Genomic DNA, 57671 nt, shown 5'->3' with positions numbered 1-57671 from the left:
ATACCGTGCAACAACAAATAAAAGACATTTTAGCGCAGGGGATTCCATATAGAGTAAAATTGCTTTCGCAAGCATTACGTGATTTTTACCACACTCCAGAATTAGAAATACATCAGTTTGAAGTAAAATAATGTCTAAAGTGAAATATAGAGAATATCAATGATTATTGAACATGAAGAAAAATGGTTAGAAATGATTGACACATCGGTAGAGATTGCATCGAATGATGAACTGTTTGCGGGAGGTTATCTAAGAGGGCACATCTCTCTTTCCGCCGCTGACTGCGAAGCAGAAGGTATCGAGGACGTAGAGTCATTTAAAAAGAAGGTGGAGCAAAGTTTGGAGGATGCGCGTTCAGAGCTAACACCAGCCGATCGTACGATAGTGGCCGATCTATGGGCTCAGCTTACAAAAGCATAATCGTTGGCAAAAAACCTAACGAAATTCAAGGTTTTCATAAGTAAATATAACTCTTTTCTATTTTGGCGGACTCGCAGTGGAGTCGGTAAAATCTTTATGTTACAAAAGACTATTTGGTGAGTGTATTAGTGTGTTTGGGTTTACAAACTCTTTGTTGTTCTAATTGAACCACTTTACTCAACGCATATTTAGTCTTTGAGGTAATAGATAATGAATATAGTCTGGGCTACAAGTGAAGCTGCCCCTTATGCAAAAACCGGTGGGTTAGCTGACGTGTCGTATTCGCTTCCTTATGCGATGGCAGAAAATGGACACAATGTATCGGTCATCATGCCCTATTATCCGCAAGTCATGGGAGAAAGGTGCGAACAAACAGAACGCGTTTATGAAATGTTAGGTGTTCCATTTGGAGAAGGAAATGAAGAGTGGGCGTCAATAAGGCAACACAAAATCAGTGAAAATCTCTCATTCTATTTTATTGAGTACGATAAGTTTTACGATCGTCCTAAATTGTATGACTGGGGTGGAAGTGAGTATGTAGATAATGCAGAACGCTTTATTTTTCTTTCTAGAGCCATTATGCAGGCTGTCCTTGCGTTAGATATCAAAGTTGACGTTTTGCACAGTAATGATTGGCACGTCGCATTGTGTAACGTGTATGTGAAAAGTGATCTGTATAACGCCTACAATAACTTCTCAGAAACAAAGTCCATTATGACGATCCACAATATCGGTTACCAAGGTGTATTCAACAAGTCTAATCTTCCTTTGACAGGGCTTCCTTGGGATTACTTTAACTTCCAATGCTTAGAGTTCTATGATCAACTTAACTTCCTAAAAGCGGGTGTATTGTCAGCGGATATGGTGACCACCGTAAGCCCAACCTATGCCGAAGAAATATTGACAGCAGAGTATGGCTTCAGTTTGGAGAATGCGCTTCAGCACAAAGCAGTAAAAGGCAAGCTGCGTGGCATCATTAATGGGATTGATATTCAAGAGTGGGATCCAGAATCAGATACCTTGTTGCCTCATAATTATTCACACAATGACTTGTCAGGAAAAGCGTTGTGTAAAGCGGAGCTACAGAAAGAATTTGGTTTAGAAGTAAGACCTGATGTCGCTATTTATGGTGTGGTTTCAAGGCTTGCTACGCAGAAAGGGCTGGATGTATTTATTGAATGTATTCATGAGATGCTTGAGCAAGATGATGTTCAGTTTGTCATTGTTGGCTCTGGTGAGAGTTGGCAAGAGTCGGCATTAACCGATTATGCTAAACGATATCCTCATAAATTCGGCGTATATATTGGATACAGCAACAAGCTTGCCCATTTAGTTGAAGCTGGCGCAGATTTTTTTGTTATGCCATCACGATATGAACCATGTGGTCTTAATCAAATGTACAGTATGAAGTACGGAACCGTGCCGATTGTAAGATCAACCGGCGGTCTTGAAGATACCGTACATAATTATTCAGCAGGCAATCTTGAACATGCGACTGGATTTAAGTTTTACGATCTTTACCCTGCGGCATTGAGAGATACAATGCGTTGGGCTGCGTCTATTTATCGTAATGATAAACCCGCCTTCGAAAGAATGATGGTGAATGGAATGACGACAGATTTTTCTTGGCAACTTACCGCAACAGAGTATGAAGAGTTGTATGAACATGCGAATACTCGATACTAGTATCGAGTATTAATTAAATGAACGCCTCTAAGATCTGCTGATTTTTCGAGGCGTTTTTTCATTGGCCTACAGGCCGTCCTTTCAATAGCTTACGAACCCACATTCTCGCTGGGTGGATACCTTCTAAACAATCAACTGGCAATGGTATGGGGTCGTTACATATTTGAGAGGCCAAAACCTCCGCCATTAAAGGAGCAGAGCACAGCCCACGCCCCCCTAACGCCATGAAGCAATAGAGGTTACGGTAGTCTGTTATCGGGTCGACATTTTTATCTTGGAGTAGATTGGCATATTCACTTTTTACTGACTCAAAATTACACACATTGCCGACAAAAGGTAAATGATCTCGACTCGTACTGCGAATACCTTGTTTTGCGAGATTATCGCCAATATTTACCTCCTTCACCCACGTTTTATCGGGTAACGTTCTAACCAATTTATAGGCGTTTTCTTGCTGCGCAAGAACATCAAAGTTGTGGTCAATATTGTCACGGTCGTGACTTGCTCCGATACAATGATATTGATTGCTGGGATTGTGTGGTGTCATATAACCGTTATAACACAGTACCGTTTTTAACCGTTTCAGTGTAGGGGTTGTGGGAACGTGGCTTACTTGTCCCTTCACTGCGGACTGGGGTATCGTTGAGGTTTGGTTAAATTGACTAGCTTCATGGCCGTTTGCCACCACGACAACATCATGTTGAAATCTCGATTTTTCGCTATGCAGCGTCCAGTGGTTATCTTGATTTTGTTCCAATGTCTTAATTTGAGTATGGTTAATGAGAGTAAGTCGACCGCTATTAATCTGTTCTTGTATAAGCTTTTGAGTGAGCTCACTTGGAGAAAGCCACCCACCCATAGGGTAGGTAATACCCGCTAACTCAGTTGATAAACCGACCAACTGATCCATCTCTTCTGCAGAAACAGGGGCAACTAAGTCTGTAACATGGCCACCTAACAGTATGTTGTTGAGTTTTTGATTTGCTTTGTCATTCCAAGCAAGATGAGTGACGCCACACCAATCGTGGTCATAATTAAACCGCTTTGCGGCTTGATCAAAAAACTGTCTGGCGAACAAGAATGCAGGGGCATAAACTCGTGAGGCACCAGTATGGTTGCTATTCAGTAATGGATAGAGTGCACCTTGCTTATTTCCGGACGCATTGAGAGCGGGTTGCGAGTCTTTGCAGTACAGAGTCACGTTTACCCCCCTTCGACATAAGCTTGCTGCCAGTGCAGCGCTGGCGATACCACCGCCTATGATGGCGACGTTGGTTATGGGTGGCTGTTCGGGGCGGGCATACCAAGGTTGAATATTAGAAAATGGTATTTTATGTGCCAATGTGCCAGCAATCATCTCCCTTTTGATTCCAAAGCCTTTGACTTTTCTCATTGTGAACCCTGCTTCTGTCAGCCCCCTTCGAACAAAACCCGCGGCGGTAAAGGTTGCACAAGTGCAGTCTTGCTTAGCCAACTTAGCCATACCTTCAAATAGATTTTGGTTCCACATTTCAGGGTTCTTACTGGGCGCAAAGCCATCGAGAAACCAAGCGTCAACAATACCTGACTCATTTGTAGGCACCAGAGGCATGCATTCTTTGATGTCTCCAAACCAGAGATCTAAGGTTATAACACCACCAGCTAATATAATTCGATGACATTCAGGAACACTAATTGGATAGCCTTCTTGCAGCTGCTTTGCGTATTGTGCCAGTTCAGGCCAAGCTTGATGTGCTTTTTTTAAATCCGTAATATCTAAGGGAAACTTCTCGAAGCTAATAAAATGAAGCTCTTTTAGTGGTGCATTTGGAAATTCTGCTCGATATTTCTCAAACCACTGCCATACTGCTAGGAAGTTCAGGCCAGTGCCAAACCCTGTTTCAGCCACTACAAAACGGCGTTGGTCATATGAATGCCATCTATTGGGTAGATTATTTTGCTTAAGAAATACGTAGCGTGTCTCTTCTAAACCGTTTACGTTAGAGAAGTACACATCACCAAATTGTTCGGAAACAGGTATCCCTGCTTCATTCCATTCAAGGGTTGCGTTTGTAATTGACGTCATGGTTTTTGAACTGTTTGGCTTATAGTTAGTCGTAGAGTAGACTAAATTGTACGTTTTTATGGGAAAGCTGACCACTTTTGATGGTTAACTTGGGTATTATCGTGCAGTAATCTTAAAGATTTTATTATTTATAGGAATGTAGAATGAAACGCGCTGTCATCACTGGTATGGGTATTGTGTCTAGTATCGGTAATAACGTTGAAGAAGTACTAGAGTCTCTTAAAGCAGGCAAATCAGGTATCAACGAATCTGAACAGTTCAAAGAAATGGGCTTACGCTCTCAAGTTTGGGGTGATCTCAAGATCAAACCAGCCGATCATATTGACCGCAAAAAAATGCGCTTTATGGGAGATGCAGCCGCTTATGCTTACCTTTCTATGGAACAAGCCGTCGAAGATTCAGCTCTAGCTGAAGATCAAGTGTCTAATATTCGTACCGGTATCGTTGTTGGGTCTGGTGGTGCATCCGCGCTAAACCAAACTTTAGCTGTGGATACGCTTCGTGAAAAAGGCGTGCGTCGTGTAGGCCCTTATATGGTCACTCGTACCATGTCATCGACGGTATCGGCTTGTTTGGCTACACCATTTAAAATTCTTGGTGTTAACTATTCGATGAGTTCGGCGTGTGCAACATCGGCACACTGTATTGGTCATGCGGTAGAGCTTATCCAACTGGGCAAACAAGATGTTATTTTTGCAGGTGGTGGTGAAGAGCTAGATTGGAGTCAAACAATGATGTTTGACGCAATGGGCGCGCTATCAACTAAATATAATGAAACACCAGAAAAAGCGTCACGTACTTATGATGCTAACCGAGACGGCTTCGTTATCTCAGGCGGCGGCGGTATTGTTGTCGTTGAAGAGCTAGAACATGCACTTGCTCGTGGTGCGAAAATTTATGGTGAGATTGTTGGTTATGGTGCGACGTCTGATGGCTACGACATGACGGCACCTTCAGGTGAAGGCGCGGCTCGTTGCATGAGAGACGCGATGCAAAATGTTGACAGCATCGATTATGTAAACACTCATGGTACATCAACACCGATTGGCGACGGCAAAGAACTTGAGGCTATCCAAGATGTCTTTGGCGGTAATAGCCCTGCGATTTCTGCGACAAAAGCAATGACAGGCCACGCTCTTGGTGCGGCAGGTGTTCATGAAGCTATCTATTCAACATTGATGCTAGAGAACAGCTTTATTGCACCAAGCATCAATATCGATGAGTTAGATGCAGCAGCAGCAGGTTTGGATATCGTAACTGAAAGACGTGATCAAGAAATAAATACAGTTATGTCAAATAGCTTTGGCTTTGGTGGCACGAACGCGACCTTGGTCATTAAAAAATATAAAGCGTAATTCGTTTTAGAACCCTATCTGAAACGGAAGACGGAAAAGGTTTCCAGAATCGGTCAGCTTGACTGATCAGACAGACGCAAACATGTTCCTTTGAGAGCGGAACGTGATCCTTTTGTTCTGGATTTAGCCCGGTTATCAATTTATTTGGTGACCGGGCATTTTTATTTTCAGTCATCTGAGGATGTTGGTCGACCAATTAGTGTCGCGCCAAGTGAAAATATACTGGCGAATAATATTGTATTGCGCCACAATCCCCCCTCCTAGCAACCTAGAAAAAACGTGTTTATGAAAATTCTTATCGATGAGGCCATGCCTTATGCGGACGCTCTGTTTAGTCAACTTGGCGAAGTGACATTTAAATCTGGCCGCGAGATTCAAGCAGAAGATCTGATTGATGTTGATGCACTTATGATTCGTTCGGTCACTAAAGTGAATTCGGCCCTTCTTAAACATGCAAATCGACTAAAATTTGTAGGGACAGCAACGGCGGGAATGGATCACGTCGATCAGTCGCTACTTAAAGAAAAAGGCATTTTCTTTACCGCAGCACCAGGTTGCAATAAAGTCGGTGTCGCAGAATATGTCTTTAGTGTATTGATGGTGCTGGCTCAGCAAAAAGGATTTTCTGTTTTAGAAAAAACCGTCGGAATTATAGGTGCGGGTCAAGTTGGAAGTTATCTATCTGAGGCGTTACAGGGTATAGGTATCAAAGTACTACTTAATGATCCGATAAAACAAGCGGAAGGCGATAACAGAAAGTTTGTAGAATTGGATTTTTTGCTTGAACAATCTGATGTTATTACGCTGCATACACCGATCACAAAAGTAGGTAAACATCCTACGCATCATTTGATTGATGCAAATAGACTCGACAATATGAGAGCGGATCAAATATTGATAAATGCGGCCAGAGGGCCGGTCGTCGATAATCTGGCGTTGAAACAACGCTTGATGAAGCAAGATGGATTTAGCGCGAGTTTAGACGTGTTCGAACACGAACCCGCTGTAGATCTTGAACTTTTGCCTTTTCTCGATTTTGCCACCCCCCATGTTGCGGGCTACGGTTTAGAAGGTAAAGCGCGCGGGACAACGATGATTTTTAACTTTTATTGCGAGTTTTTAAAAAGAGAAGAACGAGCGAATGCTTCAGATTTATTGCCAATAGCGCCAATTCCTCAGGTTTTTGTTGACCGAGAATGGAACGAAGCTGTGCTGCACAATCTTATTCAATTAACTTATGATGTACGACATGATGACGCCATATTCCGTCGCGAAATCTCCCGTGATCAAACAGAAGCAGAGAATGAAAGCGCATTTGATGCGATGCGTAAAAATTATTGGGATAGAAGAGAATATAGTGCTATTCGCTTAGTTGGTGACAAAACATGCCAGCTAGAGCCATTGAGACAATTAGGTTTCCAAATAGAGGTGGAAAAATGAGCCAAGAATTTAATATAGCAGTATTTGGTGCCACGGGCGCTGTTGGTGAAGCCATACTGGACGTTCTAAAAGAACGTGACTTTCCTGTAGGGAATTTGTACCTGTTGGCGAGTGAACGCAGTGAAGGTAAAAGCTATCGCTTTAATGGTAAGTCAATCTTGGTTGAAAATGTAGAGAACTTTGATTGGTCTCAGGTGCATATTGCGCTATTTTCTGCCGGTGCTGAACTGTCCGAAAAATGGGCACCTATCGCCGCTGATGAGGGTGTAGTTGTTATCGATAATACCTCTCAGTTTAGATACGATTATGATATCCCTCTCGTTGTTCCTGAAGTTAACCCAGAGGCAATAGCGGACTTTCGTAATCGCAACATTATCGCGAATCCAAATTGCTCAACTATTCAGATGTTGGTTGCCCTTAAGCCGATTCATGATGAAGTAGGGATTGAACGAATTAATGTATCTACCTATCAATCTGTGTCTGGAGCAGGAAAGTCAGGTATTGATGAGCTAGCAGGTCAAACGGCAAAACTATTGAGTGGCGTGCCCGCTGAACCTGAAGCCTTTAGCCAACAAATCGCATTTAACTGTATTCCTCAAATCGATGCTTTTATGGAGAATGGCTATACCAAAGAAGAGATGAAGATGGTTTGGGAAACACAGAAAATCTTCAATGATACCTCTATAATGGTGAACCCTACTTGTGTTCGAGTTCCCGTATTTTATGGTCATGCAGAAGCGATTCATATTGAAACTCGTTCGCCAATTGATGCTGAGCAAGTGATTCAAATGCTTGAAGATACAGATGGTGTCGAAGTATTCCAAGGGCAAGACTTCCCAACTCAAGTGCGTGATAGCGGCGGTAAAGACCATGTTATGGTAGGCCGTATCAGAAATGATATTAGCCACCACAGTGGTATCAATATGTGGGTGGTCGCTGACAATGTACGTAAAGGCGCCGCAACCAATGCAGTACAGATTGCTGAATTACTTATTCGAGACTATTTTTAGTCACGACTTTTAAGCTGTTCGATGAAAAAGCCCTAGCGATTGCTAGGGCTTTTTTTTGGAATATGCCAAGTTTTGGTTGGCAGCAAAGCGTACCAAGGACTTCCTTGAAATGTAGGCCACCCCTTAATTTAGTAATAAAAATTGATATTTTGATGATTTATCGACTTTTTTTTGTAGAGACCTATAGTTTTCCATCTGATATCCGATATATTTAGAAGCTGTCCCCTTTTTAGAGATATAAGTTCATTTACCCACGGGTATTTGCTCTATATTAATTAATTAAGTTTTAACGCAGAAAGACGAGCCTTATATGCATCCAATCCTAAAGCGTCTCATTACGCCTTTAGCGTTACTTTTAACAGTTTCAGCCGATCTCGCTGTTGCTGAATCTATTCGCCTAATTGGGCCTGATGGTGAAGTTCAATCTTCAGTTCAGGTTACGCAACAGGCCACTCAGCCTTCCAACACTTCCGTTTCCAACACCGTCGGAAATAGCGCGAATTTTTATGGGCCAACAGCGAATAACGAAACCCTTTGGTCAATAGCGACCAAACTACGACCTTCACGACGATACTCTGTACAGCAGACTTTACTTGCGATCTATAAACTGAATCCGCAAGCATTTGACCAACAAAATATCCATGAGCTGAGGCGAGGTAGTCGATTAAGGGTGCCATCTCTAGAGCAAGTTCAGGCAGAGAATACCAATGAAGCGGTTCGTATTATGCAGGCGCATAATAAGCAGCAAAAAGGGACAACCGTCGTCTCTAGCCCCGTTGCAAAACCAGCACCGATAACAGAGACAGACCTCACTCCACCGCAAGCGCCTAAACAACCGAAGCCTATTGAAGTCGCAGCTGTAGAGAATAACGAGGTTAAAGTTGATTCTAAACAGCGTGAGCATGTCACTAAATTAAAACAAGATCTCACGACTACAGAAGGCGAGTTAGCCGCTTTAGAAGAGAAAAATCACAAGCTTCGTCTCATGTTGACGGATGTCCAAGATGAAGTAGGAAATCTAAAAGATGAACTTGGTGATGAAAGCCGAATTCGCGATGAGGTAGAGAAACTGCTAGGAGAAGAGCGTAAAAAAGCACTTGAAACGGCTCAAATAGAACCAAGTCAACTCGACATGCTTCTGGCCAACACTTGGTTTGTCGTATTGCTAGCCTTAATCCCTGGGTTGTTGTTTGTGCTTATTATCGTTCTTTTATTGACTCGTAAAGGCGGAGCAGAACAACCACAAGAGCAGTTAATCCCCGAAGGGCCAGAAGTCATTTCGTTGATGGATGATGACTCAGATGACGTGCCAGAGATCAATTTAGATGAAGATATTGATGAAGATGTCGGTATTGATGATGATTTGTTCGGAGAGCTTTCAGACGAGAATATCTTTGATATAGATGATGAAGATGAACAATTAGCTGAAGATGATGTCTTTGCTAACCTTGATGACAGTGATTTGGACTTTAATTTAGATGACGGTGAGGATGACCCATTTGCAAGCATTGCAGATAATGGTGATTTCGATACAGATCTAGATAAGATCGAACAGAGCGCAAACGGGATTAGTGTAGACGGTGACGAGGAAGCACTCAGTCTAGAAGATATGGAAAGAGCGTTAGATAACGAATCTTCCGGGGACGAGAATGAATTTGAAAGTGAGTTTGATCTATCTGACGAAAGTGGGATGTCACAAGATGATTTGGACGAGCTATTGGCCGGTGAAGATGACGCAGAAGCACTAGCTTCAGACGAAATTGACCAGTCTGCACTCGATGATCTATTCAATAGCGTCAAAGAAGAAAATAGTAATGAGAGTGATCTCGACGACTTTGACCTCGACAGTGGTGATGAGAAAAATAATAGCGATTCTGATGATATCGACGATATATTATCCAGTTATCAACCGACAGCAACACAGAACGACGCGGCTGAGTCTGATGACATCGACGATATACTATCCAGTTATCAACCGACAGCGACACAGAACGACGGGGCTGAGTCTGATGACATCGACGATATACTGTCCAGTTATCAACCGGCAGCAACACAGAACGACGCAGCTGAATCCGATGATATTGACGATATACTCGCTAATTATCAAATGGAAACTGAGTCAATGGATGCAGACTCAATTGATGACCTGCTTGCAGAAAATAGTACTGATCTGCTCGATGACGTTCTAGAGCAAGAAGATGCCGCCGCTGAGCTTTCCGAGGATAGTACGGCGTTATTAGATGATTTACTTGATGACGAAGATTCAAATGACGACGATATACCTGAATTATCAGAAAACAGCACTGAGCTGCTGGATGAGCTTTTTGATGCACCTGAAAGTTCCGACGACTCGGAATTAGATCTAGAAGACAACACGGCATTGTTAGACGAGTTGATCTCTGATGACGGTGATGATGTTGCTAGTGCCTCTGATGATATTGAAATCAGCGAAGACAGCACCGCACTTCTGGATGAATTGCTTGAAGATGCCGAGAAAGAATCTGGCGAGATGAGTACGGATCCTGATGACCTGTTAGCCGAGTTTGGTATAGAACCACAAGCGGGAGAAGGGTCAATTGGAGAAGAATCTGACTTAGATGAAAATAGCACAGATTTGTTGGATGAGTTGTTATCGGAAGATGAACCTTTTGATGGGCTTCTTGAACGAGAGGTATCAGCGCTCACCGATAGTGATATAACACAAAAAGGTCGTTTTGATTTTACTCCACATATTGATGGCTCTGAGCATGCCGACAAAATTGAAGAACTTGATGATATAGACAGTTACATGTCTGAAATCGAAGATTTTGATGTCGAGGAATCTGTCGAGGAAAAGAAAGAAGTTGATTATGAGCCTCCAACCGAATCTGTTGACGATGCCATTGTTCATCCAGATGAAAAACTCTCTGATCTTAAAGATGAAGCGATAGCGAATGAATTTGGTACCCCTCAAGACGAAGATTGGGACCTTGAAACAGATGAAAAGCCAGAAGCAAGTGAGGAATCAACATCGGTTGATGCGCAAGAGCTTGATACGCTAGCAGAGATCGAGCCTGATGCCCTTGAGGAGCCAACAGAAACGCTGGAACTCAACGATGGCGAGCTTGGCGAATACGATGAACCTAGCGCGCTTAGCGATGTTTTACAAGAACAAGAGCTTGATACATTAGAAAAAATCGAGCCGGAAGCCCTTGAGGAGCGAACAGAGGTACGGGAACTCAGCGACGACAAGCTTGGTGAAGACGATGAAGTCAACACACTTAATGATGCGTTACAAGAATCAAAGCCTGATACGTTAGTAGAAATCGAGCCGGAAGCTCTTGAGGAGCCAACAGAGACACTGGAACTCAACGACGATGAGCTTGGCGAAGACGATGAAATCAACACACTTAATGATGGGTTACAGGAACCAGAGCCTGATACGTTAGTAGAAATCGAGCCGGAGGCCCTTGGGGAGCCAACAGAAGCATTGGAACTCAGCGACGACGAGCTTGGTGAATATGACGAAACCAGTGCGCTTATCGATGTTTTACAAGAGCCAGATCTTGAAACGCTTCCAGAGATCGATCCGGAATTACTTGATGAGCCAACAGAGACATTGGAACTCAATGACGATGAGCTTGGCGAATATGATGAAGTTAGTGCGCTTAGTGATGTATTGCAAGAACCCGATCTTGAAATACTACCAGAGATCGAGCCTGAATCACTTAGAGAACCAACGGAGACATTGGAACTCAACGATGACGAACTTGGCGAATATGACGAAGCCAGCGCGCTTAGTGATGTATTACATGAACCTGATTTGGAAACCATTCCAGAGAACGATTCTGAACGACTTGAAGAACCAGAGAAAACACTTGGACTCCGCGGTGACGGACTTGATGACGATGACGAAAAGAACGAGCTAAGTGCTCTGCTGAATGACGTCAAAGATGATACGTCACCTGCAGAACCTTCATCTGAAGATCGGGCTGAATTAGAGAAAACATTAAATTTTGTTTCTGAAAAACAAGAGACCACACCGGAGAAACTTTCAGAGCTCGATGCAATCTTCAATGATTCAGGCAATGAGCAACAACAAAAAAATAAAGAAGAGATCCACGCATTTAACGAAGCGGTTCTATCAGAGAAAGAAGAGTCTCTAGATGAGTTTGATAGTTTCTTTGCTGAAATGGATGATTCTGACACCGTTGCTAAAGGTGTCGATGACAGTGTCCGTGAAGTTGACGATAAGAAAAAACTTGAGCAATATGATGAGTCAGCCACATTGGCCGAACTACTAAGTGATGACGAATCCCCGGCGTTAAGAAATGATGTTGCTCTAGACGAAAAAATGATCGCGAGTGCAGGCATGGATATCGATACCATGCTTGACGTTGGCGGTGAGGACTGGAATGGCTTTGCTCTATCTGAAGAGCAGCAAGCGAATATACCAACAGGCATTCCGGAAGACGAACAGGATGTATGGGGGCCTCAGACAGAGGAACCGGTTGCTCAAGAAGAAGATTGGGGTGAACAATCCGAAATTGATGCTAAGTCTTTAGAAGACGAACAGACGTTTATGAGTGTCGATGAACTGATGGCGCAAGCAGATGTAGTGGATGCTAATGAAATTGACCCTGATGAAGAAGAGCTAAAATTGGATGTGGGTTTAAACGAGTTCCCTGATGTTATTGGGAACGTTGAACAGTTTGATGTTGATGCCAATGCTGAGGCGGCAGGAAAACTAGACTTGGCGAAGATCTACATCGAAATGAATGACACTGAAGGAGCCACTCGATTGCTTGAAGAAGCGCTGTTATATGGTGAAGAAGACATTCGTCAGCAAGCTAGAGAATTACTTGATAAAATAGAGAATCAATAGCAAACAAACTGTCAACTGCGGTAGTCACTCAAGTAACTTTATATGATCTTCTTGCCATGTAGGTTACTTGAGTTTCGAATACGCCACGGTAAAGTCAGATCTGGACAATCGTCAATCTGGCCCCTAAAATCCATCTCCCATATTAGTAATGCACTTTAGACGTGACATATTGAAAGCCCCTAGGAATTAACATGCGTATAGCTTTATGTGTTGAATATCACGGTACGAAATACTCTGGTTGGCAAAGACAAAAACATGTCAACAGCGTGCAGCAAGAGTTAGAAAAAGCATTGTCGATTATTGCTGCACATCCTGTAGAGGTTCAATGTGCTGGACGCACTGATGCAGGCGTTCATGGCACAGGACAAATCGTTCATTTTGATACAAATTCGACTAGAAAACTGGTTGCGTGGGTAATGGGCACCAATACCAATATGCCAAAAGATATCGCGGTTCGTTGGGCGAAAGAAGTTCCCGATGCATTCCATGCTCGATTTACCGCTACTGCTCGACGTTATCGCTATATCATTTTTAATAATGCATTTCGACCCGCCATTCTCTCTTCCGGAGTTAGTCACTACCACGGAGAGTTGGATGCGGAAAAAATGCATGAAGCAGGACAATTTCTTTTAGGCGAGAATGACTTCAGCTCGTTTCGTGCTGCTCATTGTCAATCAAACAGCCCATGGCGAAATATCCATCATCTGGACGTTTCGCGTAACGGTAACTACATAGTTATCGATATCAAAGCGAATGCATTTGTTCATCATATGGTTCGAAATATTACGGGTAGCCTAATTGAGGTTGGTCGCGGCGAACAGAATACAGAATGGATAAAATGGTTACTTGCAGAGAAAAATCGATCGTTAGCGGGTGCAACGGCAAAACCAGGTGGATTGTATTTGGTCGATGTGGATTATCCAGCAGAGTTTGAACTTCCAAGAGTCGCCATTGGGCCACTTTTTTTACCGGATGAATTACTATAATATGAAGCGGGTATGGAACTATTTGCCGCTAACACACTCAAATTATAGTGATTTATTAAAACTTGTTGCTAGGCTATAAATAGGTACAACCAGTTTTTTGTCTACAGCGTTAAAGATCTGTGGTTTAATCTGTCCGCATATTATTGAATTATAACTCTTTCGCCATTTGGCGGAAGAAATAAAAGAAAAGGTCTTCCATGAGTTGGCTTGAAAAAATATTAACGAAAAGTAACATTGTAAGCTCTCGTAAAGCTTCTATCCCTGAAGGTGTATGGACTAAATGTACATCTTGTGAACAAGTTCTATATCACGCAGAACTAGAGCGCAATTTGGAAGTATGTCCAAAATGTGATCATCATATGCGTATGAAAGCACGTCGTCGTTTAGAAACCTTTCTAGATGAGAATAACCGTGTAGAACTAGCCAACGATCTAGAACCTCAAGATAAATTGAAGTTTAAAGATTCGAAACGCTATAAAGACCGTATCGTTGCTGCTCAAAAGAACAGTGGTGAAAAAGACGCGATGGTTGTTATGCAAGGGGAAGTACTAGGCTTACCTATTGTTGCATGTGCCTTTGAGTTCTCCTTTATGGGGGGGTCGATGGGCTCCGTTGTTGGCGCTCGCTTTGTTAAAGCCGTTGAAGCCGCAATGGAAGCAGAATGCGGATTGGTTTGTTTTTCTGCAAGTGGTGGTGCTCGCATGCAAGAGGCATTGATGTCTTTAATGCAAATGGCGAAAACCAGCGCTGCATTGGAACGCTTATCAAATAAAGGGCTGCCTTTTATATCCGTTATGACTGACCCTACAATGGGCGGTGTTTCTGCGAGTTTGGCTATGTTGGGCGATGTAAATATCGGCGAACCTAAGGCGCTTATTGGTTTTGCAGGCCGTCGGGTTATTGAACAAACAGTACGTGAAGATTTGCCAGAAGGCTTCCAACGTAGTGAGTTCTTACTCGAACACGGTGCAATAGATATGATCGTTGATCGTCGCGAAATGCGTCAGCGAGTGGCGAGTTTGATTGCCAAAATGACCAATCACGGTTCACCGTTAGTTGTTTCGGTTGACGACGCTCCAGAAGTACCGGCAGAAGCTGAATATAAAGTTCCAGTCCCGGAAGAAAAAGAGTAAAGTATTGACTAACCTAAACGTCTAATCGTGATGTAAGTTAATGAGTCAAAGCAAGATACCTCAAGCCACATCGTCCTTGTCGATGTGGCTTGATTATTTAGAAAATATTCATACCAGCGCTATCGATCTTGGATTAGAGCGCGTTCAAATTGTTGCTGAAAGTGCAAACCTAACAAAACCTGCCAATAAAGTGATCACCGTTGCTGGAACAAATGGTAAGGGGTCAACCTGTGCCATCCTTGAAGCTATTCTCTTAGACGCAGGATATTCTGTTGGCGTCTATAGTTCCCCACATCTTATTCGCTATAACGAACGAGTAAGAATTAATGGCGCAATATTACCCGATGCAAGACACGCCGAAGCCTTCTCATTTGTCGATACGCAACGTGGCGAAACCAGTTTAAGTTATTTTGAGTTTGGTACGCTTGCGGCTTTACGTTTGTTTCAACAAGACGCGGTTGATGTTGTTGTATTGGAAGTGGGTCTTGGGGGGCGTTTAGATGCGACGAATATTGTTGACCACGATGTTAGTGTGATTACAAGCTTAGCGATTGATCATATTGACTGGTTGGGTGATGACATTAATATTATCGCACAAGAAAAGGCAGGAATATTTAGAGCCGGTAAACCGGCAATATGCGGTCAACCGAATGCTCCGTATACGGTTGCGGCCTACGCGGACGAGATAGGCGCCGAGCTTCATCAAGTTGGTATACAGTATCGGTATGTGGAAAAGGCAGATCATTGGGATTGGTCGTGTGGTGCCTTTGGTCTTACTCAGCTTCCAAAGCCTTGTTTGCCTTTGCCAAATGCCGCCACGGCCATAATGGCACTAGGTGCAGCAGACGTTGACATTACAGATGTCAATATTGTCAACGGGTTAAAGAACGCAAAATTGTCAGGACGAATGCAAAAAGTTAACAATGCACCTATTGTTATCTTGGATGTTGCGCATAACCCTCACTCTGCGGAATACTTAGCACAGCAAGTACAACAACGCTATGCTGGTAAAACGATTTATTGTGTACTTGGCATGCTTCATGATAAAGATATTGCTCAAACTATAAAGGTATTAGAGTCTGTCGTAACAACGTGGTATCCAAGCTCATTAGATGGCCCTAGAGCGGCAAGTGCCGATGAATTGATTGAACATATTCAGACATCGTGTAATAAGTACTTGTCTCCTACATTCGCCTATCAAGCTGCATTGTTACAGGCCCGAAAGGAAGATGTTATTCTCGTCGCGGGTTCGTTTAGAACGGTCGCCGAAGTATTAATCTATTTACAGTTGCAAAGGAGTACAAATGGCAAGTAAATTCCAAAGCCGTTTGGTTGGAACCATCATTTTAGTCGCCGTCGGGGTGATTGTCTTACCAGATGTCTTAGATGGTAAAAAAAAGCACTATAAAGAAGATCTCGCCGCTATCCCTCTTACGCCTGATGTTGGAACGGAGGTGGAATCATTCGAAGTATTACAACCTATTGCGGTTCAAACGGTTTTGCCAGAAAGTCCCGTTAAGGCGACGACCTCTATGCCTGATGTTGAAGAAGTGGTGGTGATGGTCAATGATGTGGTTGAAAAAAATGAATACCAAGAGAATGCCTGGATTATTCAATTGATGGCGTTAAAAAACGCCGATAATGCAAAAACTCTGGTAAAAGATCTGCAAAAACGTGGATATCAAGCGCATATTAAGCAAGAAAAAGAATTTACTCGTATTATCATTGGGCCTGACACGTCCAAAAGTAAATTGGAAAGACAAATCAAAGAACTTCAAAAAGTTACCGGCTCAAAAGGTCAATTGTTGAAATTTAAGCCCCTAAACCCATAAGAAAACGTTTGCGTCGCGAATTTTTCTGTTAAAATGCGCGCCAACTTAAAGATGTAAAACAAATGAATTGGATAGATTTTGTAATTTTAGGTGTGATCGGGCTTTCCGCTTTGATCAGTTTAGTAAGAGGCTTTGTTAAAGAAGCATTGTCATTAGTTATCTGGTTTGGTGCGTTTTTCATAGCAAGTCAATATTATGAAAGACTATCCGTTTATTTTTCCGGAATAGAAGATGATATGTTTCGCAGAGGAAGTGCGATAGCGGCTCTCTTTGTGGCTACGTTAGTTGTCGGTGCCATCGTCAACTACGTTATAGCTCAGCTGGTACAAAAAACAGGTTTATCAGGCACTGATAGGGTACTTGGTGTGGTTTTTGGCACACTAAGAGGTGTACTTATCATTGCTGCCACCCTGTTTTTTATGGATGCGTTTACTGCATTGTCAAATTCAGAGTGGTGGAAAGAATCGGTGTTAATACCTGAATTTAGTCGTATTATCGCACCATTTTTTGACCATTTGAAACAAACATCGAGCTTTTTATCTGGCGCTATTTAGTGCCATTTTTATAGAAACTGAGGGTTAACACATGTGTGGTATTGTTGGAATCGTGGGTACAAATCCAGTCAATCAGTCAATTTATGACGCACTGACTGTATTGCAGCATCGTGGCCAAGATGCTGCTGGTATTGTTACCATAGAAAGCAATCGTTTTCGTTTGCGTAAAGCGAACGGTTTAGTTAGAGATGTGTTTGACTCTAAACATATGCAACGCCTTCAAGGAAACGTGGGTATCGGCCACGTCCGCTACCCTACTGCGGGAAGTTCTAGTGCTTCTGAAGCACAACCATTTTATGTGAATTCGCCATTTGGCATCACGCTGGCACACAATGGTAACTTAACCAATGCCGCCGAAATTCGTGAAAAGCTGTTCGAAAAAGATCGCCGCCACGTCAATACCACTTCTGACTCTGAAGTGTTGTTGAATGTTCTAGCTCATGAGATTGATACCGTTAAAGGTAATGTTACGTCGGAAGATGTTTTTAGAGCCGTAACTAACGTGCACAGAACGATAAAAGGTGCTTATGCCGTAACGGCCATGATTATCGGTCACGGTATGATTGCTTTTCGCGACCCGCACGGGATTCGTCCTCTATGTTTAGGTAAAAGAGAGTTAGAGGGCAGCATTGAGTATATGGTGGCTTCCGAGTCGGTTGCACTTGATGCAGTAGGTTTTGATTTCGTGCGAGATGTTGCACCAGGCGAAGGTATTTACGTTACGTTTGACGGCCAGTTGTTTACTCAGCAATGCGCGGATAACCCGCAAGTAAACCCTTGTATCTTTGAGTATGTTTATTTTGCTCGTCCAGATTCATTTATCGATAAAATCTCCGTATATAGTGCTCGCGTTGAAATGGGTAAGAAACTCGGTGAGAAAATTCAACGAGAATGGTCTGATTTGGATTTTGATGTCGTCATACCTATTCCAGAAACATCATGTGATATTGCGCTTCAGATTGCCCAGATTATGAATAAGCCTTATCGTCAAGGCTTTGTGAAAAACCGATACGTTGGCCGCACCTTTATCATGCCGGGGCAGACCCAGCGTAGAAAATCGGTGCGTCGTAAATTGAATGCTATTCGGTCTGAGTTTAAAGGTAAGAATGTACTGTTGGTTGATGATTCTATTGTCCGTGGTACCACTTCCGAACAGATCATAGAGATGGCACGTGAAGCCGGTGCTAGCAATGTATACATGGTTTCAGCTGCACCGGAAATTCGCTTCCCAAATGTCTACGGTATCGATATGCCTAGTGCAAACGAATTGATTGCTCATGGCCGTGATGCGGAAGAAATCGCGAAACTTATTGGTGCAGACGCCCTAATTTTCCAAACACTGGAGGATCTGGTTGCCGCTGTTGGTTTAGGCAATGTCGATATTAAGCAGTTTGAAACGTCGGTCTTTAATGGTGAGTATGTTACCGGCGATATTGACCAAAAATATTTAGACTTCTTGGATTCTTTAAGAAATGATGACTCTCGATTGCAAAAAGATATTCAGCAAGATTTGGCGAGTTTGGAGTTATACAACGAAGGGGTATAACGTTGTTAGTGTCTAGATAGTATTCAAAAAACCCAGAGCAGTTGCTCTGGTTTTTTATTGCTTGAATGTCATCAATGTTGAGCGCTTAATACCAAGCCAGATAAGCTTTAGCCTAACATGAATGGCTACTTATCATGATAATGAGTGACGTAATCAATTAACAGACGAACCTTCTCTGGTTGATGATCTTTATGATTATAAAGCATATAGATATCTCTTGGATTTGCACTCCAGTCATCCAAAATGCGAACCAAGCTACCATTTTCAAAGTACTCATGAAGCATTATATCTGGCATCAGCGTAATACCTAGGCCTCTTGCTGATGCTCGGCGAACCACGTTGAGCGCATTTGCCTCAAATCGTGCTTTGTCGTTATTAAGAACCGTCTCACCATTACTATTTGTTAATAGCCACTTAAGTAAAGGGCTGCCTTTCAACAATGCGTGTTCAGACAAGTCGTCAGCATGAGTCAGTGGTGCTTTAGTGTTCTTTAGATATTCGGGACTGGCAACGAGTATGTCTTTAACAGAATCTATCTTACGTGCAATAAGGGTTGAATCTCTTTGGGGCCCAACTCGAAAGATAATGTCCCAATCGATAGGATCAATCTGGTCGGCATCGTTACTCATTGTCAGTTCAATGTTGATGTCGGGGTAACTCGCCATAAAATCACTGAGCATTGGAAGAATGACACGCTTAGTAAGATTTGATGGTGCAGATACCCGAAGCTTTCCTGCTGCCCCACGACAATCGTCGGTTATGACTTCAGTGGTACAAGAGAGTTGTTTTAAGATAGGAGCACACTCTTGATAGAAACGTTCACCGGCTTCTGTCAGTGATAACTTTCTCGCATGGCGATTCAAAAGTCGTAGGTTTACAGAGTCTTCAAGCGCCTGAATTCGCCGTGTAATTGTGGCTACGGGAATAAGTGTCTTTTTAGACGTTGCTGTGTAGCTTCCATTTTCGACTACGAGTCGAAATAGATTTAGATCATCAAATTTCATCAACAGCGAAAGTTCCTAATTACTTGTCCGGTCAATTTATACTGTTCTTTGGATTCTAAATTTGCTTTACGTCAATATGTGGTTCTGTTTTTAAATAATTCCTTAACAAGATCGCATATGTTGTATAAATCAAGAATCACAACTACCTTTTATAGGGGAATTCAATAACAATAATAAGACGTACCCAAAATCAGATGGGTGAGGTTTATATGATGAATAGTCAAGCCGACTCTGTTCTTTTTGAGCAAAAGAGTCGTTTGGATAGTCGTACAATAATGTTGGTAGATGATGATCCGATTTTTCGTAGATTCACATCAGTAGTACTAGAGAAAGAAGGGTATTTTATCATTGAGGCGGAACATGGCTTAGATGGATTGCAAAAACTGCGCGAAGAGGTTCCTGATCTTATTGTTTGTGATCTATCAATGCCAATACTTAATGGTATTGAGTTTGCAGAAGAGGTGAGTTGGGAGTATCCAGAAGTTCCAATGATTGTTGTTTCCGCGACGGAAGATATGTCTGATGTTGCACGTGCGTTACGATTTGGTATCAAGGATTTTTTAACCAAACCCATCTCCGCGCCAAAACATTTATTGTCTGCAATCTCGAATATCTTAGATGAAGAAAATAAGCATGTTAGCACCTCTCGTGATTTTGCCAGTCAATGGTTTAGAGTCGGTGAGGAAGGGGATATTCCTGAAGACAAAGAACTCTACTGGCATTTGGGTCATTTAAAAGAGAATCCGAATGCTGCAAAAGATTTACTGACTGCTTTACTGCCTGATAGAGATACCAGACAAGGTAAGTGGAAATGCAGCTATAGTTTGCTTCAATCATCAGAGAACATGCCTTTAGTATTTGATTATGCTTGGTTAATTGATGGGCAATTTGCCTTTTACCTTATTGATTCAACTACCGTTGACGGTTGCGGTGTGGCAACGTCTTTATTAGTTCGAGCATTGTTCAATGACAGCCTACGGCGACAACAGTTAAGCAAAGATATGTTAGTCGAATTTGCTGAAAACCTAGAGCGCGGGATCAATTGTATTGATTCTGTATCTTCGATCGGAGCGCTGATAGGCATCGCTGACATGACTGATGGGACGGTGAGTATATTACCTGCTGGTTTAGACGCGATTTGGACGGAAGGGGAAAGAAAAACCCATATAGAAGGGGGCTATCACCTTGGAACGAGTTGTGTGAAAAATGAGTTAGTCGAAAACCTAAGCATCCTCTCTGGTGGAAAGTTAAACATCGCCAATATCGGGGTAAGCCATTTCAGTTTAGATATAAAACCCGATTCTACTTGCTGAATATGGCCAAATAAACAGCGAAAAAAAGACAATAAGTAGATTTATTGCACACAATGACAGGTTTGAACGTTTGCTTTCTTTTCCCTTGTTGCTCATGAGGAAGAAAATCACTAACATAATGAGGAAGTGTGCCCACTCTTCGGAGTGGGCATTTGTTTTTCTATGTTTTGGTTTGTTTAAAAGTATAAACAGAGCATAGTTTCTTAGCTTGTCACGCTAAAAATAATAATTATAGATTACAGCGATATGGCACAAGCAAATCACAACAAAATTTGAATGAATATGACTACTGAAACAATCACATTAATTAAAGCAAGCATTAAAACCATTCCTGATTATCCAAAACCAGGTATCTTTTTTCGTGATGTTACAAGCCTCATGGAAGATGCGACGGCGTATCAAGCAACGATTCAACTGCTTGTAGAGAAATACCAAGATATGGGCTTCACTAAAATAGTGGGTACCGAAGCACGAGGTTTCCTTTTTGGTGCACCTCTCGCTCTTGAACTTGGTGTAGGTTTTGTACCAGTAAGAAAACCAGGTAAGTTACCTCGTGCGACGATCGCTGAATCATATGAATTGGAATACGGCACGGATATATTGGAGATTCATACGGACGCAATAGTAGAAGGCGACAAAGTTCTTGTTGTTGATGATCTACTTGCAACGGGTGGTACTATTGAAGCTACGACTAAACTAATTCGTCGTTTAGGTGGTGTTGTAGAGTATGCCGCGTTTGTTATTAACCTCCCTGAAATTGGCGGTGAAGCGCGTCTTAAAGCTCTAGATCTTAACGTTTACAGCATCTGTGAATTTGAAGGTCACTAATTCGATCAACATTCACGAAGACAATCTAAGCTGGAAATATTGAATGAGTTACTTAGCTTTAGCGCGCAAATGGCGCCCTTCCCATTTTAATGAAGTTGTTGGACAGTCTCATGTACTGACCGCATTAGAAAATGCTTTAAGCCAGAATAAGCTTCATCATGCCTACCTATTCAGTGGGACTCGTGGTGTGGGTAAGACTTCTATTGGGCGCTTATTTGCTAAAGGACTGAACTGCGAAACAGGTATTACTGCAAAACCTTGTGGTCAGTGCGACACATGTAAAGAGATTGATGAAGGTCGATTTGTTGATCTTTTAGAGGTCGATGCAGCGTCGAGAACAAAGGTTGAAGATACCAGAGAACTACTCGATAACGTTCAATATAAACCAGCAAGAGGTCGCTTTAAGGTTTATCTGATTGACGAAGTGCATATGCTTTCTAGGCATAGTTTTAATGCCCTTCTTAAAACACTTGAAGAACCACCTGAATACGTCAAATTTTTATTGGCGACAACGGATCCTCAAAAGCTACCAGTCACCATTCTATCTCGATGCTTGCAGTTTCACCTCAAGCCAATCAGTGTTGATGTTATTCATCAACAACTGGATACGATACTGCAGCACGAAGGCATCGTGACCGAACAAAGAGCATTAGGAATGATAGCGCATGCGGCCGACGGCAGTATGCGTGACGCCTTAAGTCTATCGGATCAGGCCATTGCGTTAGGAAACGGAACCGTTTCAACAGAAATTGTCTCAAGTATGCTTGGCGTGCTCGACACGGATCAAGCCATTCATTTACTAGAAGCAATGGCGAGTAAACAAATTACTCACGCAATGTCCGCTGTTCAACGATTAGCGGAAAATGGGGTAGATTGGGACAACCTGCTTCAAGAATTAGCCAGCCAACTGCATCGTGTCGCTATGTTTCAGGCTCTCCCCGCATCGCTAGATAAATCCAAACCTGATGCGGAGAAGATAGACCTCTTAAGTCAGAATTTGGCGCCTCAGGATGTACAGCTCTATTACCAAATTGCCTTAAAAGGCAGACAGGATTTGCCTCTAGCACCTTCAGCTCGGATAGGGCTAGAGATGACAGTGCTTAGAATGATGGCATTCCGTCCAGTAAAAGTTGAGTCGGTAAGTGCGATAACATTGCCAAGTGAACAGCCGCAAGCGCCGGTAGCCGTGGCGAAAGCAGAGCAGAAACCGCAATTGAAGCCAACGGTTGATGCCGCGCCAGTAGAGAAGGCCACCCCCGCCCTAAATGTGGAAAAGTCATCGATAGCAGTCAATGAGCAAAAGCCGGTACCGTCGCCCGTGGAAGAAAACACCTATCATCCAGATAGGCCTCCAATGCCGTCAGAAGATGATTATCCACCGATGAGTGATGACTCGTCTACCGCTGAGTATATGGCACACGAGACCTTTCAACAGTCGATGATTGTCGAACAACACTCAGAGCATGACTCGCAGGCATCCCAAGTTGCTCAGCAATCAACGCCTGTGGAAGAGATTGCACCTATACAAAAATCACCCATAGCAGGGTTGAGACACCAGCTTCGATCAAAGAGGGCACAAGTTTCAACCTCTAGCCCTACAGTGAGTAATATCGGAAAAAAGCCTAAAGCGGCACCACCTACCACCGCAATAGAGCGCATATCGCAACATAGTGCGGCTAAACTGGTGTCGCCTAATATCTCTAGTGAGCGTTCTGCTGTTGAAGTAAAGGAAGAGGCAAGTGAAAGTGAACCTTATCAATGGAAAGCGTTGACACCACTAGTCGTTGAAGAAGAGAAAACAGAACTTACCCCAACACAAATTAAGCAGGCCTTAGAACACACTAAAACACCTGAAATGACAGAAAAACTCATCGATGAAGCCGTTACTCAAGATGACTGGTCAGCGCTCATTCAGAAGCTAGATATCCCTAAGTTAGTGGAACAACTTGCACTCAATTCGTCCTATGAGAAACAAAATTCAACCGTTGTGTTAAGTTTGCGAGCCTCGCAAGCTCACCTTAATAAAGGTAAGGCACAAAGCGAGTTGCTTAGCGCACTAAATACGGTTCTGGGTGAGGATTGTCATCTTACAGTAGAAATAAGCGATAAAGGGCAAACGCCCCTTGAGTTGCGAGAGGCTATATACAAGAACAAACTCCACTCAGCGCATCAAGCGCTTGAAGAAGATAAAAACGTTCAGTTTATTCAGACACGATTTGCAGCTGAATTAGATCCAGAAAGTGTTAGACCAATTTAAAGGGTTGAAGATACTGTAATTGACCCCATATTTAATTAGACGTGAATCGACATAAATCAACTTAACCAGAGAGAAACAAAATGTTTGGTGGTAAAGGCGGTATGGGTAACATGATGAAGCAAGCCCAGCAGATGCAAGATCGCATGCAAAAGCTTCAAGAAGAAATCGCAAAGATGGAAATCACTGGTGAATCTGGTGCTGGCCTTGTTAAAATAACCATTACAGGTTCTCACAGTGTACGTCGTGTAGATATCGATGAAAGCTTGATGGAAGACGACAAGGAAATGCTAGAAGATTTAATTGCAGCGGCTTTCAATGATGCGGCTCGCCGTGTTGAAGAGACTCAAAAAGAGAAAATGGCATCAGTAACTGGTGGGATGCAGTTACCGCCAGGTATGAAAATGCCTTTCTAAGTATAGATAGACGATATTTATGCGCACCAGTCAAATGCTGGAACAATTGATGGAGGCCTTACGATGTCTTCCTGGGGTTGGTCCCAAGTCGGCACAACGTATGGCCTTTCATTTGTTACAGAGAAATAGAAAGGGCGGCCTACAGCTTGCTGAAGCCTTGTCCAAAGCAATGACAGAAATAGGCCATTGTAGTGAATGTCGAACCTTTACCGAAGAAGAGACTTGTCACATATGTACTAACATCAAACGTCAAGAAAATGGCTTGCTCTGCGTGGTTGAAAGCCCTGCAGACATCGCGGCGGTAGAAGCGACAGGGCAGTTTTCTGGGCGTTACTTTGTTTTGATGGGGCATTTGTCTCCATTGGATGGTATAGGCCCTAGTGACATTGGATTAGATGTACTGGACTACCGCTTACAAAGAGGCAACATCAATGAGGTTATTCTTGCTACTAACCCCACGGTTGAGGGGGAGGCTACGGCACACTACATCGCTGAGCTTTGTCATGCCCACAGTGTAAATGCGAGCCGCATTGCTCATGGCGTGCCGGTTGGTGGTGAACTTGAATTTGTGGATGGTACAACCTTGTCCCACTCATTGCTTGGCAGACAAAAACTATAAAAAAGGGTTGCCGATTGGCAACCCTTACTATTTAAGTGTCAATTTAACTCTCTTCTTTACTAATTACCCTATAAACCATCGCCCCGAGAACAGCGCCAATAATAGGGGCTACCCAGAAAAGCCAAAGCTGCGACATTGCCCAATCACCTGTATATAACGCGACACCAGTGCTTCGAGCGGGGTTCACAGACGTGTTCGTGACGGGAATACTAATTAGGTGAATCAAAGTCAGGCATAAACCGATAGCAATAGGGGCAAATCCAGCAGGGGCTCGTTTATCGGTCGCGCCTAATATGACGACAAGAAACATCATGGTCATAACGACTTCAATAACGAGTGCGGACATGATGGAATATTGACCAGGAGAGTGTTCCCCGTAACCATTTGCTGCAAATCCAGACGCGACAACATCAAACCCAGATTGGCCGGACGCGATAATAAATAAAACCCCTCCGGCAAGCACACCACCAATGACTTGTGAAATAATGTATGGCATAAGTTCTTTTGCTTCAAACCGTCCACCCGCCCACAACCCAATAGATACAGCGGGGTTGAGGTGACAACCAGATATATGCCCTATTGCATAGGCCATGGTTAGTACGGTTAAACCGAAGGCGAGAGAAACCCCAAGTAAGCCAATACCTACATCAGGGAATGCTGCGGCCAATACAGCGCTGCCGCAACCGCCAAGGACCAACCAAAACGTGCCAAACAGTTCAGCAATGTACTTATTCATATTAATAGCCTTAAAATTCAGATAAATAACATGAGAACTATAGACATTAACGGATGGTTTTGCGTTGGCATTATGGAAGCGATAGCGTAGATAAATGCTAATTAATGTGTAGATTCCAATAAATAAGAAAATTTGTGCTGATTTATTCCGTTTTGGAAGTCAAGTAGAACACGAAACTGAGCGCTTTAAGTAAGTCGCTCTAGTTCTTGGATATTCTCGAAGGCTTCTTGATTTGATTTACCGCATAGTGAAGGACAGGCTTTGAAGTCATGGCAGACTTTAGGCCGTTCAGAACGACCAAATAACTTACAAAGGTTATTGTCGTCTAGCTGAATGCAGCGAACACCCGCGGGCTTACCATTCTCCATTCCAGGAATCGATGAAGATATGCTTGGGGCGATGCAGCATGCGCCACATCCTAATCGACACTCCATACCTAACCCTTTATATAACGATAAAATGGAGCGCGATAGTAACAAAAGTCCCTTTACTGTTCAGCAACTATTTTCTTGCACTTTTACAGGTGTAGGGGTATAAAACCCGCCTAAATAGAAATTAAGCAGACTTCAATGACAAACGCATTTTGGCAAGAAAAATCTCTAGAAGACATGACAGAAAGTGAGTGGGAATCTCTCTGTGACGGATGCGGTAAATGTTGTCTACACAAATTAATGGATGAAGACACCGATCAAGTCTACTACACCAACGTTGCGTGCAGTTGGCTTAACAGTAAAAGTTGTAGTTGCAAAGATTATCCAAACCGTTTTGAATCTGGAGAAGAGTGCCTTAAATTAAGCAGGGATAAAATTTCCGAGTTTAATTGGTTACCAGAAACCTGCTCCTACCGAATACTTGCGGAAGGCAAATCCCTACCTAAGTGGCATCCACTTATTACTGGTTCTAAGTCAGCAATGCATGCCGCAGGGGAAAGTGTCCGTGGCAAGGTAGTGTATGAAATTGACGTGGTTAATTGGGAGGACCACATTCAGAATCACCCGAATAGAGACGCTCTAGAAATCAGCCCTGACAAAGGTTAGCGTTGTCTACCGAATGTTCATAAAAAATCCGCATTATCAATAATCGTCAATGTCTTCATTCCTATGCTCCGACGTGGAAATGCATACCGAACTCAAAGCTGCTTTTAACATGGATATAGAGGGAGGATTAATGGAAACTCACGTGTTAGAGCCTTTCAAACTAGCCTATGTACGGCTAGTAGGCCCCTATGGTCAAGGCATACCAGAAGCGATAGACAAGATTCACAAAAGTCTTCGTGATATCAAGCGTGTTCATTTCCGTAAAATGATGTAACCAATACTGTACAGAATCAGCCACCAACGTAGGCGGATTCTTTTTGCTATTCATGTACACATAGCTTTGTTGTCGAGTTCAATGGAACTAAATCAAGGCTCGCCATTTCATTCTAGTGGATAAGATCGCTGTCCCTTCAATTATCCCTCAATTTGACTAAAATAAAAAACAATGAACAATTGCAGTATCTTTTCGCACTATCCTATTTCATTAAAGTGATTTACGTTGTAAAATGTGATCTTGATCCACTTTTAATGTTAGAGGTAAGGAATGTTCGAATTTATAGGTATGTTGGTCGTATTCGGTTTTGCGCTTGTGGTTGCAAAAGACATGTATAAAGCAAAATCTACATTGCGTAACATAAAAATAGAACGATAGGTTGTCTTTATGCCAACGCTAATAAAATTGCACCCACCGAAATAGCACCCTTGAGGTATTGGCCTGCCGTATAGCTAGTGTCCTCGACTTCTTCTATTTCTTCTGGATGGTCTAGGCCCAGAGCTCCGTGAGTAAAGGATTCGACTTTAGTTGGTTTGACGTGTTCAGTCTCATTCGCTTCTTTATCGATCTGTTTTAAAGCGCTTAGTAAGGCTTTACCTTCATCAGACAGTGTGACTTTATTCTTTTCGACCTTCAGTGGCGTGAACGGCTCTTTCGTTTCAGACGACTGAGGTTGAGAATTGGCTTGTTTAGCCTGAGTCGCTTGTAACGTGGAAGCGTTAGTATTCCCTACTGGCGTCATAGATTGCCTCAATGATTTCTTCTTATAAATTAGGTATCGACATAAACGGCAAAAAGTTTAACTATTATTGCCGTTTTCTGTGTGTAGTTAATTTAAGCAATAACTAGACCAATTAATAAGGTATGAGTTAATTTTTTCGATAAACCCTTATCATGAAGTCTGCCTCGCAAATAAATGCAGGGGTATTTACTAATTGTTGTCTTACCGAGTCGGTCGCTTTCCAGGCAAATGGTGTCATCTGTAGCAGATCGAGTGATTCAGATTCTTCTAAATTCATCTGGTAGTTAAGGTGCGTTTCGTGCTCGAGAGTAAAGCCGTCAATCGTTTCGGGGGCTTCGTCATGCAGGCGGACATCTTCATAAATGAGTGCACGCAGTTGATATAGATGCCGTGCAGCAGGTGTGACAGTTACGACGACGCCATTCTCGGCGATACATCGATTCATCTCTTCAGTATTACATGGGGCATAGATGCGTAATATTAGATTAAGAGAGTGATCTAAGAATGGCAAATTCTGGCTCGAAGCAACCGAAAAGCGGCAAAGAGGGTATTTTTTTGCCGCATACCTGATAGCAACCTTTGATATGTCCAATCCAAACACGTTAGGTTCATACCCAGCTTGCCTAAGCTGATAGTCGATTTCATTGGTATAATAGCCTTCGCCACAGCCGATATCTAACAGGTTAAAATGGGTATTGTTCAACTTGTCTAAACAGATGTTTGCTACTTGCTGCTGTAACTGAGCATAATGACCACTGCCGAGAAAACGTCGCCTTGCTTGCATCATTTCAGTATTGTCACCCGGATTTTTCGAGCGTTTTTTATTCGCAGGGATCAGATTGACGTAACCTTCTTTAGCGATATCGAATTGATGATTATTAGCGCATTGGTAAAAGCGTGGTTCTTGTTTTAGTTTTGCAGAGCAAAGTGGGCATTGATAAAGCATGAGCAACTTAGGCAGTGAGAATATTCTGAGATTGTAACGTTATGTGTGAGTTATTTCGAGTGATAGAGAGAATCTATTCGTTGCTGTGCTTTCGATAAGGGCTTTGATGTCATCGCTTAAGGTTGCCTAGTTCCGTCATCCCCACAAAAGTGGGGATCGAATACCAGTATAGATTCACGTCTTACGGAAAAGGCGGCGAATGTATGGATACTATTTGACGCTGATCTGTGTGATGAGCTGGTAGCTTTCGTCAGGTTGAAGTGTTTTACCCGTTTCCATGCTTGTTGCATGGTAGGTTGATTCAACACATAACATGGTGTTGTATCCGTCGTCTGCCATATCACTCATTGCTTTAGCGCCAGTTTCCCAAGGGTTCCATATAACAGCAGAATTGTCGCCTTTGTTTTTAATGACGATAACACGGTTATTGTTTGGATCAGCAATTTCGATCGTCTCTTCTGGGTGAGTATAAACGCGGTCAACGGTATCCGTTAGCTGAAGTTCCGCTCCACCTTGGCATATCTTGCCATTCTGAAGACTATCCGCATACTCCAACCCCATACCAGTGGTCACTGTGTCGCGAATATCAGCGATATTGAAGTAGGTGTGGAGTGCGCCGGAAAATTGCCATGCCTTGTTATCCGTATTATTGATTTCGAGCGTGACTTTAAGATCGTCCGCCACCTCAACATATAGACGAACTTGGAATGTATATGGCCATACAGCCATTGTTTCTTCGCTCTCTTCAAGGCCTAAACAGATAATAACCCCATCATCTGATTCTCTGTGTTCAACGAGATGCCACAAACTTGTACGAGCAAAACCGTGTGCAGGGGCAGCAAGTCGGCCAAACCAAGGCCAGCAGACGGGGATGCCACCACGAATTGCCTTAGTCGACTCGAATTCAGTTTCGTCACTAAGCCAGATAACATCTTCTTGGCCTGTTGGTTTGAACGAAAGAACATGCCCACCATGTAAAGAGATGTCTGCCGTTGCTTTAGGGTGAGCAACGCGAATGATCTTGATGCCATCTTTTTCGATGACGGTCACATGGTCGGCAAGAGGACCAATGACGGGAAGATATTTTTCCATAGGGATTACTTTCCTTAAATTATAGAAACAAAAAAGGCGACACAATGGCCGCCTTTTCTTATGCTTTCAAAGAAAGCCTCAAACTAATGCTTACTTAGAGATGTGAGCAACTAGGTCAAGAACTTTGTTTGAGTAACCGATTTCGTTGTCGTACCAAGATACAACTTTAACGAATTTGTCCGTTAGAGCAACACCAGCAGCCGCATCGAATACTGAAGTTTGAACTTCACCGATGAAATCTTGAGAAACTACAGCGTCTTCAGTATAACCTAGAACACCTTTAAGCTCGCCTTCAGATGCTTCTTTCATAGCAGCACAGATAGCTTCGTAAGAAGTAGCCGTCTTAAGGTTAACAGTAAGGTCAACAACAGAAACGTTTGCAGTTGGAACGCGGAAAGCCATACCAGTTAGAAGGCCGTTTAGTTCTGGAAGAACAACGCCTACTGCTTTAGCTGCACCAGTTGAAGATGGGATGATGTTTTGAGAAGCACCACGGCCACCACGCCAGTCTTTAGCTGAAGGAGCATCTACTGTTTTTTGAGTTGCTGTAGTCGCGTGAACTGTTGTCATAAGACCAGATTCGATACCGAACTTGTCGTTAAGAACTTTAGCAATAGGAGCTAGGCAGTTAGTAGTACAAGAAGCGTTAGAAACGATATCTTGACCAGCATAAGTACTGTCATTTACGCCCATAACAAACATTGGCGTTGCATCTTTAGAAGGACCAGTAAGAACAACTTTCTTAGCACCAGCAGTGATGTGTTTACGAGCAGTTTCGTCATTTAAGAAAAGACCAGTTGCTTCAGCAACAACGTCAACGTCGATAGCATCCCACTTAAGGTCTTCTGGGTTGCGCTCAGCAGTTACACGTACTGTTTTACCGTTTACAACAAGGTTGCCATCTTTAACTTCAACAGTACCGTTAAAACGGCCGTGAGTTGAATCGTATTTTAACATGTATGCCATGTATTCAACGTCGATAAGGTCGTTAATACCAACAACTTCGATGTCAGTGCGTTCTACAGATGCACGAAATACAAAACGGCCGATACGGCCAAAACCATTAATACCTACTTTGATAGTCATTATTTGTTGCTCCACAACTTTTTTCTGATGAAATATAAACTGGTTGTAAAATTACAGAATACTGTAATTATCTGCAACAGATAATCGTTCTTATCTTGTTCAAAGTCAAAAAAATAATGCCTTTTTTCAACTTAGTTTCATGAGCGACTACTTTTTGCGACCAATTTACAAAATTTTGTTACTTAAGAACCGATGATGAAGGGCGAAGAGAAGAATTGCAACCCCATGAACGCAGGTTCAATCAGAAAAATATGTGCTACAAAGCAATAAATAAGCAAGTTTTTATCGTGAAATCGATCAATAATATAAAAAAAGGAAAGAAAATTGGGGAAAACGAGATGAAAGGTAAGGTGATAAAATCAGATCAAGAATGGCGTAACTCATTGACAAAAGAAGAGTTTCAGGTATGTAGGCTACAAGGTACTGAGGCCCCATTTTCTGGAAAGTTGTTGCATAATCGCGAATCAGGGGAATATTTTTGCACTTGTTGTAAGAAGCCGCTATTTCATTCCGATCATAAATATGACTCTGGTTGCGGATGGCCGAGTTTTGATTCTGCTATCGATGACTCCGCTATCCGTTACTTAGAAGACATTAGCCACGGCATGAAGCGAGTCGAAATACGTTGTGCCAGTTGCGATAGCCATTTGGGGCATGTTTTTCCTGATGGGCCAGAAACCACTGGAGATAGGTACTGTGTTAATTCAGTGTCGTTAACTTTCACTAAAAATACAAAAAACGTCTGATAGTTTGATGTTTTTTGTATTTTTATTTCATTTTTGTATCAATTATAACCTATTTTAACGTCGAGAATTCTCTATTTTACTTTAGTTATCAATGAGGTTTTGTAATTGTTGTCCTCAATTGCATCGACAATGTCATCTGCGATTGTCTCAAGTTGCTCTTTCTTCTCTGGAGAGAAACTATAAAGGACGCTAAGATCTCTTTCCGACGCAACCGGTACACCAAACTCTTTACTAACCAGAACCCACGCGTAAGCGCGTTCTGGTCTTTTCAGCGCATGATTAACGCTTGCCAACGCTTCAAGGATACCTATGTTAAGATTATCTTTATCGCTTAGTTTCAAGGCGTTATTGAGTAGCTTGACCGTTTTTCCTTGATCGCGAGTTATATAGTAAGTCGCCAACGCGTATTGCAGTTCTGCTGTATTAAGTTGACCACTTTTTTCTAGCTTTAAAAACTGACGTATGGCGCTATTCTGCCCTTGGGTCCATAAGAAATAGAGCGTTTCTGGTGTGTCGTGTGTTGATAATTCTGTGATTAACCGTTTCTCTTCATCGATAGTATGTAAGAGAGCATTAAAGCGTATTTCTTTTCTATTTTTTACTTTGGTAGGTTCAATTTGTGCCGCAAGTTCTAGGCACTTATGATACGCCTTTACATAATGAAATTCTTTTATCAAATTACTATCAGTAGGGGACTCTATTACCTCTTTACGATGCCAAATTAGATCGGTTCTCGCGACGCGACATTGCCCATCATCCATGTTGAGTTGATCGCAGCGAAGCGCCGGATTGTTCTCACACAGTTTACTGGTGTTCATTCTGCCTTCGAAGCAGCCGAATAAAACAAGACAAGAAGAAAGCAATACGATGTTTTTTTGTATATTCATATTTAATGCTTGTGATCAGTTACTACTATTCAGCCATTGATGATTGACTATCTATAAAGCGTAGCTAACTTGATGTGTTGTATAAAGTCAAGAAAAGGAAACCAATGCTGTGAATACGGAAGAGTTGATAAACGCGATAACACCTGAGGCGTATGAAAGATTGCAGTATGCAGTTGAAACGGGTAAATGGCCAGAAGGTGCAGTGCTGACTCAGGAACAGAGAGATTCCTGCATGCAGGCAGTGATGATGTATCAAGCGAAATACAATGCCAATCCAGAACATATGTCTGTTGGCGCTGATGGTGAAATAAAATTCAAATCAAAGGCTGAATTTAAAAAAGATTTTGCAGTCGGAGAAGATGATATTGTTCGGGTTAACGTGAACGATTGATTTGTGTTTATCATCAGGTAAACGTGAGTCGCTCAGGTCCCCACTTTCGTGCGATGTTGTTTGGTCAACGTTATCTAAACCTGTCATCCCGATGAAAATTGGCCTACTTTCACGAAAACCAACGTCATCCCCATGAAAATGGGGATCTAAACCCACCAAGATTCCCGTTTTCACGGGAATGACGAAGTATTTAGCACTAACCGAACAACATTACACTTTCGTGGGGATTGACGGGTAATATGGGATGATGAGTATTTTTAGAGTGAAAAATCAGACGTGGAGATGATGAATTGGATGCTTAAAGTGACATCTCATCTCTTAATACTTTTTGCATTTCACTTTTTATTTCTTCATAGCTTAGATTTTGACTAAGAAGATAATGCAGTTTTGCTAAAGCCGCTTCAGGAGTCATATCATAGCCGCTAATCACGCCTGATTCCGCAAGCGCACAACCCGTTGCATAGCCTCCCATATTGACCTTTCCTGCCAAACACTGTGTCAGGTTGACGACAATAACACCTCTATCTGACGCTTCTCTTAAATGGGCCAAAAGTTCTGGATTTTGAGGCGCATTCCCTACACCGAAGGTAAGCAAAATCATTGCATTAACAGGTTGTCTTAGCGTGTTTCGGATCACTTCATGAGAAATGCCGGGATACATGGTAATGACACCTATCGGTTGTGGTGTAATTTGATGCACCTTAAAGTCCCCGTCTGGTTTTAGATCGACAGTGACGCCATTACGTACATGGATATTGATTCCCGCTTCTAGAAGAGCTGGTAAGTTAGGTGATGTGAACGCACTAAAGCCATCGGCGTGAGTTTTTGTACTTCTGTTGCCACGCATCAACTGATTATTGAAAAAGAGCGTGACCTCATTTATTGGATAATTAGCGGCAATATGCAGAGCATTTAGTAGGTTAGCCTGACCATCAGAACGGAGTTCTGATAGCGGGATCTGTGAACCGGTGACAATAACGGGTTTCGCCAAATTTTCGAACATAAATGAGAGTGCAGAGGCCGTAAATGCCATCGTATCGGTACCGTGCAGAATAACGAAACCGTCATACTTGTCGTAGTTTTTTTTGATGTCGTCCGCAATGAATTGCCAATCCTTAGGAGACATATCAGAGGAGTCGATTAAAGGCTCATACTCGTTGATAGTATAATTTGGCATCTCTTCACGATGAAACTCAGGCATGCCAGCCAGTTGTTTTTCCATAAACCCTGCGATTGGAATATAACCGTGTTCGGATTTTTGCATTCCTATTGTGCCGCCTGTATAGGCGATATAGATATGTTTTTTAGTCATCTTGAGTCGTGTTTTCTGAGTAAAAAACAATTATAACGCATGCGTCAATAGAATCCGTATTTATATGTTGGTTTTTGAGTAACATAAATGCTTAGTCTCGTTCCCTAATTAAGATTGAGTGTTCATTTAGTCAATACGGTAAGTTTCACATCTAGCGTCACATCCTCGCGACGTCGCAATTCTTTCTATCGTATGTACCAATCTTGACTCGAAGAGAAAGAACGTATTAAAAACTGAAAGCAGATGGCATTTTTAAAATATATTTAATTTTGTATGCTAATAACTGCACCGAAAAATTAATATATATTGACGCCCATTGGCTATGAAAATTACGCATACTTCATAAATTATTGGATAGTATTTGCTATTGATGTCTAATCTGTATATGTATTTATTTCAGCCAAAATAATACGAAGATTGAGATGAATGTCTGTTTTTAATATTGTCTGTATAACTTGGCTAGAATAAAAATAGTAGGTAGAAATAAAATGAAAAAAACCCAATCTGTAAAGTCTAAAATGTTAACGACATTATGTTGTGTTATATCAACTATGTGTGCAGAACTGTTTGTTTTTGTAGGTGGAAAGATAGGGCTTCTTAATGAGGTTATGACATCGATGCTAAATATTTTCATGTTAATGACATTGTGTATTTCTGGTGTATTAATAATTATAATGTATAAAAGTACTATTCCAAAAATTGACATCTTAGCCGAACATATCGTTCAGTTACAAAACTTTGACTTACGAGAAGGACCTGTTTGTAATAGCTTGAATATGGGTACATTTAAAGATGATGAATTTGGAAGAATCGCATTGGGTTTGCGTACATTTAGAGTAACGGTTCATGACCTTGTAAAAGATCTTGTCGATAACAATAAAGTGATTGTTAATGGTATGGAAGGTGTTAAAACGATAACAGATAATCTAAATACAATGGTGATAAATCAAGAGTCACAAATAACACAAATTGTGACAGCAAGTGATGAAATGAACTCAAGTATTGTCAGTGTAGCGCAAAGTACAGATCTTTCATCGATTGATGCACAGGTTGCTTTAACATCAACTAAAAACACAAAAGAGCTTGTTACTGCGTCCACCGAATCAGTAAGCTCGGCCCATAATGCTATCGTTTCGTGTAACAATTCTCTTCGAGACCTTAAAAAAGAAAGTGAACAAATTAATGACGTAATTAATATTATTAGTGGAATAGCCGATCAAACAAACTTGCTTGCATTAAATGCGGCTATAGAGGCGGCTCGAGCAGGAGAGTTCGGGCGAGGTTTTGCCGTTGTCGCTGACGAAGTACGGGTACTCGCACAAAAAACACAAGAATCGACAGGGACAATTAACGCAATTGTTGAAACCATTACGTCAGGAACTGACAATGTAAGTACAGTAATGGAGTCTGAGGTAATAACGCTGATTGATGACTGCGTTACAAAGTCGGTTATTGTTGACGATTCAATTGATTTGATTGTGAATATAATCGAAAAAATGAGTAATTCTAGCAATCATATTTCAACGGCAACTGAAGAACAAGCGACAGTAGTTAGTGCCGCTAATCGGAGTATTAATGCGGTGTATGAATTAACCAAAGAAACTACCGAAAATGTAAATGAAGTAAATCGCCAATGCAATATGGTTATGAGTTTGATTAAGCATCAGGATGGAAAAATAAATAATTTTATTGTATAAGCAAAGATCGGAATGTAAGTAAGCTATATTAGAACGCTATAATAACTGTGTGTTAATAATTATATGCCGGATTAAACTAAGTGAATGCGGTTAGTCTAATCCGGTGCATTACTCTTCAAACTAAATATGAATCAAGTTAATTTGAAAAAGCTATTTTACTTCGCACGTTAAACAGAGCGAATAGACGCCCTTTGGATCGTTCAAGGTGCTGAGTAATTCTGTGTCTGCTATCAGTTGTTTAGAGATTGGTTGTAAAACCTCAGGTAACAAGGTCGATATATCCATCCCTAAAGAGGCATTTAGATTTTCAGATATTTGCTGCAAAAGTTGCTCTGTTGTGGAAAGCGGTTCTTCTACCCAATAGAGATTGTACTCTTCAACATTTGCGAGCTCGGCTGCTACCTTGACTGCGTCATCAAAATCACCCATCTGGTCAACTAAGCCAGCGTTCATCGCATCAAAACCGGTCCATACACGCCCTTGGGCAATCTTATCCACGTTTTCTACTGACATGTTACGACTCTGGCCTACTAGGCCAATAAACCGTTGGTAACCATTCTCAATACCAAGCTGAAAAGCCTCGCCAGCCTTATCTGGGATGCCACGAGTAATTCCTATACCAGAAAACGGAGTCGTTCCCACTCCGTCACTATAGACGCCCAACTTGTTGAGGCCTTTTTCGAATGTGGTGATAACGCTAAAAATACCAATAGAACCGGTTAACGTCGTTGGCTGCGCAATGATTTTATCCGCCCCCATAGATATCCAGTACCCTCCAGACGCGGCCATACTCGACATTGAGACGACAACGGGTTTACCTGCTGCTTTTATCGCCTCCACTTCGTTACGGATAACCTCAGAAGCGAATGCACTGCCGCCTGGGCTGTCCACTCGCAACACGACAGCTTTTACATTGTCGTCATTCCTTGCCTCTCTTAATAATGCTGAGGCTGTGTCACCACCTACAGTACCACGAGGTTGTTCTCCATCCATTATCGTGCCGCTTGCAACGATAATCGCAATATCGTTAGAACTATGTTGATATTCTGGCGTGACAGTGTTGCGGTATTCGTAGTAACCGATAGCGTTGTAACTGTCTTTTCCTTTGGCACCAAACGCTTCTGCCATTGCTTGGCGGATCTCTTGCCTCGTGGCTAATTCATCGACCAATCCAAGTTGTTGGCTAAGCTTTGCCAAATCACCATTAACCGCTTTAAGATTTATTAGAAACTCATCCATGGAAGGGTTTACCGAGTTAGCGTCTATATCCCGGTTTGAAGTAACATCATCAATGTAGGCAGCCCACAACTGCGTTAACCAAGCGGAAGCCGACTCTTTTGCATCATCTGACATATTATCGCGGATAAAAGGTTCTATCGCTGATTTGTACGTCCCGACTCTAAATACATGGGTATTGATATCCAAATTTTCTAACAGAGTCTTGTAATAAAGAGGATAGGTGCCATAACCGCTAAGCATCACCGCGCCATCAGGTGCCATGTATATCTTGTCGGCATAACTGGCTAGATAGTATTGGCTTTGATTATAAAAACTACTGATAGCGTAAACAGGTTTACCAGACTCTTTAAAGGTATTGATCGCTTTGGCGATATAACGAAGCTTGGTTAAACTGGTTTCCGGTAGATCTCTTAGGCTAATGATTAAACCAGACACCTTCTCATCATCGGCCGCGTATCGAATCGTATCGACGATGTCGAAAAGTATATTCTCTTTTGGTAGCTCTTGACCAAACAGAGAACCAGTAACTGAATCCATCGGATTAATGTACCGTCTCTGTTCTACGATCGGTCCGGCAAGATTAAGAACAAGTGCAGATGTCTCTTTGACTTGTGGTGGTTCGATTACTTGGCTTGTTTGGGTATAACCTAGATAGACTAATCCAATAATAATAAAGAAAAACAGATTAAAGATAGCAAGGCGAATGAAGTTGATGATTTTCCAAGCCCATTTTATTGTGCCACCGATAAATTTAAATATTTTTTTCATGCCTTCCCCACAAATGCGATAAGCAGTTGCTTACAAAGAGTTAAGTTGAGTAAGTTAATCCTACGTCATAATCACAAAAAATACATCTTACATTGATCAATGTTGCACAAATGTAAACAGTTGTTTGATTTTTGATCGTAGAGTGAATATTCTAGTCTGACTATAATTAAAACCGTGCGCATCATCCGTTGACGCATCTATGAAGCAGAAGTGAAACGATTATGTATCCAAAATTATTAGAGCCTCTCGACTTAGGATTTACTCAACTAAAAAACCGAGTATTAATGGGGTCCATGCACACCGGCCTTGAAGAGCATAAAGAAGGGTTAGGTAGATTAGCTGCGTTCTATGAGGCGCGAGCGAAAGGTGGTGTTGGACTGATAGTTACGGGTGGTTTTTCACCCAATTTTCGCGGCCGACTGCATCCATTAAGCGCGGAATTTAGTAAACCTAAGCATGCCAAAGCACACCAAATAGTGACTGAAGCGGTGCATAAACAGGGTGGAAAAATTGCCCTGCAAATATTGCATGCTGGGCGATATGCCATGCATCCACTTGCGCAAAGCGCGTCGGGGATGAAAGCGCCGATATCCAAATTCGCACCGAGCGAGATGAACGAACGCCAGATTAAAAAGACGATAGAAGCCTTTGCAAATAGTGCATCGTTAGCTCAGCTAGCGGGCTATGACGGTGTTGAAGTTATGGGGTCAGAAGGCTATCTGATCAATCAATTTATTTGTAAGCGCACCAACATGCGATATGACGAATGGGGTGGCAATTATAGAAAACGGATGCGCTTTCCTTTAGAGATAGTCAAAGCGATTCGCAAAGTGGTTGGTGAAGATTTTATTATTATATTCCGATTATCTATGTTGGATTTAGTCGAAGAAGGCAGCACGTTTGATGACGTTATTATGTTGGCGAAAGCGTTAGAAGATGCTGGCGTGACCATTATCAATAGTGGAATAGGGTGGCATGAGGCCAGAATTCCTACTATTGCGACTCAGGTCCCAAGAGCGGCATTTACGTGGGTAACGGAAAAACTTAAACCTCACCTTAAGGTGCCAGTGGTCACTTGCAATCGCATCAATACGCCTGAAGATGCTGAAAGAGTGTTAGAAGCTGGGCATGCCGATATGGTTTCTATGGCTCGCCCTTTCTTAGCCGATCCAGAGTTTGTGGTAAAAGCTGAACAAGAAAAATCGCATTTAATTAATACCTGCATCGGTTGTAATCAAGCTTGCTTGGACAGCATATTTCAAGGGAAAAGAGCAAGTTGCTTGGTGAATCCAATCGCTTGTTATGAGACCGAAATCCAGATTCAACCTGCCAAAATAGTTAAAAAAGTGGCCGTTGTTGGTGCTGGTCCCGGGGGGCTCTCTGCTGCTACCATTGCTGCGGAACGTGGACATCACGTTGATCTCTATGAAAAAAGTGATCGTATTGGTGGACAGTTTCGACTCGCGATGCAGATACCAGGTAAAGAAGAATTTAGAGAAACGATTCGTTATTTCGCCAACCGTATCGACGAAACAGGTGTTAATCTAAAGCTTAGCTCTGAAGTGACGTTTGACGATTTGTCTGGGTATGATGACATCATTATGGCATCAGGTGTGGCGCCGAGAATACCAGAGATCAAAGGCATCGATAACCAAGATAAGGTCATCGATTATCAAACATTGATACGAGAAAAAACACCAGTAGGTGACAAGGTAGCGATTGTTGGTGCTGGTGGTATTGGTATTGATGTGGCCACTATGTTGACTGAACCAAAAGGTAATGACCTCAATGATTGGTTACATGACTGGGGAATCGATACCGACTTGAGTCATCCGGGTGGGTTGTATCCGCATCCAGAGCCGATCAGCGATATGACCGTCTGGGTCTTACAGCGACGGAAGAGTCGCGTAGGTAAAGGGCCGGGTAAAACAACGGGTTGGATCCATAAACGCACACTCGAAAAAAGAGGGGTAAACCTGATGGGTGGTGTGGGCTATGAGAGTATCGATGACAAAGGGCTAACGATTGATAACCGCGGCAAGATAGAGCTTTTAGAAGCGGACAAAATCGTTATCTGTGCTGGCCAAGAGTCTGTTCGACCATTTGAAAATAAGTGGCCTGAACTGAAAGGAAAGCTGCATGTTATCGGGGGAGCGGACAAAGCCGGCGAGTTGGATGCGGTTCGGGCGATACGTCAAGGTTTAGAGGTGGCGTTAAAAATCTAAATCAAAGTATTGATTCAAATGTGAATAAAGTGTAATAGTATTAATAACTATTCTCATTAACCGTTCTCGCCAAAAAGAACAGAAAGCATAAGAGGCATGTATGGATGCATTGGAGTTATTATTAAATCGTCGTTCAATTGCTAAGTTATCTGAACCGGCTCCTGGTGGTGCAGTACTGGAGAATATAATAAAAGCAGGATTACGAGCTCCAGACCATGGCGGATTAACCCCATGGCGTTTCGTCATTTCTCAAGGGGAAGGGCTGAAAAAACTGGCTGATATTCTGGTCAGTGCTGCGAATGCGGAGAAGAGCGAGCAGGGGGTTGTAGACAAACTGGCGAAAGCACCATTTCGCGCGCCTATGGTCATAACGGTCATCGCAAAGGTGACCGTTCACGATAAAGTGCCCGCCTTCGAACAACACTTGTCGGCAGGTTGCGCGGCTCAGTCGATGCAGATGGCGGCAGTAGCACAAGGATTTCAAGGTTTTTGGCGTTCAGGTACTTGGATGTTTCATCCTGTTGTTCGTGAGGCTTTTGCTTTGGAAACGAACGACGAAATAGTTGGTTTTCTCTATCTAGGGACACCAGGTTGTACACCGATGAAAGTACCTGAACGAGATCTGACAAAATTTGTTGAGTACTTGTAGTTGGACGATTTTGGTTGAGGCATACGTACCACTATTTAATTTCGTAATGATATCCAAATGGGCAGCCCTCTGACATTTGCATCGCGTTATATTGGCCTAGATTCAATATAACGCGATGCAACGTTTCGCTACTTAAACGGGTGACGATTCATCAATATCAACCGTTAGATCATCGGCAAGCATTTCAAGCTTCTGTTGAACAAAACTGAGCTCTATACCGTCTGGCAGCGATAACTGAAAATGGGCAAGAAAAATTGGGTAGCCCCAGTTCGGCGCACTTTGTGTGTGGGTTTTGAGTTTGTGGATGTTGATTTCCAACTGGTTTAGTTGAGCGGTCACTTCTTTGACTATGCCGGGGCGGTCATTAACGGTGACGGTAAGGTAATGGAGTACTGGCGATGATAATGTCTGACTTTTTTCTTCAACGATATGGGTCTGAAGCTCTTCAATTTGATCTAATGCTTGTCTTAACGCCTTGATGTGTTGTTCGTCTATTTCGATTTGTAGAATACCCGCGAATTGACCTGCCAATTTACTTAATCGGCTACTTAGCCAGTTACCATTGTTTTGGTATACCGAATCGGAAAGAAGTTCAACCAGACCAGGACGATCTTTACCAATAACAGTGATGATGAGATGCTTCATAATGGATTTCCTTTTTCGCGGTAAGTAAGCAGCAACTTTAACTATTTTACAAGGCTCTATCTCATTATTGAGGCATGTTTTGGTTCTGTCCAATTGTGTTTTAAAAAATGACTGGTTTTTCTATATTTGGGGACACGAGACAGGTCGCCGATGAAAGTACCTGAACGCGATCGGATAAAATTGGTTGAGTACTTGTAGAAGTTGAGTGAATAAGGCTGTATAAATTAACAGTATTCCTTGCATTGTAAGGGCTAGATTCGCTAATCTAGCCCTTCTTATATTTTTGTGGTGGATTAAAATTAATGGCACGTCTTTTTATTGCTGAGAAACCGAGCTTAGGTCGAGCAATAGCGGCTGGTTTACCCAACCCACAAAAAAAAGATCAAGGTTATATCCGGTGTGGAAATGGAGATATTGTGACGTGGTGTATCGGGCACCTGCTTGAACAAGTTGAACCCGATGCTTATGACGATAGATATAAAAAATGGAACCTAGCCGACTTACCCATTGTTCCACAACAGTGGCAACTTAGACCAAGAAAAACAGCCAGCAAACAGCTTGCGGTTATTAGGAAGTTGCTCAAAGAAACGGGTCAAATTATTCATGCGGGTGACCCCGATAGAGAAGGGCAGTTACTGGTTGACGAGGTTATTGATTATCTTAAGGTCAGCGCAAGCCGAAAAGCCTCAATAGAACGGTTATTGATTAATGATCTAAACCTGCCCGCCGTTAAACGCGCGTTAAGCCAAATGCGCAGCAATAAAGAGTTTATCCCGCTGTCTGTTTCTGCTCTGGCACGCTCGCGTGCGGACTGGTTGTACGGCATGAATATGTCTCGCGCTTATACTTTGCTTGGTCAAAAAGCAGGGTATCAAGGTGTATTATCGGTAGGGCGTGTTCAAACACCGGTTTTAGGGTTGGTTGTCCGCCGAGATGAAGAGATAGAAAACTTTGTGGCTAAAGACTATTTTACTTTGCACGCTCTGATTCCTTACCAAGACGGCCAGTTCAGCGTAGACATACGAGCGCGTTGGAAACCGAGCGAATCATGCCAACCTTGGCAAGATGAAGAAGGGCGAATATTAAATCGAAAATTGGTCGAAAATGTGGCGAATCGAATTGCGAATCAACCCGCTATCGTTTCTGAGTCGGAACAAAAACAGACCAAGCAATCGGCACCGTTGCCTTATTCATTGTCAGCCTTGCAGATTGATGCCTCCAAACGGTACGGTATGAGTGCTCAGGATGTATTAAATACCTGCCAGTCTTTGTATGAAAAGCACAAACTCATTACCTACCCACGCTCTGATAGTCGTTATCTTCCAAACGAACATTTTGTTCAAGCTTCGACTGTCGTAGCGGCGGTCGCAAACAATGCGAAGGAATTGGCAAGTGCCGTTAGTGGCGCGGATCTTTCTATCCGCTCAAAGGCATGGAATGACAAAAAAGTAGAAGCGCACCACGCGATTATCCCTACTCCGAAAAAAGCTGCCATTAATGGTTTGTCTGGTCATGAAATGAAGATATACCAACAGATTGCTCGGCAGTATTTGATGCAGTTTTATCCCTCTGCGATTTACGCTGAAGCGAAGTTGGTTTTTGATATTGCGGGTGGTTGTTTTATTGCCAAAGGTCGCAAACTGATCGAGCCAGGTTGGAAGGTGCTTATTGGCAAAGACAACCAAGACGAGTCGGGCTTTGACACGGTTCCTCCGCTTAAAAAGGGCACTCAATTGATCTGCCGAGAAGGGGAAATAAAAGAGAAGAAAACCGAACCGCCGAAGCATTTTTCAGAGGCAACACTGCTTCAAGCGATGACTGGAATAGGACGTTTTGTTGAAGACAAAGAGTTGAAAAAAATCTTGAAAGAGACCGACGGCTTGGGTACCGAGGCAACACGAGCAGGAATTTTAGACACATTGTTTAGACGAAAATTGCTGATTCGTCAGGGAAAATCTATTTTGAGTAGCCAAGCTGGACGAGGGCTGATACATGCGTTGCCGAATGAGTCGACGTATCCTGACATGACGGCACATTGGGAACACCAACTGCAAGGCATGGCAGAAAGAAACCAAGCCTATCAACCCTTTATGCAGGGGCTTGAGCAAAAACTGGCATTACTGATGGAAGGGGTAAAAACCAACCCAGTTCCCAGTTCTCTACAAGGTTTGCCTCAAGTAGAAAGAGCAACAGGTCGTCGAAAGCCTAAGTTTACTCGTAGAAAATAGACCCCCTAGCATACAAAGACTAGGGGGCATCGACCTGATCATTAATCTTAGTGAAGCCTGAATAAGTCAGTATAGGCTTTTCCTACAGTACCATCCTGATATCGAGCCTTAATAGTAAGGTATTATCCATTATAGTCACTGATTTCCGCCATAATACGTTTCTGTGTCTACCATCGTTTACATTTATTATCACCGTTCCTGCAATATCAGAGTCGCTCTGATGGGCCAACTCACTATGTCTTGAAATAGACATGATTAATTAACTATTTTGTAAAGATATTAGCTAATATCAAACCTTATTCTTACTGTAGATATTATCATCGACTTTATTGTAATGGGATCCGTATCAACATTTACACAACCGGTTGCGCTTTCGATCTTAAATTTATTAATATATACTCAGCTCAACTTAAAAAAATAAGTTTAATTACTTTGGAGATCACTGTGAAGAAGATTTTATTATGTTGTAGCGCTGGAATGTCAACTAGCATGTTAGTTAAGAAAATGCGACAGGAAGCAGATGCCAGAGGTCTGGAATGTCTGATTGAAGCACGTTCTGTCAATGTTTTTGAAGAGATGATACAAGAGTTTGACGTCTGTTTATTAGGTCCACAGGTTAGGTTTCAACTTGATGACTTACAAGACGTTGCCAATCAATACAACAAAAAAGTGGCGGTCATTCCTTCGCTTGCATACGGGATGATGAAAGGAAGTGAAGTATTAGATCAGGCACTATCACTTATTTCAGATTAATTAAATTCCCCCCCGTTATTACCTGATTAAATTTAATAAAAAGGATTGGTTCCATGAGTCTTTATAATACGATAATTAATATCGTTGAAAAATACATTGCGCCTTTAGCGGTAAAAGTTGGTAATCAAAAACATATTCGCGCTATGCGTGATGGTTTTATCATTGCCATGCCATTTATTATTGTCGGTAGTTTTGCGTTAGTTTTTGCATTTCCGCCATTTGATGAGAATACACAAAATTCGTTCGGCCGTGCTTGGCTTGATTTAGCTTCAACTAATTTTGATATTATTATGATGCCATTCCAAATGACGATGGGGTTAATGGCGTTGTTTGTATCAATGGGGATTGGATACAGCTTGGCTCGGTCCTATAAGATGGATGGGATTACTAGTGCTTCGTTATCATTAATGACATTTTTGTTAGTGTCAGCTCCCGCGACAAATGACACATTATCAATGGGACACATGTCTGGAACCGGTATTTTCACAGCTATTATTAGTGCATTCTTTTCTGTTGAATTGCTCCGTTTAATGAAGAAATACCATATTACTATCAGGTTGCCTGAGCAAGTTCCACCTGCCATTGCCCGCTCTTTTGAAATGTTGACCCCGGTTGTTTTTGTATTCATAACCATTTTCCCTCTGAGTCTGTTTGTACAAGCTCAATACGATATGCTGATCCCTGATTTAGTTTTGGAATTGTTTAGGCCGTTGGTTAGCGCATCAAACTCTTTGCCGGCCATTATTGGTGCATTGTTGGTATGTCAACTTTTATGGTTTGCTGGAATTCATGGTGCAGCAATTGTTGTTGGTCTGCTTTCTCCTATTTTCCTGACAAATATAAGTGTAAACCAAGCCGCATATCTAGCTGGTGAGACTATTCCTAACATCTTTACTCAACCATTTTGGGACTTTTATATTTTCATCGGTGGTTCGGGTGCCACACTAGCGTTAGTCATATTAATGATATTTAGTCGCTCTGTTCACTTGCGTAGCCTTGGTCGTATGAGTTTTGTCCCCGGTTTGTTTCAGATAAACGAACCCGTGATCTTTGGCAGTCCTCTGGTATTGAACCCAACCATGTTTATTCCGTTTGTTTTTGCACCAGTCCTCAATGCCGTCGTTGCTTATACCGCAGTACATATGGGCTTTGTCGGAATGGGGGTTTCACAAACAGCATGGACAGCACCAGCACTTCTTGGCGCTTCTTGGGGGTCAGGTTGGACGCTATCACCAGTCTTTCTTGTCATGGCTTTACTTGTGATGGATCTATTTATCTACTTACCTTTCTTCAAAATGTTTGAGAAACAAATATTGGCAGAAGAAAGCAACTCACAAAACAATGAACAAGAATCCGTGGTCACGTCAGAGGCGACGGCATAGCAATCATTTCCGAGTTATAGCCCAGTGCATAACTCGGTCATATCTTTAATGAGTCAAGGGAAAATACAAATGGATCAAGAAGCCGTAGTTATGGACATTATTATTAATGCTGGTGAAGCCCGCAGCTTATGTTACGAATCGTTGGCAAAAGCACGGAAGCTTGAGTTGGAGCAAGCTAAAACTTTGCTGCAACAGGCAAAGGAGTGCCTTAATAAAGCTCATTTGACCCAGACGCAGCTTATTGAAGCCGATCAGGGTGAAGGTAAAGTACCAATGACACTCGTTATGGTGCACGCACAAGATCATTTAATGAATACTATTCTTGCCCACGAATTGGCCACCGAAATGGTTTATCTGCATGAAAAATTATCTGAAAAATAAGGTTAGATTATGACTAAATCAGCGTTAAAATTGGCTATTATTGGTGGTGGTAGCAGTTACACTCCTGAATTAATTGAAGGTGTATTAAAAAGATTGGATTGCTTACCAATCAATGAAATTCATTTGGTTGATGTTGAGCATGGTCAGGAAAAGTTAGAGATTATCGAATCCTTGGCTCGACGAATGGTTGCGAAGGCCGGTGTAAATATCATTGTAAAATCCTCGTTGGATCGACGGTCAGCGATTAAAGATGCCGATTTTGTAATGACTCAGTTTCGTGTTGGGGGTTTGCAAGCCCGCGCTACTGACGAACGTATTCCGCTTACATACAATATGATTGGGCAAGAGACAACGGGTGCTGGAGGTTTCGCGAAGGCGCTTCGCACGATCCCTGTTATTTTGGATATTTGCAGGGATATTGAAGAACTTGCACCAGATGCCTGGATGCTTAACTTTACTAATCCTGCCGGATTGGTGACAGAAGCGGTTCAAAAATATACTAAAGTCAAAACTATTGGCCTTTGCAATGTGCCAGTATCTATGAAAATGATGATTGCAGAGATGATGAATTGCAAACCAGATGAATTATCTATGTCGTTAGCTGGGCTCAACCATTTAGTGTGGGCGCATCAAGTCTGGCTTGGCGGCAAAGATATTACTACTGAAGTACTTGAGAAAGTAGGTGACGGGGCGAACTTTAGTATGAAAAATATTTTTGAAGAACCATGGGACCCTATTTTCCTTAAAGCTTTGGGTGCAATACCGTGTCCGTATCATCGTTATTTTTACCAGACTGACGCGATGCTCGAGGAAGAGAGAGAATCTGCAGAAAACGGTGGTTGCCGGGCTGAGCAAGTTATAGTTACGGAAAGAGAGCTGTTTGAGCTTTATCAAGATCCGAAGCTTGATCAGAAGCCACAACAACTGGAGGAACGCGGTGGTGCGTATTATTCCGACGCCTCACTGGATTTAGTTGATGCTATCTACAACGATCTGAAAACCATTCATGTCGTCAACGTGCGAAATAACGGCACAATTTCAAGTTTGCCAAATGACGCGGTGATTGAGTGTAGTGCTGTCGTCGGCAGTTGGGGGGCGCGTCCGTTAGTGGTTGGACACTTAAATTCGGCGGTTAGTGGCTTACTACATCAAGTGAAAGCCTATGAGCAATTAACCGTTGAGGCAGCTGTGCATGGTGATTACGATAAAGCGTTACTTGCTTTGACTGCTAACCCTCTAGTACCAGACATTAAACGAGCCAAAGCAGTATTGGATGATATATTGCGTGTGAATTATGATTATTTACCACAATTTAATTGATAAAAAATTCAATTAAATAAGGCCAATTTAATAAGGGTGTATAGCGGGATTATTGACGCAATACACCCAAATGTAAGAAATTCTGATACTCGATTTTAGGTGATACAATGCATGTTATATTTAATGCAGATGATTTCGGCTTAACTTCTGGGGTTAACCTAGGAATTGTTGCTGCCAGTCAATCTGGAGTGGTTAGCTCAACGACTTTTATGGTCGGTATGAAGGCAGGGAATCACGCAATTGATCTAGCTAAGAAAAATTCGTCACTGAAAGTGGGGATACACTTACGTTTTACTGTAGGTGCGCCGCTGACGGTAGCGTCATGTTTGACCGACGAAAATGGTCAGTTTTTATTGCAGGATGAACTTTGGAATAAGCAGGATATTAATGAGCAACAAGTTGGCGATGAAGTCATCGCCCAAATTGAGTCTTTCCTCACGTCAGGAATGTTTTTAAGTCATATAGACAGCCATCATCATATTCATACTCATCCGAAAATATTGCCAATAATTAAAGATATAGCGAATTATTACCAAGTGCCATTAAGGGGATGTGGTGTTCTTGGTACAAAAAATAATGATTGTAGATATAGTTTCAGTGACCAGTTTTATGGTGAAGATATTAGTATTGATAAAATCTGGGATATTATTAATAGTCATCGCAGCCACTGCGATGTATTAGAAATAATGTGTCATCCTGCTTACATTGATCAACCTCTTTTTGATGCTAGCGGTTACAGCTTACTTAGGGCGAAAGAGCTGGCAATATTAACGGATGAAAATCTAAAAAAACAATTGAATGAACAACGTATTGAGCTTTGTGATTATTCAATTTTAACTAATTAAAACACAATATATTAGTTATCCAAGTGTAGGAAAAATTTTTATTGTAGTGGCGATATTTCAAAAATTTCGAGTATTTAATGGAAACGATAATGTATTGTAAGGAAATAAAATATGTCTACCAGTACTCGCTACTATGTAGGGGTTGATGGAGGGGGTACGTCGTGTCGTGCTCGTATTTGTGACAACTCAGATAGGCTTCTTGGTGAAGCAAAAACTGGCAGTGCCAATATATTATTAGGTGTAGAAGTAGCGATGGCGTCCATTCAAGAAGCAATCGCTAACGCCGCAGCGCAGGCAGGGTTATCCCATGTTCACTATTCACATATGCGCGTTGGTCTAGCTTTAGCTGGCGCAGAGCAAAAAGAAGCTTGGTATGCTTTTAAGCAATTGTCTCACCCTTATGCCTCAATGACGTTAAATACCGATGCCTATGGTGCTTGTCTTGGTGCTTGGACTGGCAAGGATGGCGCTATTCTTATTGCAGGGACAGGTTTTTGTGGCTTTTTAATTGCTGATGGTAAGCAGCGGGTGTTCGGTGGACGCGAGTTTCCAATTTCGGATCAAGGAGGGGGTGCCCGGATGGGGCTGAACCTTATTCAGCAAGTCCTGCTTGGAACCGAAGGTATTGTCTCTTTTACCCCATTAGCACAGGCTGTGATGCAGATGTTTTATCATGATGTCGACCAAGTTGTCAGTTGGTCAAAAACCGCCCGACCATGCGATTATGGCCAGTTTTCGCCTCTAGTGTTTGAACATGCCGCTAAAAACGATACGCTTGCTATACAGGTACTCAAGCAGACAGCGGCAGAAGTAGAAATGTTACTAAGTGCTTTATTTCAGGCGGGGACAAAACAAGTGGCTCTGATGGGTAGTATTGGTGAGCGTATTGTTCCTTGGTTGTCGCCTCCGTTTCAGGTGCGCCTAGTGGCAGCTCAAGGTGATGCGATGGCAGGGGCTCTCTTAATGACGAAAGGCAATCACGACTTGTATTAAGATAAATTGTCTGTAGTAATTCAATGCCCAACCTGTTGTACAATAAGTTGCTATTATGACGATATCTTTCACGAGAGATGGACTTAATTTATAATAGGCGCATTTTTTTTGTATTTGCGATTATATTAACTATCTGAGGTATACACAGGAATCATGGCAAGGATCAAAGACGTTGCATTATTGGCTGGGGTTAATCGTTCAACAGTATCTCGAATTATCAATGGAGAAGGCACGTTCAGGGCCGATACTAAACGAAGAGTTGAACAGGCGATGACAGAACTAAACTATCGCCCTAGTGAGGTTGCCCGTTCTCTGGCGACGGCTTCAAGCAAAATGATCGGTTTATTGGTTACCTACTACACGGGTGGTTTCTTTGGTGAATTGATGAACCAAGTGCAAACTGAACTTGATTTTCATAAGAAATTTCTTATTACTGCCCAAGGGCACCAAAGTGCAGAAGGTGAAAGAGAAGCTATCCGTCGCTTTCACGATCTTCGTTGTGATGGATATGTATTGAATAGTCGTCATTTGAGTGATGAGGAATTGCGAAAGTTGGCGCTTGAATCTCCACCATTCGTATTGCTAGATCGTTTGGTTAAGGGGTTGGAATCTAGGTGCATCACTTTTGACCACACACTTGCTGGGGAAATGGCCGTCAATCATCTTATTAAGCAAGGAAATAGGAAAATTGCGTGTATAAGTGGTCCGCTCAATCGAGACTCCGCAGGGCAACGTTTTCAAGGTTACCTTAATGCATTAGCTAAGGCTGAAATTCCCATTGACCCCACACTAAATGCCGAAGGAGATTATAGCCGGGAAAGTGGTTATCTTGCTGCAAAGAAGCTTTATCAAGCTCATCCGGAAATGACAGGCCTGTTTACATGTAGTGAAGAGATGATGGTAGGGGTAATACAGTTTTTTCATGAATATGGTATTGAAATGTCAAAAAATATATCGTTTATTAGCTATGATAGTGTCAGCCGGTGTGAAAGCCTCTATCCTGCAGTGTCGACGGTACATTTCCCAATTAGTGATATGGCGCGCGTTGCTTCTTCTGTGTTGATAAGTCAAATTAAAAATGAAGACAACAATATGAACCGTCACTTCGAACCACATTTACGAATCCGTAATTCAGACAAGTTATTTTCATAATGTCAGATTACTTCCACTCCACTGAGCAATCGGCATCGCCAGACAACCAGAAATAGACCCCCTAGCATACAAAGACTAGGGGGCATCGACCTGATCATTAATCTTAGTGAAGCCTGAATAAGTCAGTATAGGCTTCGCCTATGACGTAATCGGTATTATCGTGAAGAGATTAGTATTACTCGTTAAAAATTATGATATCTTATTGCTCGATAAAAACACCATCCCAGTAACGATCTTAGGGTTTCGGTTATTGGTTGAAACGGAATTAAGTAATTTATGTTGTTAGAACAATTAATTGAAATCATTGAATATACCGATACAGATCACTTCGCCGAAGCATTGAACCGCTTCAATGAAAATGGAATCATTTCTGGTTCAACATTGCCTTTTCTAAATGTTGTTTTTGAAAAAGCAGACGTCTCCCTCTGCAATAAACTCAAAAGTATCGGCTTTATTGGTGAGATAGAAGTGACATCAGCGAAAACGAATCAAGATGAAACAGAATATGCGATCTATGACTCTACTCGTTTTAGTTCTACCGATGCCCAAAAATGGATAAATCGCTAGCGTTACTTATCCATGACGTTTTTTTATTGCTTCCCTACACTACGATAGTAGCCGCCTGCGCTGAGTGTAAATACAATACACTTTACGTGCACAATCTCCTCTCAATTTTATCAAGATAAATGTTCATTCTTAATTACGTCTTTTAACGGCTTCAATTGAGTTGTGGTCTGTATGATTGAACGGTTAGAACTCTGAGTTTAGTTAATCTGCAATATTGTTCAATAAACATTGAGATCGGTTGTTTATCCTTGTTAAAAAGAGGATAGTAAATTTGAATAACCTGATTTTTGCGATGGCGACATTTGCTTTTGTAGGCGCAGTAACACCTGGTCCGGTGAATGTGATTGCAACAAGTACAGCGGCCAGTTTCGGTTTGGAACGAGCGATGAAACACGTAGCCGGAGCCTCCCTTTCTTACGCGCTTGTTGTGTTTTTATCCGGCAGCATTATGCATATCATGCTCGAGTTATTACCAATGATTGCATCATCGATGCAGGTATTAGGCAGTCTATTTTTACTCTACATGGCTTCTAAAATATATCTTTCACCAATAACCAGCTTTGAATCGACGAACCAATCTAGTGCTGGTTTTTGGACGGGGTTTGTTGTTCAAGCGATGAATCCCAAAGCGTGGTTGGTAGCAATGTCTGGAGTAAGCTTGTATGTCATTGGACAAGATAACGAGCAATTTAACCTTGCGGTATTCACACTTATCTCTCTTGTCATTTGTTTAATCGGCGTTGGTCTCTGGGCTGTGTTGGGCCGCGTACTGTCAGTTTTTTTGGAGAATCCAATTCAACAAAAAAGGTTTAACAGAATAATGGCTGGGCTACTTACAGGCTGTGTGGTAATAATATGGTTATAGGTAGCGAAAGAGAGTACGTATGAAAAAAGACGTCAGTGCAAGCTTTAAGCAAAGCACCTTGCTCAGTTGGATAGAGTTAAGGGAGGCAAGGGGAAGTCGTGCTTGCTACGAGTCACATTCACATGACGAGTTCTCATTCGGAATGGTGACCGAAGGGCGAGCAAAATACCACAATCGGCAACATACCTATCAAATAGGTAAAGGTGACATTGTCACAATTAATCCAAATGAAGTGCACTCTTGCAACCCTGAATCTGGATTATGGTCGTACAGCATGCTATTTGCTAATGTTCGCGAAATGGGAGAAGCGCAACGAGACGTTTTGCAATGTGCGATTGGAAGTTATCTACCATTCGACAATGGCTTAGAGCGAAACACGCAAATTCAGGCCACATTTAAAGAGCTGTTAGCCGCAGTTCGAAATGAGTATGACGTGCTGCATGCGCAGGTCTGCCTATATGAGTTCATAGAAAGTTGCTGGTTGGATAAAATGCCACATTATGATGAAATGTCTGTTCCTGAACCGGCTCTAAACCGTATAAAGGAGAGGTTGTTTGACGAAATTAGTGATGCGCATCAGTTAGAAACACTTGCCAGTGAAGCGGGTATGAGCCGGTACCAATTACTTAGAGCGTTTAAGAAACAATATGGCCTACCACCTCATGCGTATTTGATAGATGAGAAAATCAAGCGTTCAAAAATCATGCTTAAGTCTGGGCAAGCTATCTCTGATATCGCATTGCAATTGGGTTTTTCAGATCAAGCCCACTTCCAGAGACATTTTAAAAAGAAGCTGGCAGTGACACCGAAATATTATCAGTCACATTTTGTGGAAAAATAGGCCTAATCGGGTCAGTTTTATCAGGAGTGAACTGAACATTTTGGGCCTATGATTACGTCGATCGTATAGCTAGAAGGCCTGTTCAAACGACAATAACTCTACTCGGTTTGAGATGGCGTGAAGCGCTATGTTATGGATCATTTCATCTGTCGTCGTACAAGCATCACTCAGTATAGAAACCCTGTATTTTTCTGCGGACTTGGAAATAGCGGTATGAGTGACACAGTTTTGGGTCATCATTCCACAGATCAACAATTCGTCTACTCCATAATTATTCAGTGTTTCTTCAAGATTGGTCTTAAAGAACGCGTCGGCAAAATGCTTTATAACAACATCGCCGTTAGGCGCAATATTGACAACGTCCATATGAATTTCCGCGCCAGCGGTACCTTCATTAAAAAATGGGGAAATACCTCTTGCAGGGTCTGCAATATGTTGTACGTGAATTACGGGTATTGAGAGAGAGTTCGCTTTATTTATCGACGACTTAACATTCATTAAAGTTTGTTTGGTATTCCAAAGAGGGAATTTTCCTTCAGGAAAATAATCGTATTGTAGGTCGATTACGATAAGTGCTTTCTGGTTCATTACGTAGGCTCCTTTTGAATGAGTAGAGTAACTATATCCAAAAGTACCGATGCATTTTATAGGCTAATATGACATATTATGTGCAATAAACGACAATTGGTGTGTTGGTATGCCGTCAGATAAAAAATTCACTATCGCCATTTTTAACTACCCATTTGCTTTAAAGTCGGCGGTGTACGGTTTAGATGACGTGTTTCAAATGGCAAATACTGTGTGTGAAAGACAGAGTATTAATGTTTGTTTTCAGGTGACAATTGTCACTCAAGACAGCTTGCCTAATGATCAATATGATGTATTGGTTCTGCCGCCATGTACCGATCAATCTTACTGCTTGTCTCCTGACCAAGAAGATATTGATTGGATAAATGAGGCTCACAATAGAAGGACTTTGATAGCTTCGACCTGCGCGGGTGCATTCATTTTAGCGGCGGCAGGCTTGTTGGAAAACCGGGTAGTAACAACACATTGGGGATTAGAGCAGAGCTTTCGAGAGCGATATCCACATATTGAATTGGACATTAATAAGATAATCATTAACCAAGGCGATATTATTACCGCAGGCGGTATGATGTCATGGGTAGACCTTGCTCTAGAAATTATTTCACAATTGGCTTCACCACTCGTAATGCGTCAATTAGGTAAAATGTTGGTGGTCGATACTGGCGCGCGCGAGCAGCGATTCTATAAACAATTTTCTCCTTCTTTTAGCCATGGCGATCAAGCGATCGTGAATGTTCAACATAAAATTCATCATGCTTACGATAAGCCAATGACGGTGGTCGGGTTAGCGGATGAATTTGGTATCACCGTTCGAACGTTACAACGGCAGTTTCTCAAGCTGACAGGTTTTTCTCCAAATCAATATCTGCAGCGTGTACGGGTTCAAAATGCATGCGAATTACTTGAAAACTCAAATCACTCTTTCGAGCTCATCGCGACAATGGTTGGTTATGAAGATATTAGTGCCTGTCGAAAGGTGTTTGTTAAAATAATGGGACTAACCCCTGGGGCGTTTAGGCAGCGGTTTTCAGCGGTATAGGCGATGTCGGAGAATACTTAGGTGTGTATCAATCTAGAGTGACCAGAAATGTGAATCAACTATTCGTGGTTAGGCTCTATCTGCGCGAAAACATGTTGCAACGAGAAATCATAGTCAGAATAAGACTGTCCGTTTGTTAGTTCGAAGCCTTTAAAGTTAATTTTACTCCAATTCTCGTCGCCAAGTTTTGTGAGGTACTGGTCGACATTGGTGCTGTCTATGCTTTGCATTTGAAAGTGGATCTTGCCTAGTGGCGTTTTATTACTGTTATCTCTTCTAGTATGGTAATCGTTGAGAACCACTAGAGCCCAAGCACCAGCAAGGAAATGACCTCCATCGGTCGCCACTATGTGACCACTTTTGACCAGATTAAGGCCTTGCAAAGACCAATTGAATCCCACTACACAGATGTCTGTTCCCGCCTTCAGTCCGTTTGCTTCTATCGCTTGCTTAGCACCAATAGCGATAAGATCATTAGCCGCCCAAATAGCCGTTGCCTGTATATTGGTTTGCATGGACCATTTTATATAGCTATCAGTAAGTCGTCTTGCTTCTTCTTGACTCCAGTTAGCATATAAGAAACGGTCTAATACAATATCGTCGTTTTTTCTTATTACGGACAATGCACCTAGATTGCGTTCTATAGAGGCGGGCGTTACTTTATCGCCGCCTATCGCCAACATGTGGATTGGTTTATTATCAGACAATGGCTTAGCACACTGGTGTAAAGCATGCATTTGTCGCTGACCTGCAGAGTAATTGTCAGGAATAACAGAACCAACAAGATTCTGGCTGCCTGACATCGCGAATGCAATACGTTCCTGTTGTATGGGGGTGAAGTCATTCAATAACATCAATGTCTTTATATCAGAGCCAATAGTGTCTAAGAAAACGGTTTCGGCAGATTGCTCTTCGTTCACTAGAATAAGGTAGTCAGGTGGGTCAGTTCGGTTTGCTATTTCTTTCCCTAAGCGCATCATTTTGCCTCGACTTCTATCTGCATAAATGACTTCAAGTGTCATACCAAAATCGTTAGAAGCGGCAACCATGGTCTCCGTTACCATATCCCAGAATCGTTCTCCTTTTTTGGCAGGGTTTAAAAAGGTGACATCTATTGCATGAGCAATGGGAGATGATAGCGCTAAGCTTGAGAGTAAAATAAGTAATACGTACTTCATGAGGGCTCCAATAACATCGATCCCAAATTATAGAACTATAAATAAAGCTAGGGAATAAGAAGTGAAAGAAGTATGCGTTATTAATCTATAAATCGTCGTGATATTCAAGTTGATAGGTGATTAGTTGCATTTGTATCGCATATATATAGCCATAGTACCCATAGGAGGACGCATTGACCGTCAATCATTAAGTGCGTATGGTTCTTATTTAGATTCTGATTGATAGGGTAAGAATGAACAGAAACGTCTGGCTCCTTTCACTTTGCCAAGCATTACTAATGACAGGCAATATATTACTTATTTCAGTGATTGGTCTCATTGGAAAAGAGATTGCGCCGAGCCAAAGTATGATTACTTTACCTGTCGCCCTTCAATTTTTGGGCTTAATGTCAGCCACCATACCAGCGTCACTAATTATGGGTAAGTTGGGTAGAAGACGGGGGTTTAGCATTGGTAATATGGTGGGTATTATTGGTGCATCATTAGCGACATTTTCGCTTTATAGTCAAAATTTTCACCTCTTTTGTACCGCCACATTCTTGTTGGGTATCGGCATTGGTTTTGGTACGCTATACCGTTTTGCTGCTATTGAGGTCTGCGATGAAAGCGTTAGACACCGAGCAATATCTATCTCTATGGCGGGTGGCGTTTTGGCTGCCGTTTTGGGCCCTAACTTAGCGATTATGTCGCAGAATTGGTCTGATAACGGGCTTTATGTCGGCGCATTTGCTTCACTTGTCATATTAAATATATTGGCCTTAAGTATCCTTCAAACCATTCAATTCCCTGATACGAACCTTACTCCTCAGAACTTGAAATCTGATCCGCTAAAAACCATTATCACTCAACCTAATTTTCTTATTGCTGTGTTTGCGGCCGTCATAGCCTATGCGGTAATGAATATTTTAATGGTGGCCACACCGTTAGCTATGATTGGTTGTGGGTTTAATTTTACTAAGGCTGCAGGTGTTATCGAATGGCATGTATTGGGTATGTTTGTGCCTGCCTTTTTCACCGGACGATTGGTAGAAAAATTTGGTGCGAGAATGATGATATTAACGGGGAGCCTGCTCTTTGTCGCTTGTGTTGCCGTCAATATTCACGGCCAATCTATATGGCACTTTAGAGCTGCATTAGTGTTATTGGGTGTGGGGTGGAATTTTATGTTTATCTCTGCCACTGGATTATTTAGTCAATCATATCAACCGCACAACAAACCCAAAGCGCAAGCTTTCAATGAGTTCATGGTGTTTGGCTGTGTCACCATTACGGCGCTGCTATCCGGTTGGTTGGAATCGACCGTAGGATGGAAGAGCTTAAATATTTATGTCTTACCGTTTGTATTGGTGGTGATCGTGGTCTTTATTGCCAACGCTAAACACACCGCAGAACCGCAACCAGACTAAATATATTCACGAATTAATACATGATACGCGTCATTGAAATCTGATGCATGACGTGCGACCCTGTCGCGTTTTTAAACGCAACGCTATTTTGAGTGAGCACGTATGTTCAGATTCTCGGTATTGGTTAAGCTTTTCATTCTAATGGTAAGCTTAGGGGGCCCGCCTTTTGGTTTTGCTGAAGAAGCGCCTATGTGCGGGGAAGGCTGTCACATTATTGAACCATATATTAAAGATGCTAAAACCAAATCGAATCTACTCGTTTTTAAACACAGTGTGGAATGGGAAGTGAGTTGTATCGACTGCCATGAAAGAACACCAAAACAGATCGTTCATGAG

Annotated in this window: 52 protein-coding genes and 2 pseudogenes (2 of these 54 only partly in view); 40 read left to right on the top strand and 14 right to left on the bottom strand. The window is 42.2% G+C overall.

Annotated features, from left to right (window positions below; genetic code table 11):
- The 3 genes from AACW90_RS04820 to glgA all read left to right on the top strand — a co-directional run.
- On the top strand, positions 1–131 hold the 3' end of the coding sequence (locus tag AACW90_RS04820; RefSeq protein WP_390231587.1) for an elongation factor P hydroxylase. Its footprint begins 400 nt before the window's first position; only the last 131 of its 531 coding nucleotides appear in the window; its start codon lies beyond the left edge, outside the window; its stop codon occupies positions 129–131.
- A gap of 28 nt (positions 132–159) precedes the next feature.
- Positions 160–420, top strand: a complete 261-nt coding sequence (locus AACW90_RS04815) for a YfcL family protein (RefSeq protein WP_390231584.1) — start codon at positions 160–162, stop codon at positions 418–420.
- 210 nt (positions 421–630) lie between these two features.
- Complete coding sequence (gene glgA, locus AACW90_RS04810) at positions 631–2106, top strand: glycogen synthase GlgA (protein ID WP_390231581.1); 1476 nt, start codon at positions 631–633, stop codon at positions 2104–2106.
- 58 nt (positions 2107–2164) lie between these two features.
- Here the strand turns inward: glgA and mnmC are convergent, their stop codons facing one another.
- Positions 2165–4171: a bifunctional tRNA (5-methylaminomethyl-2-thiouridine)(34)-methyltransferase MnmC2/FAD-dependent 5-carboxymethylaminomethyl-2-thiouridine(34) oxidoreductase MnmC1 gene (gene mnmC / locus AACW90_RS04805; protein ID WP_390231578.1), complete on the bottom strand. Its 2007-nt coding sequence runs from the start codon at positions 4169–4171 to the stop codon at positions 2165–2167.
- A 143-nt stretch (positions 4172–4314) separates the two neighbouring features.
- Here mnmC and fabB point away from each other — a divergent pair, with 143 nt between their 5' ends.
- From fabB to purF, 11 genes and pseudogenes are all read left to right on the top strand, one after another.
- On the top strand, positions 4315–5526 hold the full coding sequence (fabB, locus tag AACW90_RS04800) for a beta-ketoacyl-ACP synthase I (RefSeq protein ID WP_195703909.1): 1212 nt from the start codon (positions 4315–4317) through the stop codon (positions 5524–5526).
- 285 nt (positions 5527–5811) lie between these two features.
- Positions 5812–6966 carry a 4-phosphoerythronate dehydrogenase gene (locus AACW90_RS04795; protein ID WP_390231574.1) on the top strand — a complete coding sequence of 385 codons (1155 nt, stop codon included), beginning with the start codon at positions 5812–5814 and terminating at the stop codon, positions 6964–6966.
- Positions 6963–7976, top strand: coding sequence for an aspartate-semialdehyde dehydrogenase (locus AACW90_RS04790; protein ID WP_390231571.1), 1014 nt, complete (start codon positions 6963–6965; stop codon positions 7974–7976). Before AACW90_RS04795 ends, AACW90_RS04790 begins: the two co-directional genes overlap by 4 nt.
- Before the next feature lie 310 nt (positions 7977–8286).
- Positions 8287–12840 carry a FimV/HubP family polar landmark protein gene (locus tag AACW90_RS04785; RefSeq protein ID WP_390231567.1) on the top strand — a complete coding sequence of 1518 codons (4554 nt, stop codon included), beginning with the start codon at positions 8287–8289 and terminating at the stop codon, positions 12838–12840.
- A 191-nt stretch (positions 12841–13031) separates the two neighbouring features.
- The gene (truA, locus tag AACW90_RS04780; protein WP_390231564.1) at positions 13032–13826 is read left to right on the top strand and encodes a tRNA pseudouridine(38-40) synthase TruA; all 795 of its coding nucleotides are present in this window, start codon (positions 13032–13034) and stop codon (positions 13824–13826) included.
- A gap of 197 nt (positions 13827–14023) precedes the next feature.
- On the top strand, positions 14024–14959 hold the full coding sequence (accD, locus tag AACW90_RS04775) for an acetyl-CoA carboxylase, carboxyltransferase subunit beta (protein WP_390231561.1): 936 nt from the start codon (positions 14024–14026) through the stop codon (positions 14957–14959).
- Between the two features lie 40 nt (positions 14960–14999).
- Entirely contained in the window at positions 15000–16274 is a 1275-nt protein-coding gene (folC, locus tag AACW90_RS04770) for a bifunctional tetrahydrofolate synthase/dihydrofolate synthase (protein WP_390231558.1), read from the top strand.
- Positions 16264–16473 (top strand): annotated as a pseudogene (locus AACW90_RS04765) (cell division protein DedD); the annotation flags it as partial. The gene folC and the pseudogene AACW90_RS04765, both read left to right, overlap by 11 nt.
- Positions 16474–16509: 36 nt before the next feature.
- Positions 16510–16791, top strand: a pseudogene (locus AACW90_RS04760) (SPOR domain-containing protein); the annotation flags it as partial.
- A gap of 62 nt (positions 16792–16853) precedes the next feature.
- Positions 16854–17345: a CvpA family protein gene (locus AACW90_RS04755; protein ID WP_275134412.1), complete on the top strand. Its 492-nt coding sequence runs from the start codon at positions 16854–16856 to the stop codon at positions 17343–17345.
- Positions 17346–17376: 31 nt separating this feature from the next.
- Positions 17377–18891: an amidophosphoribosyltransferase gene (gene purF, locus AACW90_RS04750; protein WP_390231553.1), complete on the top strand. Its 1515-nt coding sequence runs from the start codon at positions 17377–17379 to the stop codon at positions 18889–18891.
- 125 nt (positions 18892–19016) lie between these two features.
- On the opposite strand, the gene AACW90_RS04745 is transcribed toward purF, so the two are convergent.
- Complete coding sequence (locus AACW90_RS04745) at positions 19017–19895, bottom strand: LysR family transcriptional regulator (protein WP_390231550.1); 879 nt, start codon at positions 19893–19895, stop codon at positions 19017–19019.
- Positions 19896–20104: 209 nt separating this feature from the next.
- Between AACW90_RS04745 and AACW90_RS04740 the strand changes: the two genes are divergently transcribed.
- From AACW90_RS04740 to recR, 5 genes are all read left to right on the top strand, one after another.
- Positions 20105–21208 carry a response regulator gene (locus AACW90_RS04740; protein WP_390231547.1) on the top strand — a complete coding sequence of 368 codons (1104 nt, stop codon included), beginning with the start codon at positions 20105–20107 and terminating at the stop codon, positions 21206–21208.
- 282 nt (positions 21209–21490) lie between these two features.
- Positions 21491–22036, top strand: a complete 546-nt coding sequence (gene apt, locus AACW90_RS04735) for an adenine phosphoribosyltransferase (RefSeq protein WP_390231544.1) — start codon at positions 21491–21493, stop codon at positions 22034–22036.
- Positions 22037–22079: 43 nt separating this feature from the next.
- Complete coding sequence (gene dnaX, locus AACW90_RS04730) at positions 22080–24293, top strand: DNA polymerase III subunit gamma/tau (RefSeq protein ID WP_390231541.1); 2214 nt, start codon at positions 22080–22082, stop codon at positions 24291–24293.
- An 80-nt stretch (positions 24294–24373) separates the two neighbouring features.
- The gene (locus AACW90_RS04725; protein ID WP_195703896.1) at positions 24374–24706 is read left to right on the top strand and encodes a YbaB/EbfC family nucleoid-associated protein; all 333 of its coding nucleotides are present in this window, start codon (positions 24374–24376) and stop codon (positions 24704–24706) included.
- A gap of 19 nt (positions 24707–24725) precedes the next feature.
- Positions 24726–25325 (top strand): recombination mediator RecR, encoded by a 600-nt coding sequence (gene recR / locus AACW90_RS04720; RefSeq protein ID WP_390231536.1) that lies wholly within the window; start codon positions 24726–24728, stop codon positions 25323–25325.
- Between the two features lie 43 nt (positions 25326–25368).
- Here the strand turns inward: recR and aqpZ are convergent, their stop codons facing one another.
- Both aqpZ and AACW90_RS04710 read right to left on the bottom strand, forming a co-directional pair.
- Entirely contained in the window at positions 25369–26061 is a 693-nt protein-coding gene (aqpZ, locus tag AACW90_RS04715) for an aquaporin Z (RefSeq protein WP_390231533.1), read from the bottom strand.
- Positions 26062–26246: 185 nt separating this feature from the next.
- Positions 26247–26495 carry a YkgJ family cysteine cluster protein gene (locus AACW90_RS04710; protein ID WP_390231530.1) on the bottom strand — a complete coding sequence of 83 codons (249 nt, stop codon included), beginning with the start codon at positions 26493–26495 and terminating at the stop codon, positions 26247–26249.
- A 135-nt stretch (positions 26496–26630) separates the two neighbouring features.
- Here AACW90_RS04710 and AACW90_RS04705 point away from each other — a divergent pair, with 135 nt between their 5' ends.
- The gene (locus AACW90_RS04705; RefSeq protein ID WP_390231527.1) at positions 26631–27098 is read left to right on the top strand and encodes a YcgN family cysteine cluster protein; all 468 of its coding nucleotides are present in this window, start codon (positions 26631–26633) and stop codon (positions 27096–27098) included.
- Positions 27099–27228: 130 nt separating this feature from the next.
- Positions 27229–27372: a hypothetical protein gene (locus AACW90_RS04700; RefSeq protein ID WP_390231524.1), complete on the top strand. Its 144-nt coding sequence runs from the start codon at positions 27229–27231 to the stop codon at positions 27370–27372.
- A 385-nt stretch (positions 27373–27757) separates the two neighbouring features.
- On the opposite strand, the gene AACW90_RS04695 is transcribed toward AACW90_RS04700, so the two are convergent.
- The 4 genes from AACW90_RS04695 to gap all read right to left on the bottom strand — a co-directional run bounded on the left by AACW90_RS04695 (position 27758) and on the right by gap (position 31238).
- Complete coding sequence (locus AACW90_RS04695) at positions 27758–28114, bottom strand: hypothetical protein (RefSeq protein ID WP_390231521.1); 357 nt, start codon at positions 28112–28114, stop codon at positions 27758–27760.
- A 127-nt stretch (positions 28115–28241) separates the two neighbouring features.
- Complete coding sequence (gene rlmA, locus AACW90_RS04690) at positions 28242–29060, bottom strand: 23S rRNA (guanine(745)-N(1))-methyltransferase (protein ID WP_390231518.1); 819 nt, start codon at positions 29058–29060, stop codon at positions 28242–28244.
- Positions 29061–29270: 210 nt separating this feature from the next.
- Positions 29271–30152, bottom strand: coding sequence for a D-hexose-6-phosphate mutarotase (locus AACW90_RS04685; protein ID WP_390231515.1), 882 nt, complete (start codon positions 30150–30152; stop codon positions 29271–29273).
- Between the two features lie 90 nt (positions 30153–30242).
- On the bottom strand, positions 30243–31238 hold the full coding sequence (gene gap / locus AACW90_RS04680; protein WP_195703887.1) for a type I glyceraldehyde-3-phosphate dehydrogenase: 996 nt from the start codon (positions 31236–31238) through the stop codon (positions 30243–30245).
- Positions 31239–31576: 338 nt separating this feature from the next.
- Here gap and msrB point away from each other — a divergent pair, with 338 nt between their 5' ends.
- Positions 31577–31984, top strand: a complete 408-nt coding sequence (msrB, locus tag AACW90_RS04675) for a peptide-methionine (R)-S-oxide reductase MsrB (RefSeq protein WP_390231511.1) — start codon at positions 31577–31579, stop codon at positions 31982–31984.
- Positions 31985–32055: 71 nt separating this feature from the next.
- Here the strand turns inward: msrB and AACW90_RS04670 are convergent, their stop codons facing one another.
- Positions 32056–32871 (bottom strand): DUF2989 domain-containing protein, encoded by an 816-nt coding sequence (locus AACW90_RS04670; RefSeq protein WP_390231509.1) that lies wholly within the window; start codon positions 32869–32871, stop codon positions 32056–32058.
- A gap of 109 nt (positions 32872–32980) precedes the next feature.
- Between AACW90_RS04670 and AACW90_RS04665 the strand changes: the two genes are divergently transcribed.
- Positions 32981–33262 (top strand): YeaC family protein, encoded by a 282-nt coding sequence (locus AACW90_RS04665; protein ID WP_390231506.1) that lies wholly within the window; start codon positions 32981–32983, stop codon positions 33260–33262.
- A 298-nt stretch (positions 33263–33560) separates the two neighbouring features.
- Here AACW90_RS04665 and ansA read toward each other — a convergent pair whose 3' ends face one another.
- Entirely contained in the window at positions 33561–34574 is a 1014-nt protein-coding gene (gene ansA / locus AACW90_RS04660) for an asparaginase (RefSeq protein WP_390231503.1), read from the bottom strand.
- Positions 34575–35062: 488 nt separating this feature from the next.
- Here ansA and AACW90_RS04655 point away from each other — a divergent pair, with 488 nt between their 5' ends.
- Entirely contained in the window at positions 35063–36271 is a 1209-nt protein-coding gene (locus tag AACW90_RS04655) for a methyl-accepting chemotaxis protein (protein WP_390231500.1), read from the top strand.
- Positions 36272–36421: 150 nt separating this feature from the next.
- On the opposite strand, the gene sppA is transcribed toward AACW90_RS04655, so the two are convergent.
- Positions 36422–38278 carry a signal peptide peptidase SppA gene (gene sppA / locus AACW90_RS04650; RefSeq protein ID WP_390231497.1) on the bottom strand — a complete coding sequence of 619 codons (1857 nt, stop codon included), beginning with the start codon at positions 38276–38278 and terminating at the stop codon, positions 36422–36424.
- A 221-nt stretch (positions 38279–38499) separates the two neighbouring features.
- On the opposite strand from sppA, the gene AACW90_RS04645 reads away from it, so the two are divergent.
- Positions 38500–40503, top strand: coding sequence for an oxidoreductase (locus AACW90_RS04645; RefSeq protein WP_390231494.1), 2004 nt, complete (start codon positions 38500–38502; stop codon positions 40501–40503).
- A gap of 100 nt (positions 40504–40603) precedes the next feature.
- Positions 40604–41152, top strand: a complete 549-nt coding sequence (locus AACW90_RS04640; protein ID WP_390231492.1) for an NAD(P)H nitroreductase — start codon at positions 40604–40606, stop codon at positions 41150–41152.
- Positions 41153–41284: 132 nt separating this feature from the next.
- On the opposite strand, the gene AACW90_RS04635 is transcribed toward AACW90_RS04640, so the two are convergent.
- Positions 41285–41797: a glycine cleavage system transcriptional repressor gene (locus AACW90_RS04635; RefSeq protein WP_390231489.1), complete on the bottom strand. Its 513-nt coding sequence runs from the start codon at positions 41795–41797 to the stop codon at positions 41285–41287.
- A gap of 302 nt (positions 41798–42099) precedes the next feature.
- On the opposite strand from AACW90_RS04635, the gene AACW90_RS04630 reads away from it, so the two are divergent.
- The 11 genes from AACW90_RS04630 to AACW90_RS04580 all read left to right on the top strand — a co-directional run bounded on the left by AACW90_RS04630 (position 42100) and on the right by AACW90_RS04580 (position 53124).
- Positions 42100–44025 (top strand): DNA topoisomerase III, encoded by a 1926-nt coding sequence (locus AACW90_RS04630; RefSeq protein ID WP_390231486.1) that lies wholly within the window; start codon positions 42100–42102, stop codon positions 44023–44025.
- A gap of 444 nt (positions 44026–44469) precedes the next feature.
- A complete protein-coding gene (locus AACW90_RS04625; RefSeq protein WP_390231483.1) occupies positions 44470–44778 on the top strand; it encodes a PTS sugar transporter subunit IIB in 309 nt (102 codons plus the stop codon).
- Positions 44779–44831: 53 nt separating this feature from the next.
- Complete coding sequence (locus tag AACW90_RS04620) at positions 44832–46160, top strand: PTS sugar transporter subunit IIC (RefSeq protein ID WP_390231481.1); 1329 nt, start codon at positions 44832–44834, stop codon at positions 46158–46160.
- A 69-nt stretch (positions 46161–46229) separates the two neighbouring features.
- Positions 46230–46541 (top strand): PTS lactose/cellobiose transporter subunit IIA, encoded by a 312-nt coding sequence (locus tag AACW90_RS04615; RefSeq protein ID WP_390231478.1) that lies wholly within the window; start codon positions 46230–46232, stop codon positions 46539–46541.
- 9 nt (positions 46542–46550) lie between these two features.
- Entirely contained in the window at positions 46551–47861 is a 1311-nt protein-coding gene (locus AACW90_RS04610; RefSeq protein WP_390231475.1) for a 6-phospho-beta-glucosidase, read from the top strand.
- Between the two features lie 107 nt (positions 47862–47968).
- The gene (gene chbG, locus AACW90_RS04605) at positions 47969–48706 is read left to right on the top strand and encodes a chitin disaccharide deacetylase (RefSeq protein ID WP_390231472.1); all 738 of its coding nucleotides are present in this window, start codon (positions 47969–47971) and stop codon (positions 48704–48706) included.
- A gap of 111 nt (positions 48707–48817) precedes the next feature.
- Entirely contained in the window at positions 48818–49699 is an 882-nt protein-coding gene (locus AACW90_RS04600) for a glucosamine kinase nucleotide-binding domain-containing protein (RefSeq protein ID WP_390231469.1), read from the top strand.
- A 153-nt stretch (positions 49700–49852) separates the two neighbouring features.
- The gene (locus AACW90_RS04595; RefSeq protein WP_390231466.1) at positions 49853–50851 is read left to right on the top strand and encodes a LacI family DNA-binding transcriptional regulator; all 999 of its coding nucleotides are present in this window, start codon (positions 49853–49855) and stop codon (positions 50849–50851) included.
- 276 nt (positions 50852–51127) lie between these two features.
- Positions 51128–51418 (top strand): hypothetical protein, encoded by a 291-nt coding sequence (locus AACW90_RS04590; protein WP_390231463.1) that lies wholly within the window; start codon positions 51128–51130, stop codon positions 51416–51418.
- A gap of 271 nt (positions 51419–51689) precedes the next feature.
- Positions 51690–52283, top strand: coding sequence for a LysE family translocator (locus AACW90_RS04585; protein ID WP_390231460.1), 594 nt, complete (start codon positions 51690–51692; stop codon positions 52281–52283).
- Positions 52284–52302: 19 nt separating this feature from the next.
- A complete protein-coding gene (locus AACW90_RS04580) occupies positions 52303–53124 on the top strand; it encodes an AraC family transcriptional regulator (protein WP_390231457.1) in 822 nt (273 codons plus the stop codon).
- A 69-nt stretch (positions 53125–53193) separates the two neighbouring features.
- On the opposite strand, the gene AACW90_RS04575 is transcribed toward AACW90_RS04580, so the two are convergent.
- On the bottom strand, positions 53194–53712 hold the full coding sequence (locus AACW90_RS04575; protein ID WP_390231454.1) for a cysteine hydrolase family protein: 519 nt from the start codon (positions 53710–53712) through the stop codon (positions 53194–53196).
- 109 nt (positions 53713–53821) lie between these two features.
- Here AACW90_RS04575 and AACW90_RS04570 point away from each other — a divergent pair, with 109 nt between their 5' ends.
- Complete coding sequence (locus AACW90_RS04570; protein WP_390231451.1) at positions 53822–54751, top strand: GlxA family transcriptional regulator; 930 nt, start codon at positions 53822–53824, stop codon at positions 54749–54751.
- 59 nt (positions 54752–54810) lie between these two features.
- Here the strand turns inward: AACW90_RS04570 and AACW90_RS04565 are convergent, their stop codons facing one another.
- A complete protein-coding gene (locus tag AACW90_RS04565; protein ID WP_390231448.1) occupies positions 54811–55929 on the bottom strand; it encodes an ABC transporter substrate-binding protein in 1119 nt (372 codons plus the stop codon).
- Positions 55930–56162: 233 nt separating this feature from the next.
- Between AACW90_RS04565 and AACW90_RS04560 the strand changes: the two genes are divergently transcribed.
- Together AACW90_RS04560 and AACW90_RS04555 are read left to right on the top strand one after the other, a co-directional pair.
- A complete protein-coding gene (locus AACW90_RS04560; RefSeq protein ID WP_390231445.1) occupies positions 56163–57335 on the top strand; it encodes an MFS transporter in 1173 nt (390 codons plus the stop codon).
- A 102-nt stretch (positions 57336–57437) separates the two neighbouring features.
- Positions 57438–57671 carry the 5' end (the start) of a cytochrome c3 family protein gene (locus AACW90_RS04555; RefSeq protein ID WP_390231442.1) on the top strand. 279 nt of this gene lie beyond the right edge of the window, so only the first 234 of its 513 coding nucleotides appear in the window; the start codon lies at positions 57438–57440; the stop codon falls past the right edge of the window.

The sequence above is a fragment of the Vibrio frigidus genome, from assembly GCF_042465995.1.
GTDB lineage: Bacteria > Pseudomonadota > Gammaproteobacteria > Enterobacterales > Vibrionaceae > Vibrio.
This window is presented reverse-complemented; position numbering and strand designations above follow the sequence as displayed.

Excerpts from the sequence above, each read along its gene's own strand:
- AACW90_RS04815 (WP_390231584.1), top strand. The coding sequence starts at position 160 with ATGATTATTGAACATGAAGAAAAATGGTTAGAAATGATTGACACATCG.
- glgA (WP_390231581.1), top strand. The coding sequence starts at position 631 with ATGAATATAGTCTGGGCTACAAGTGAAGCTGCCCCTTATGCAAAAACC.
- mnmC (WP_390231578.1), bottom strand. The coding sequence starts at position 4,171 with ATGACGTCAATTACAAACGCAACCCTTGAATGGAATGAAGCAGGGATA.
- fabB (WP_195703909.1), top strand. The coding sequence starts at position 4,315 with ATGAAACGCGCTGTCATCACTGGTATGGGTATTGTGTCTAGTATCGGT.
- AACW90_RS04795 (WP_390231574.1), top strand. The coding sequence starts at position 5,812 with ATGAAAATTCTTATCGATGAGGCCATGCCTTATGCGGACGCTCTGTTT.
- AACW90_RS04790 (WP_390231571.1), top strand. The coding sequence starts at position 6,963 with ATGAGCCAAGAATTTAATATAGCAGTATTTGGTGCCACGGGCGCTGTT.
- AACW90_RS04785 (WP_390231567.1), top strand. The coding sequence starts at position 8,287 with ATGCATCCAATCCTAAAGCGTCTCATTACGCCTTTAGCGTTACTTTTA.
- truA (WP_390231564.1), top strand. The coding sequence starts at position 13,032 with ATGCGTATAGCTTTATGTGTTGAATATCACGGTACGAAATACTCTGGT.
- accD (WP_390231561.1), top strand. The coding sequence starts at position 14,024 with ATGAGTTGGCTTGAAAAAATATTAACGAAAAGTAACATTGTAAGCTCT.
- folC (WP_390231558.1), top strand. The coding sequence starts at position 15,000 with ATGAGTCAAAGCAAGATACCTCAAGCCACATCGTCCTTGTCGATGTGG.
- AACW90_RS04755 (WP_275134412.1), top strand. The coding sequence starts at position 16,854 with ATGAATTGGATAGATTTTGTAATTTTAGGTGTGATCGGGCTTTCCGCT.
- purF (WP_390231553.1), top strand. The coding sequence starts at position 17,377 with ATGTGTGGTATTGTTGGAATCGTGGGTACAAATCCAGTCAATCAGTCA.
- AACW90_RS04745 (WP_390231550.1), bottom strand. The coding sequence starts at position 19,895 with ATGAAATTTGATGATCTAAATCTATTTCGACTCGTAGTCGAAAATGGA.
- AACW90_RS04740 (WP_390231547.1), top strand. The coding sequence starts at position 20,105 with ATGATGAATAGTCAAGCCGACTCTGTTCTTTTTGAGCAAAAGAGTCGT.
- apt (WP_390231544.1), top strand. The coding sequence starts at position 21,491 with ATGACTACTGAAACAATCACATTAATTAAAGCAAGCATTAAAACCATT.
- dnaX (WP_390231541.1), top strand. The coding sequence starts at position 22,080 with ATGAGTTACTTAGCTTTAGCGCGCAAATGGCGCCCTTCCCATTTTAAT.
- AACW90_RS04725 (WP_195703896.1), top strand. The coding sequence starts at position 24,374 with ATGTTTGGTGGTAAAGGCGGTATGGGTAACATGATGAAGCAAGCCCAG.
- recR (WP_390231536.1), top strand. The coding sequence starts at position 24,726 with ATGCGCACCAGTCAAATGCTGGAACAATTGATGGAGGCCTTACGATGT.
- aqpZ (WP_390231533.1), bottom strand. The coding sequence starts at position 26,061 with ATGAATAAGTACATTGCTGAACTGTTTGGCACGTTTTGGTTGGTCCTT.
- AACW90_RS04710 (WP_390231530.1), bottom strand. The coding sequence starts at position 26,495 with ATGGAGTGTCGATTAGGATGTGGCGCATGCTGCATCGCCCCAAGCATA.
- AACW90_RS04705 (WP_390231527.1), top strand. The coding sequence starts at position 26,631 with ATGACAAACGCATTTTGGCAAGAAAAATCTCTAGAAGACATGACAGAA.
- AACW90_RS04700 (WP_390231524.1), top strand. The coding sequence starts at position 27,229 with ATGGAAACTCACGTGTTAGAGCCTTTCAAACTAGCCTATGTACGGCTA.
- AACW90_RS04695 (WP_390231521.1), bottom strand. The coding sequence starts at position 28,114 with ATGACGCCAGTAGGGAATACTAACGCTTCCACGTTACAAGCGACTCAG.
- rlmA (WP_390231518.1), bottom strand. The coding sequence starts at position 29,060 with ATGCTTTATCAATGCCCACTTTGCTCTGCAAAACTAAAACAAGAACCA.
- AACW90_RS04685 (WP_390231515.1), bottom strand. The coding sequence starts at position 30,152 with ATGGAAAAATATCTTCCCGTCATTGGTCCTCTTGCCGACCATGTGACC.
- gap (WP_195703887.1), bottom strand. The coding sequence starts at position 31,238 with ATGACTATCAAAGTAGGTATTAATGGTTTTGGCCGTATCGGCCGTTTT.
- msrB (WP_390231511.1), top strand. The coding sequence starts at position 31,577 with ATGAAAGGTAAGGTGATAAAATCAGATCAAGAATGGCGTAACTCATTG.
- AACW90_RS04670 (WP_390231509.1), bottom strand. The coding sequence starts at position 32,871 with ATGAATATACAAAAAAACATCGTATTGCTTTCTTCTTGTCTTGTTTTA.
- ansA (WP_390231503.1), bottom strand. The coding sequence starts at position 34,574 with ATGACTAAAAAACATATCTATATCGCCTATACAGGCGGCACAATAGGA.
- AACW90_RS04655 (WP_390231500.1), top strand. The coding sequence starts at position 35,063 with ATGAAAAAAACCCAATCTGTAAAGTCTAAAATGTTAACGACATTATGT.
- sppA (WP_390231497.1), bottom strand. The coding sequence starts at position 38,278 with ATGAAAAAAATATTTAAATTTATCGGTGGCACAATAAAATGGGCTTGG.
- AACW90_RS04645 (WP_390231494.1), top strand. The coding sequence starts at position 38,500 with ATGTATCCAAAATTATTAGAGCCTCTCGACTTAGGATTTACTCAACTA.
- AACW90_RS04640 (WP_390231492.1), top strand. The coding sequence starts at position 40,604 with ATGGATGCATTGGAGTTATTATTAAATCGTCGTTCAATTGCTAAGTTA.
- AACW90_RS04635 (WP_390231489.1), bottom strand. The coding sequence starts at position 41,797 with ATGAAGCATCTCATCATCACTGTTATTGGTAAAGATCGTCCTGGTCTG.
- AACW90_RS04630 (WP_390231486.1), top strand. The coding sequence starts at position 42,100 with ATGGCACGTCTTTTTATTGCTGAGAAACCGAGCTTAGGTCGAGCAATA.
- AACW90_RS04620 (WP_390231481.1), top strand. The coding sequence starts at position 44,832 with ATGAGTCTTTATAATACGATAATTAATATCGTTGAAAAATACATTGCG.
- AACW90_RS04615 (WP_390231478.1), top strand. The coding sequence starts at position 46,230 with ATGGATCAAGAAGCCGTAGTTATGGACATTATTATTAATGCTGGTGAA.
- AACW90_RS04610 (WP_390231475.1), top strand. The coding sequence starts at position 46,551 with ATGACTAAATCAGCGTTAAAATTGGCTATTATTGGTGGTGGTAGCAGT.
- chbG (WP_390231472.1), top strand. The coding sequence starts at position 47,969 with ATGCATGTTATATTTAATGCAGATGATTTCGGCTTAACTTCTGGGGTT.
- AACW90_RS04600 (WP_390231469.1), top strand. The coding sequence starts at position 48,818 with ATGTCTACCAGTACTCGCTACTATGTAGGGGTTGATGGAGGGGGTACG.
- AACW90_RS04595 (WP_390231466.1), top strand. The coding sequence starts at position 49,853 with ATGGCAAGGATCAAAGACGTTGCATTATTGGCTGGGGTTAATCGTTCA.
- AACW90_RS04590 (WP_390231463.1), top strand. The coding sequence starts at position 51,128 with ATGTTGTTAGAACAATTAATTGAAATCATTGAATATACCGATACAGAT.
- AACW90_RS04580 (WP_390231457.1), top strand. The coding sequence starts at position 52,303 with ATGAAAAAAGACGTCAGTGCAAGCTTTAAGCAAAGCACCTTGCTCAGT.
- AACW90_RS04575 (WP_390231454.1), bottom strand. The coding sequence starts at position 53,712 with ATGAACCAGAAAGCACTTATCGTAATCGACCTACAATACGATTATTTT.
- AACW90_RS04570 (WP_390231451.1), top strand. The coding sequence starts at position 53,822 with ATGCCGTCAGATAAAAAATTCACTATCGCCATTTTTAACTACCCATTT.
- AACW90_RS04565 (WP_390231448.1), bottom strand. The coding sequence starts at position 55,929 with ATGAAGTACGTATTACTTATTTTACTCTCAAGCTTAGCGCTATCATCT.
- AACW90_RS04560 (WP_390231445.1), top strand. The coding sequence starts at position 56,163 with ATGAACAGAAACGTCTGGCTCCTTTCACTTTGCCAAGCATTACTAATG.